The 56,238-nt window shown below is 73.8% G+C and carries 52 protein-coding genes (2 of these 52 only partly in view); 24 read left to right on the top strand and 28 right to left on the bottom strand.

Going from position 1 to position 56,238, the window contains the following annotated elements:
- From WMF31_RS31380 to WMF31_RS31365, 4 genes are all read left to right on the top strand, one after another.
- Positions 1-1,122: the 3' portion of a DUF4215 domain-containing protein gene (locus WMF31_RS31380; RefSeq protein WP_436605465.1), read on the top strand. The gene continues 981 nt to the left of window position 1, outside the view; the window shows 1,122 of its 2,103 coding nt (coding positions 982-2,103); the start codon falls outside the window, past its left edge; the stop codon is at positions 1,120-1,122.
- A 193-nt stretch (positions 1,123-1,315) separates the two neighbouring features.
- Positions 1,316-1,465: a hypothetical protein gene (locus tag WMF31_RS31375; RefSeq protein WP_436605464.1), complete on the top strand. Its 150-nt coding sequence runs from the start codon at positions 1,316-1,318 to the stop codon at positions 1,463-1,465.
- Between the two features lie 63 nt (positions 1,466-1,528).
- Entirely contained in the window at positions 1,529-3,172 is a 1,644-nt protein-coding gene (locus tag WMF31_RS31370) for a GAF domain-containing sensor histidine kinase (RefSeq protein WP_436605463.1), read from the top strand.
- Between the two features lie 134 nt (positions 3,173-3,306).
- On the top strand, positions 3,307-4,056 hold the full coding sequence (locus WMF31_RS31365) for a ribonuclease HI (RefSeq protein WP_436605462.1): 750 nt from the start codon (positions 3,307-3,309) through the stop codon (positions 4,054-4,056).
- 121 nt (positions 4,057-4,177) lie between these two features.
- Here the strand turns inward: WMF31_RS31365 and icd are convergent, their stop codons facing one another.
- Positions 4,178-5,572: an NADP-dependent isocitrate dehydrogenase gene (gene icd / locus WMF31_RS31360; protein ID WP_436605461.1), complete on the bottom strand. Its 1,395-nt coding sequence runs from the start codon at positions 5,570-5,572 to the stop codon at positions 4,178-4,180.
- Positions 5,573-5,741: 169 nt separating this feature from the next.
- Here icd and WMF31_RS31355 point away from each other — a divergent pair, with 169 nt between their 5' ends.
- Both WMF31_RS31355 and WMF31_RS31350 read left to right on the top strand, forming a co-directional pair.
- A complete protein-coding gene (locus tag WMF31_RS31355; RefSeq protein ID WP_436605460.1) occupies positions 5,742-6,758 on the top strand; it encodes a peptidylprolyl isomerase in 1,017 nt (338 codons plus the stop codon).
- 62 nt (positions 6,759-6,820) lie between these two features.
- Positions 6,821-7,186 carry a YkgJ family cysteine cluster protein gene (locus WMF31_RS31350; RefSeq protein ID WP_436605459.1) on the top strand — a complete coding sequence of 122 codons (366 nt, stop codon included), beginning with the start codon at positions 6,821-6,823 and terminating at the stop codon, positions 7,184-7,186.
- 395 nt (positions 7,187-7,581) lie between these two features.
- On the opposite strand, the gene WMF31_RS31345 is transcribed toward WMF31_RS31350, so the two are convergent.
- The 4 genes from WMF31_RS31345 to gpmI form a co-directional block, all read right to left on the bottom strand.
- Positions 7,582-7,995, bottom strand: a complete 414-nt coding sequence (locus WMF31_RS31345; RefSeq protein ID WP_436605458.1) for a type II toxin-antitoxin system VapC family toxin — start codon at positions 7,993-7,995, stop codon at positions 7,582-7,584.
- Position 7,996: 1 nt separating this feature from the next.
- Entirely contained in the window at positions 7,997-8,272 is a 276-nt protein-coding gene (locus tag WMF31_RS31340) for a hypothetical protein (RefSeq protein ID WP_436605457.1), read from the bottom strand.
- Between the two features lie 222 nt (positions 8,273-8,494).
- Positions 8,495-9,937, bottom strand: coding sequence for a serine/threonine-protein kinase (locus WMF31_RS31335; protein WP_436605456.1), 1,443 nt, complete (start codon positions 9,935-9,937; stop codon positions 8,495-8,497).
- A complete protein-coding gene (gene gpmI, locus WMF31_RS31330) occupies positions 9,937-11,568 on the bottom strand; it encodes a 2,3-bisphosphoglycerate-independent phosphoglycerate mutase (RefSeq protein ID WP_436605455.1) in 1,632 nt (543 codons plus the stop codon). Before gpmI ends, WMF31_RS31335 begins: the two co-directional genes overlap by 1 nt.
- Positions 11,569-11,677: 109 nt before the next feature.
- Here gpmI and WMF31_RS31325 point away from each other — a divergent pair, with 109 nt between their 5' ends.
- Both WMF31_RS31325 and WMF31_RS31320 read left to right on the top strand, forming a co-directional pair.
- On the top strand, positions 11,678-12,244 hold the full coding sequence (locus WMF31_RS31325; protein ID WP_436605454.1) for a Uma2 family endonuclease: 567 nt from the start codon (positions 11,678-11,680) through the stop codon (positions 12,242-12,244).
- A gap of 76 nt (positions 12,245-12,320) precedes the next feature.
- Complete coding sequence (locus WMF31_RS31320) at positions 12,321-13,259, top strand: serine/threonine-protein kinase (protein WP_436605453.1); 939 nt, start codon at positions 12,321-12,323, stop codon at positions 13,257-13,259.
- A 112-nt stretch (positions 13,260-13,371) separates the two neighbouring features.
- Here WMF31_RS31320 and WMF31_RS31315 read toward each other — a convergent pair whose 3' ends face one another.
- A complete protein-coding gene (locus WMF31_RS31315) occupies positions 13,372-14,355 on the bottom strand; it encodes an NAD-dependent epimerase/dehydratase family protein (RefSeq protein WP_436605452.1) in 984 nt (327 codons plus the stop codon).
- 160 nt (positions 14,356-14,515) lie between these two features.
- On the opposite strand from WMF31_RS31315, the gene WMF31_RS31310 reads away from it, so the two are divergent.
- Positions 14,516-15,001: an NUDIX domain-containing protein gene (locus WMF31_RS31310; protein WP_436605451.1), complete on the top strand. Its 486-nt coding sequence runs from the start codon at positions 14,516-14,518 to the stop codon at positions 14,999-15,001.
- Between the two features lie 99 nt (positions 15,002-15,100).
- Here the strand turns inward: WMF31_RS31310 and WMF31_RS31305 are convergent, their stop codons facing one another.
- Together WMF31_RS31305 and mdh are read right to left on the bottom strand one after the other, a co-directional pair.
- A complete protein-coding gene (locus WMF31_RS31305) occupies positions 15,101-15,574 on the bottom strand; it encodes an N-acetyltransferase family protein (protein ID WP_436605450.1) in 474 nt (157 codons plus the stop codon).
- A 154-nt stretch (positions 15,575-15,728) separates the two neighbouring features.
- A complete protein-coding gene (gene mdh, locus WMF31_RS31300; RefSeq protein WP_436605449.1) occupies positions 15,729-16,670 on the bottom strand; it encodes a malate dehydrogenase in 942 nt (313 codons plus the stop codon).
- 171 nt (positions 16,671-16,841) lie between these two features.
- On the opposite strand from mdh, the gene WMF31_RS31295 reads away from it, so the two are divergent.
- Both WMF31_RS31295 and purS read left to right on the top strand, forming a co-directional pair.
- On the top strand, positions 16,842-17,804 hold the full coding sequence (locus WMF31_RS31295; RefSeq protein WP_436605448.1) for a phosphoribosylaminoimidazolesuccinocarboxamide synthase: 963 nt from the start codon (positions 16,842-16,844) through the stop codon (positions 17,802-17,804).
- A gap of 56 nt (positions 17,805-17,860) precedes the next feature.
- The gene (purS, locus tag WMF31_RS31290; protein WP_129345815.1) at positions 17,861-18,109 is read left to right on the top strand and encodes a phosphoribosylformylglycinamidine synthase subunit PurS; all 249 of its coding nucleotides are present in this window, start codon (positions 17,861-17,863) and stop codon (positions 18,107-18,109) included.
- Positions 18,110-18,117: 8 nt separating this feature from the next.
- On the opposite strand, the gene WMF31_RS31285 is transcribed toward purS, so the two are convergent.
- Both WMF31_RS31285 and WMF31_RS31280 read right to left on the bottom strand, forming a co-directional pair.
- Positions 18,118-19,044: a hypothetical protein gene (locus tag WMF31_RS31285; protein WP_436605447.1), complete on the bottom strand. Its 927-nt coding sequence runs from the start codon at positions 19,042-19,044 to the stop codon at positions 18,118-18,120.
- Positions 19,045-19,172: 128 nt separating this feature from the next.
- Positions 19,173-20,087: a hypothetical protein gene (locus tag WMF31_RS31280; protein ID WP_436605446.1), complete on the bottom strand. Its 915-nt coding sequence runs from the start codon at positions 20,085-20,087 to the stop codon at positions 19,173-19,175.
- Positions 20,088-20,391: 304 nt separating this feature from the next.
- Here WMF31_RS31280 and WMF31_RS31275 point away from each other — a divergent pair, with 304 nt between their 5' ends.
- The 3 genes from WMF31_RS31275 (at position 20,392) to WMF31_RS31265 (ending at position 24,930) form a co-directional block, all read left to right on the top strand.
- On the top strand, positions 20,392-21,474 hold the full coding sequence (locus WMF31_RS31275; protein WP_436605445.1) for a hypothetical protein: 1,083 nt from the start codon (positions 20,392-20,394) through the stop codon (positions 21,472-21,474).
- 177 nt (positions 21,475-21,651) lie between these two features.
- The gene (locus tag WMF31_RS31270; protein WP_436605444.1) at positions 21,652-24,252 is read left to right on the top strand and encodes a HEAT repeat domain-containing protein; all 2,601 of its coding nucleotides are present in this window, start codon (positions 21,652-21,654) and stop codon (positions 24,250-24,252) included.
- A 108-nt stretch (positions 24,253-24,360) separates the two neighbouring features.
- Complete coding sequence (locus WMF31_RS31265; protein ID WP_436605443.1) at positions 24,361-24,930, top strand: Uma2 family endonuclease; 570 nt, start codon at positions 24,361-24,363, stop codon at positions 24,928-24,930.
- Positions 24,931-24,934: 4 nt separating this feature from the next.
- On the opposite strand, the gene WMF31_RS31260 is transcribed toward WMF31_RS31265, so the two are convergent.
- Together WMF31_RS31260 and WMF31_RS31255 are read right to left on the bottom strand one after the other, a co-directional pair.
- On the bottom strand, positions 24,935-25,567 hold the full coding sequence (locus WMF31_RS31260) for a hypothetical protein (RefSeq protein ID WP_436606625.1): 633 nt from the start codon (positions 25,565-25,567) through the stop codon (positions 24,935-24,937).
- Positions 25,567-26,643 (bottom strand): AAA family ATPase, encoded by a 1,077-nt coding sequence (locus tag WMF31_RS31255; RefSeq protein WP_436605442.1) that lies wholly within the window; start codon positions 26,641-26,643, stop codon positions 25,567-25,569. The genes WMF31_RS31260 and WMF31_RS31255 overlap by 1 nt, the downstream gene beginning before the upstream one ends.
- Positions 26,644-26,722: 79 nt before the next feature.
- Here WMF31_RS31255 and WMF31_RS31250 point away from each other — a divergent pair, with 79 nt between their 5' ends.
- A complete protein-coding gene (locus WMF31_RS31250; RefSeq protein WP_436605441.1) occupies positions 26,723-27,175 on the top strand; it encodes a hypothetical protein in 453 nt (150 codons plus the stop codon).
- A 73-nt stretch (positions 27,176-27,248) separates the two neighbouring features.
- Here the strand turns inward: WMF31_RS31250 and boxB are convergent, their stop codons facing one another.
- A complete protein-coding gene (boxB, locus tag WMF31_RS31245) occupies positions 27,249-28,688 on the bottom strand; it encodes a benzoyl-CoA 2,3-epoxidase subunit BoxB (protein ID WP_436605440.1) in 1,440 nt (479 codons plus the stop codon).
- The gene (gene boxC, locus WMF31_RS31240) at positions 28,685-30,421 is read right to left on the bottom strand and encodes a 2,3-epoxybenzoyl-CoA dihydrolase (protein WP_436605439.1); all 1,737 of its coding nucleotides are present in this window, start codon (positions 30,419-30,421) and stop codon (positions 28,685-28,687) included. The genes boxB and boxC overlap by 4 nt, the downstream gene beginning before the upstream one ends.
- 150 nt (positions 30,422-30,571) lie before the next feature.
- Here boxC and WMF31_RS31235 point away from each other — a divergent pair, with 150 nt between their 5' ends.
- Positions 30,572-31,462, top strand: a complete 891-nt coding sequence (locus tag WMF31_RS31235) for a shikimate kinase (protein ID WP_436605438.1) — start codon at positions 30,572-30,574, stop codon at positions 31,460-31,462.
- Positions 31,463-31,491: 29 nt separating this feature from the next.
- Complete coding sequence (locus WMF31_RS31230) at positions 31,492-33,171, top strand: glycogen synthase (protein ID WP_436606624.1); 1,680 nt, start codon at positions 31,492-31,494, stop codon at positions 33,169-33,171.
- A 186-nt stretch (positions 33,172-33,357) separates the two neighbouring features.
- Here WMF31_RS31230 and WMF31_RS31225 read toward each other — a convergent pair whose 3' ends face one another.
- Positions 33,358-34,506 (bottom strand): DUF3829 domain-containing protein, encoded by a 1,149-nt coding sequence (locus WMF31_RS31225; protein WP_436605437.1) that lies wholly within the window; start codon positions 34,504-34,506, stop codon positions 33,358-33,360.
- A 197-nt stretch (positions 34,507-34,703) separates the two neighbouring features.
- Between WMF31_RS31225 and WMF31_RS31220 the strand changes: the two genes are divergently transcribed.
- From WMF31_RS31220 to recN, 3 genes are all read left to right on the top strand, one after another.
- Entirely contained in the window at positions 34,704-35,510 is an 807-nt protein-coding gene (locus WMF31_RS31220) for a hypothetical protein (RefSeq protein ID WP_436605436.1), read from the top strand.
- A gap of 158 nt (positions 35,511-35,668) precedes the next feature.
- Entirely contained in the window at positions 35,669-38,314 is a 2,646-nt protein-coding gene (locus tag WMF31_RS31215) for a hypothetical protein (protein WP_436605435.1), read from the top strand.
- A 34-nt stretch (positions 38,315-38,348) separates the two neighbouring features.
- On the top strand, positions 38,349-40,046 hold the full coding sequence (recN, locus tag WMF31_RS31210) for a DNA repair protein RecN (protein ID WP_436605434.1): 1,698 nt from the start codon (positions 38,349-38,351) through the stop codon (positions 40,044-40,046).
- 116 nt (positions 40,047-40,162) lie between these two features.
- On the opposite strand, the gene WMF31_RS31205 is transcribed toward recN, so the two are convergent.
- The 3 genes from WMF31_RS31205 to WMF31_RS31195 all read right to left on the bottom strand — a co-directional run bounded on the left by WMF31_RS31205 (position 40,163) and on the right by WMF31_RS31195 (position 43,261).
- The gene (locus WMF31_RS31205; RefSeq protein WP_436605433.1) at positions 40,163-41,653 is read right to left on the bottom strand and encodes an FAD-dependent thymidylate synthase; all 1,491 of its coding nucleotides are present in this window, start codon (positions 41,651-41,653) and stop codon (positions 40,163-40,165) included.
- 199 nt (positions 41,654-41,852) lie between these two features.
- Entirely contained in the window at positions 41,853-42,671 is an 819-nt protein-coding gene (map, locus tag WMF31_RS31200) for a type I methionyl aminopeptidase (protein WP_436605432.1), read from the bottom strand.
- Positions 42,668-43,261: a cobalamin ABC transporter substrate-binding protein gene (locus WMF31_RS31195; RefSeq protein WP_436605431.1), complete on the bottom strand. Its 594-nt coding sequence runs from the start codon at positions 43,259-43,261 to the stop codon at positions 42,668-42,670. The genes map and WMF31_RS31195 overlap by 4 nt, the downstream gene beginning before the upstream one ends.
- Positions 43,262-43,521: 260 nt before the next feature.
- On the opposite strand from WMF31_RS31195, the gene WMF31_RS31190 reads away from it, so the two are divergent.
- On the top strand, positions 43,522-44,355 hold the full coding sequence (locus tag WMF31_RS31190; protein WP_436605430.1) for a hypothetical protein: 834 nt from the start codon (positions 43,522-43,524) through the stop codon (positions 44,353-44,355).
- Between the two features lie 142 nt (positions 44,356-44,497).
- On the opposite strand, the gene WMF31_RS31185 is transcribed toward WMF31_RS31190, so the two are convergent.
- The 10 genes from WMF31_RS31185 to WMF31_RS31140 all read right to left on the bottom strand — a co-directional run bounded on the left by WMF31_RS31185 (position 44,498) and on the right by WMF31_RS31140 (position 52,194).
- Complete coding sequence (locus WMF31_RS31185; protein WP_436605429.1) at positions 44,498-44,761, bottom strand: NifU family protein; 264 nt, start codon at positions 44,759-44,761, stop codon at positions 44,498-44,500.
- Between the two features lie 214 nt (positions 44,762-44,975).
- Entirely contained in the window at positions 44,976-45,857 is an 882-nt protein-coding gene (locus WMF31_RS31180; RefSeq protein ID WP_436605428.1) for a hypothetical protein, read from the bottom strand.
- Positions 45,858-45,910: 53 nt separating this feature from the next.
- Complete coding sequence (locus WMF31_RS31175) at positions 45,911-47,284, bottom strand: hypothetical protein (protein ID WP_436605427.1); 1,374 nt, start codon at positions 47,282-47,284, stop codon at positions 45,911-45,913.
- On the bottom strand, positions 47,281-48,210 hold the full coding sequence (locus WMF31_RS31170) for a hypothetical protein (protein ID WP_436605426.1): 930 nt from the start codon (positions 48,208-48,210) through the stop codon (positions 47,281-47,283). Before WMF31_RS31170 ends, WMF31_RS31175 begins: the two co-directional genes overlap by 4 nt.
- A gap of 197 nt (positions 48,211-48,407) precedes the next feature.
- Entirely contained in the window at positions 48,408-48,893 is a 486-nt protein-coding gene (locus tag WMF31_RS31165) for a serine/threonine protein kinase (RefSeq protein WP_436605425.1), read from the bottom strand.
- Positions 48,894-48,906: 13 nt separating this feature from the next.
- On the bottom strand, positions 48,907-49,620 hold the full coding sequence (locus WMF31_RS31160; protein ID WP_436605424.1) for a DUF4349 domain-containing protein: 714 nt from the start codon (positions 49,618-49,620) through the stop codon (positions 48,907-48,909).
- A 349-nt stretch (positions 49,621-49,969) separates the two neighbouring features.
- Positions 49,970-50,545, bottom strand: coding sequence for a CDP-alcohol phosphatidyltransferase family protein (locus WMF31_RS31155; RefSeq protein WP_436605423.1), 576 nt, complete (start codon positions 50,543-50,545; stop codon positions 49,970-49,972).
- A 134-nt stretch (positions 50,546-50,679) separates the two neighbouring features.
- Positions 50,680-51,114, bottom strand: coding sequence for a universal stress protein (locus WMF31_RS31150; RefSeq protein WP_436605422.1), 435 nt, complete (start codon positions 51,112-51,114; stop codon positions 50,680-50,682).
- Positions 51,115-51,392: 278 nt separating this feature from the next.
- The gene (locus WMF31_RS31145) at positions 51,393-51,830 is read right to left on the bottom strand and encodes a DUF4398 domain-containing protein (RefSeq protein ID WP_436605421.1); all 438 of its coding nucleotides are present in this window, start codon (positions 51,828-51,830) and stop codon (positions 51,393-51,395) included.
- 7 nt (positions 51,831-51,837) lie between these two features.
- On the bottom strand, positions 51,838-52,194 hold the full coding sequence (locus WMF31_RS31140) for a DUF4398 domain-containing protein (protein ID WP_436605420.1): 357 nt from the start codon (positions 52,192-52,194) through the stop codon (positions 51,838-51,840).
- 363 nt (positions 52,195-52,557) lie between these two features.
- Between WMF31_RS31140 and WMF31_RS31135 the strand changes: the two genes are divergently transcribed.
- The 3 genes from WMF31_RS31135 to WMF31_RS31125 form a co-directional block, all read left to right on the top strand.
- The gene (locus WMF31_RS31135) at positions 52,558-54,357 is read left to right on the top strand and encodes a serine/threonine-protein kinase (protein ID WP_436605419.1); all 1,800 of its coding nucleotides are present in this window, start codon (positions 52,558-52,560) and stop codon (positions 54,355-54,357) included.
- A gap of 197 nt (positions 54,358-54,554) precedes the next feature.
- Entirely contained in the window at positions 54,555-55,550 is a 996-nt protein-coding gene (locus WMF31_RS31130) for a DUF362 domain-containing protein (protein WP_436605418.1), read from the top strand.
- Positions 55,551-55,554: 4 nt separating this feature from the next.
- Positions 55,555-56,238, top strand: the 5' portion of a protein-coding gene (locus WMF31_RS31125) for a 4Fe-4S binding protein (RefSeq protein WP_436605417.1). Its footprint extends 1,164 nt past the window's final position; 684 of the gene's 1,848 nt are visible here — the first part of the coding sequence; the start codon lies at positions 55,555-55,557; its stop codon lies off the right edge, out of view.

The raw sequence follows: 56,238 nt of genomic DNA, 5'->3' as shown, positions 1-56,238 counted from the left end.
GGACGCGACTGCCTGAGCGGCGTGTGCAGCGCGGCGGGGATCTGCGCCGCGCCCACATGCGGCGACGGCGTCGTCAACGCCGCCGACGAGGGGTGCGACGACGGCAACACGAGCAACACCGACGCGTGCCTGACGACGTGCGCGGCGGCCACGTGCGGCGACGGGTTCGTGCACGCCGGCGTCGAGGCGTGCGACGACGGCGACGCGAGCGACACCGATGCGTGCCCGACGACGTGCGCGGCGGCCGCGTGCGGCGACGGGTTCGTGCGCGCCGGGGTCGAGGCGTGCGACGACGGCAACCGGATCGCCGGCGACGGGTGCGGCCCCGGGTGCCTCCTCGAGGGCTGCGGCGACGGCGTGGTCCGGGGCGGCGAGGGGTGCGACGACGGGAACACCGACAGCACCGACGCCTGTCCCATCACGTGCCGCGCCGCGAGGTGCGGTGACGGCTTCGTGCGCGCCGGGGTCGAGGCGTGCGACGACGCCAACACGTCGGGCGGCGACGGGTGCAGCGCGACCTGCGCCGTGGAGCCGGGCTACACCTGTCGGGGCACGCCGAGCGTGTGCTCCTATGCCACGGAGCGCAACTGCGGCGACGCCGACGACAACGATCTCGACGGCGACGTCGACTGTGATGATCCGGACTGCGCGCTCGGGTGCGACAGCGAGGTGGGCCCCTGCGCGCGCGGGCAGGTGCTGTGGGTGCAGTCGGCCACGGACGTGCCCAAGGCCGTCCGGGATCGCTCGTCCGTGACGAGCGCGCTCGCGATCGCCTCGGGCGGCGTGGTCCGGCGCGTGGCGCTCTCGCTCGACATCTCGCACTCCTTCGACGGGGATGTCGATATCTCGCTCACCTCGCCGGCGGGGGCGACGGTCGATGTCTCGAGCGACAACGGCGGCTCCGGTGACAACTACCGCGGGACCGTCTTCGCGATGGGCTGCAGGACCTCGATCATCTCGGGGACGGCGCCCTTCCGCGGGTGCTTCCGTCCGGAGGAGTCGTTCGCGCCCTTCTTGTCGGGGCGCGCGAACGGCACATGGACGCTCCGGGTCGGGGACGACGCCGGCTCCGACGCCGGCGTGCTGAACGCGTGGTCTCTCGCCCTCTGCATCGAGCCGTGATCGCGCGGCGCGGGCGCGGCCGCGCCCGCCTGGCCGGCCGCGTCCGCCTGGGCCGGCCTGCCGTGCGCGGGCCGGGCTCGTCGGGGACACTTCGGACCGGCAGCCCGGGCGACGCGGTACACGAGCGACAAACGGGCTGAAACGCAGAAAAAGAGCAAAATTTCGAGCGGCCAAGGCGCCGAGGACGCCAGGAATGGAATACCATCCTGGCGTCCTCGGCGCCTTGAAGGTCCATTTCTCGCTCGATCAACGTGATCGGTGGTCCATTGACCCCTGGAACACGGACCAGGGGCTCTGGGGACATTTCCAGGAGCCCGGGTCGCAGGGCCGGGAGCCTGGATGACGCGCACCGAGGCGAGCCCCATCGATCGCCCAAGCACGATTCGCCAGGAACGTGGAGGTCCCATTGCGGACAATCAAGCAGATCATCTCGGCCCACGAACCGGAGATCTTCGAGTCGTGGACCAACGAGGCGAACAGGGCGGCGGCGGCGCGGGGGCTCACGCGCCCCGAGCTGACCAACATGATGCTGGAGTACGTGCGGTCGCTTGGGCGCGGGTGGGACGGGGAGGAGGTGCGGCGCGAGCGGGCCGAGCTCATCGAGAGCCACCTGTCCTCGCGCTTGCGCGCCGGCTTCCGTCTCGACGAGACGATCGAAGAGTTCGCGATCCTCGGGCGCGCGATCCTGCGCGCCTGCTCCGTCTCGGCCGCCGAGGCGCGGTCGAGCCCCGAGGAGATCGATCGCCTCTTCGCCGAGATCCAGGACGCTTCGGTGCTCGTGACGCAAGCGTACCGGCAACACCTCCAGGAGGACGCGCAGACCGAGAAGCACTACCTGCGGCTGCTCCATGCTCCGTTCCTGGAGCCGCTCGGCAGCGAGGCGCCCCTGTCGTCGGAGCGCCTGAGGAAGGCCCTCGATGTCGTCATGGAGTCGGTGGGCGCTGACACGGCTGCGCTGCTGTTGCACGACGCCAGGACCGGGAATCTGGTGATGGTCGCCTCGGTGGGCCTGGCCGAGGAGCCGCTCGTCGAGTATGCGCGGACCGTGGACGCCTCGTCGTTCGCGGGCGCCGTCGCCTTGCGCGGTCGACCGATGTCGATCCGCGACGTGGAGACCACATCGCTCGACGTGCCGGACGGGCTCCGGGACAGCGGCATCCACTCGCTGCTCGGCGTCCGTCTCCCGGCGCATCGCGCGCTCCTCGGTATCGTCTATGTCGGCCTCTGCGAAAAACGGCCCTTCACCCCCCAGGAGATCCGGCGCATCCAGGCGATCGGCGAGCGGCTCGCGCTCCTCATCGACAACGCCAGGCTCTACGAGGACCTGCTTGGCCAGCTCGACGCCGTGCGCGCCGAGCGCGAGCTCCGGGAGCAGTTTGTCTCGGTGCTGGCGCACGATCTCCGCGGCCCGCTGTCGGCCGCCAGGATGGCCGCGACGCTGCTCGCCGCGCGGCCGGACGCGGACGGGACGCACGTCGCGAGGCGGGTCGAGGTCGTCGTCCGCAACCTGGATCGGGCGGATCGCATGGTGATCGATCTGCTCGACGTCGCTCGGATCCACGCCGGCAGGCGCCTGTCGCTCACGCTCGAGGAGTGCGACCTGGGCGAGATTGGCCGCGAGCTCGTCAACGAGCTCGCGGTCGAGCACCCGGGCCGCCTCGCGCTGCACGCGGACGAGGGCGCCCGTGGGATCTGGGGGGCCTCGGAGCTGCGGCGCGCGCTCTGGAACCTGGTGTCGAACGCGCTGAAGTACGGCGCGCAGGACGCGCCGATCACCGTCTCCATCCTGAAGCGGGGGGACGGCGTCGAGGCGAGGGTGCACAACGAGGGCGCGCCGATCTCGTCGGAGGCGCAGGAGACGATGTTCGAGCCGTTCACGCGCGCCGCGGGCGAGCGCGGCGCCCACGGGTGGGGCCTCGGCCTGATGCTGGTGCGCGCCTGCGCGGAAGCCCACGGCGGGAGCGTCCACGTGGACAGCGCTCCCGATCGCGGGACGACGTTCGCGCTGCGGCTGCCAGCGGACGCGCGGCCGGCCCAGAACGGCGCGTGAGGCGCTCCGCGCCGCTCCCCGTGCCGCCGCACGGACGTGGGGGGGCGTCGCCTGGTCCGGCGAGGCCGGCCGGTCGCGGGCGCCTGTCGCGGTCCGCCGTACCGCCGGCCCGAGATCCGTGCCAGGGTGCGCGCGTGCCCTGGGTTCGCGCATTGCTTCGAGGTCAGACGGTCTACGCCCGCGTCGACGCCGCCGGCTCCCTGGCCGTGGAGGAAGGCGGGGTGGAGATCCGCTACAAGCCCCACGACGGCCGCAGGTACAAGGCGCGCCCGGACAACCTGACCATCGCCGACCCGAAGGTGCTGCCCGACGACACGTGCGGCCCCGCGGAGCCGGTCGTGAAGGCGCGCGCCGGCGAGGCCGAGGGGGCAGGGGGCGCGGGCGCTCCGCGCAAGGGGGCGGCGCGGGGGACCGCGGCCGCGGCGCCCGTGCCGGAGGGCGCCGTCATCGTCTACGCCGACGGCGCCTGCTCGGGGAATCCCGGGCCCGCGGGGCTCGGGGTGGTGGTCATCGACGGCGGCCAGCGGATCGAGCGCAGCGAGTACCTCGGCACGGGGACCAACAACATCGCGGAGCTGACGGCCATCCTCCGCGCCCTCGAGGAGGTCCCCGAGCCGGAGCGGCCCATCGTCATCCACACGGACAGCCAGTACTCGATCGGCGTGCTCCAGAAGGGGTGGAAGGCGAAGGCGAACGCCGAGCTCGTCGCCTCGCTGCGCGGCGCCCTCGCGTCGCGGCCGCGCGCGCGCCTCGTCTACGTGCCGGGGCACGCGGGCGTGCTGCTCAACGAGCGCGCCGACGCGCTCGCGCGCGAGGCCGTCCGCGAGCGCGCCACGCGCCGGACGGTGTACCCGGGCTCGTCCGTGGATCCGCGGAGCGCGTAGGCGGGCGGCGCGGACCGCTGCCCGAGCGTGGACTGCCGCTGTCGCGCGTGAATGTGGGTCGGAGGTGGATCCGGGGAGAGGGGTGGGCGCGGGGCCCCCCCACGCCCCCTGGATCAGCAGATCACCCCATCTTCGCGATGATGGCGTCGCCGAACTCGGAGCACTTCACCTCGGTCGCCCCCTCCATGAGCCGGGCGAAGTCGTACGTCACCGTCTTCGCGCCGATGGCGCCGTCCATGCCCTTGTTGATGAGGTCCGCCGCCTCGACCCAGCCCATGTGCCGCAGCATCATCTCGCCCGACAGGATCACCGAGCCCGGGTTCACCTTGTCGAGGTTCGCGTACTTCGGCGCCGTGCCGTGCGTCGCCTCGAAGATGGCGTGCCCGGTCGCATAGTTGATGTTCCCGCCCGGCGCGATGCCGATGCCGCCGATCTGCGCCGCGAGCGCGTCGGAGAGGTAATCGCCGTTCAGGTTCAAGGTGGCGATCACGTCGAACTCCTTCGGGCGCGTGAGCACCTGCTGCAGCGTGATGTCCGCGATGGAGTCCCTGATCTTCAGCATCTTCTTCCACTTGCCGGCGCCGTGGGTGTCCCAGAGCTCGAGCGCGGCCTCCACCTCGGCCCGGAACTCGGCCTGCATCTCCGGCGGCGCCATGTCGTAGCCGGGCTCGATCTCGCGCGCGTTCCGCTCGACCGTGATGTCGGGGTTCTTCTCCTTGTTGCCGAGGATCCAGCTCTCGCGCTCGGTCACGACCTTGTCGCGGAACTCCCGGGTCGCCAGCGAATATCCCCAGTTCTTGAAGGCGCCCTCGGTGAACTTCATGATGTTGCCCTTGTGGACGAGGGTCACGCTCTTCCGGTTGAAGCGGAGGGCGTACTCGATGGCGGCGCGCACGAGCCGCTCCGTCCCCTCGCGGCTCACCGGCTTGATGCCGATACCGCTCGTCCCGGGGAAGCGGATCTTCTTCACCTTCATCTCGCCCTGGAGGAACGAGATCACCTTCTTCACCTCCGGGCTCTCCGCCTCCCACTCGATGCCGGCGTAGATGTCCTCCGTGTTCTCCCGGAAGATGACCATGTCCACCGCGCTCGGATCCCGCACCGGCGAGGGCACGCCGCGGTACCAGCGGACCGGGCGCAGGCAGACGTAGAGATCCAGGAGCTGCCGGAGCGCGACGTTCAGCGACCGGATGCCCTTGCCGATCGGCGTCGTGAGCGGCCCCTTGATGCCCACTAGGTACTTCCGATACGCCTCCACGGTCCCGTCCGGGAGCCACGTGCCGAACTTGTTGAACGCCTTCTCGCCCGCGTACACCTCGTACCAGGCGATCTTGCGCTTGCCGCCGTACGCCTTCGCGACCGCGGCGTCGAAGACGCGCTGGCTCGCGCGCCAGATGTCAGGCCCCGTCCCGTCGCCCTCGATGAAGGGCACGATGGGGTTTTCCGGCACGACCAGCGCGCCGGCCGGCGACATGGAGATCGGTTGTCCTTGCGTGGGCTCGGGGAAGGTTGTCATGGTAGCCGCTTACCGCGCCGGGATTGCTGAGGCAACAGGCTGGACAGACCACCACGCTGGCTCACGCGGCCTCTCCTGGAGGGGGCGCGATAGGCGCGCTGCGTCATGGCGCGCCGGGCTTGCCAGGAAACGCGTGGAACCGGCTGGTGGCGCGTGGTAGAGGCGCGTCATGCGCGCTCCGCTTCGCCTCGCCCTCGCCGGGCTCATCACCGCCGCCTCCCTGGCGACCCCGCTCGCTCATGCGGTCGTGAGCGAGCGCATCGTCGCGGTCGTCGGCGATCACGCGATCCTGCTCTCGGACCTGCGGCAGCGGGCGCGCCCGTTCCTCCTGCAGATCCAGGCCAAGGTCCCGCCGGGCGCGCAGCAGGCGGCGGCCGAGTCGCAGCTCTTCCGCGAGCTCATCCAGAAGATGGTGGACGAGGAGCTCGAGAGCCAGGCCGCCGAGAGGGCCAATGTCCGCGTGACCTCCGAGGAGATCCAGAACGCGTTCCGGAACATCGCGGCCGCGGAGCAGACGACGGTCGAGGAGCTGTTCCGGCTGGCGCGGACGACCTCCGGGCTCACCGAGCAGGAGTATCGTGACGAGATCCGCCGGCAGATCCTCGAGGGGAAGATGCTGCAGCTCCGCGTGCGGGGCCGAGTGCGCATCACGGAGCAGGACGTGCAGACGGCGTTCGACCGGCTCGTGCGCGAGGAGCGCCGGCGGCGCGACTACCACCCGGCGTGGATCGTGCTCCGGATCCTTCCCGGCGCGAGCGCCGAGGCGATCGAGGAGCGCCGGGCGCTCGCCGCGGCGCTCGCGGAGCGCGCGAAGCAGGGCGAGGACTTCGCGGAGCTCGCCCGGCAGTTCTCGGACGACACCGCGACCCGCGACGCCGGTGGCGATCTCGGGATCCGCGCGCCCCAGGGGTCGCAGGCCGCGCTGACCGGCCAGCGCGAGGTGATGGCGCCGGAGCTCGAGGCCGCGCTCCTGGCGATCGAGCCGGGCGGCGTGACCGGGCCGACGCGCGTGGGCGACGCGTTCGTCGTGATGAAGCTCCTGAGCCGCCAGCCCTCCCGCTTCACGACGCTCGAGGCCGCCCGCCCGGAGATCCTCCAGCGGCTCCAGGCGGAGATCCTGCAGAAGGCCAAGGTGAAGTGGCTGAACGACCTGAAGCGCGGGACGCACGTGGAGATCCGGCTCTGACGCGCGGGCGCCAGGGCGGCGCGGGCGCAAGCGGCGGCGCGGGCGCGGGCGCAAGCGGCGGCGTGGCCGTCCCGGAGTGCACGGCGTGCGGGACGTGCTGCTTCTCGCTCCTGCCGGAGTACGTCCGCGTCTTCGGGTGCGACCACGATCGCATGGACGACCGCGCGCGGGCGCTCACGCACTTCATCGGCAACCGCTGCTACATGCGGATCGAGGACGGCCGCTGCGCCGCGCTCACGATCGACGCGAGCGCCGGCCGGTTTTTGTGCTCGATCTACGAGGTGCGGCCCGACTGCTGCCGGGCGCTCGAGCGCGGCAGCGGCGCGTGCCTCGGCGAGCTCCACGAGAAGCGGGAGCGGCCGCTGCTCGCGCTCGACGCGCTCCGCCGCCGCGCTGGAGGCGAGGGCGGGCAGGGGCGTGGCCCATGAGGGGCCTCTGACACGCCGAGCGCGCAGTCCGGAGCGCACCGCTCGCATATCCGCCGCTATATCGAGACGTCCGGCGTACTCGTCGAACGTTTCCCCTACGCGGTCTTCTACCGGATTCTGCCCGAGGCCATCGTGGTCGCTGGAGCGATTCACGGCCGCCGACATCCTCCCTCGTGGAGGCGCCGAGCGTGAGCGAATTCCGGAATGGCAGCCACGTGCCCGGCAAGGCATTGCCCCCGGCTGTGCTGCCGTCCAGCGATGCGGCAGTGTCGACCTGGGCGAGGCGAGCCGAGAACGCGGTCCAGGCGGCGCCGAACCACCCGGAAGCCGGGCCCGTTTCATCCCCGGAGCTACGCGACCCAGACGGCGCTTGAAGCGGCCCGGTCGATGCGCCGTCAGAGCACGTGCAGCGGGACCTTGATCTCTGCCGCGAGGAGCTCGAAATCCGCCCGGTTCGCGGTGATCACCGTCGCTCCCTGACGCCGGGCCGTGAGCGCGATGAGCGCATCATTCTGGAAGTCCCGGCGCTTGCTCGCCTCCCAGCCCTGGGCGTCGCCGATCTTCCGGATCAGGCGCCCCGCCTCCCACCAGTCAGCGTCGGACGGCCCCCACTGGACGCTCGGCAGCCGGCGGAGCGAGTCTACAAGGCGCTGAGCGGCCCGCGTTCGCGCGCCCCGGCGCAGCTCCGAGAGGACCACCGAGCAATGTCGGACGATGTAACTACGCCGGATCGTCTCGAGCTCGGCCTGATAGAGCCCGCGCTCCCAGTGGCCGATATACACGTTCGTGTCGAGGATGGCCCAGCGCACGTCACGGGCTCTCCATGCTTCCGGGCGGAAGGCTGCGCCGGGTCTTGTTCATGAATTGCCAGAACTCCTCCATCTCCACCACCCGCTCGACAGACAGCCGGACGACTTCCGCCTCCGAATCCACGCCGAGGAGCCGCTTGGCGCGGCGCAAGGTCTGCTCGTCCACGAAAAAGGACTTCCGCTTCATGCCGGTGCTGCTGCCCCCGCTCGCCATGGACACCTCCGCGTCGCTGTTCGACAGGCATACATCCTGCTCGTTGACGGCATACACTGTCAAGGCGCCCTCAAAACGGCGGCCGCCATGCGCCTCCGTCGCGATGAGTTCCCGCTCCAGTTGCGCAAGATCCTCGTTGATCTCCCTGATGGATGAATCGGGACCGTGGATCCCTTGGACAGGCGTAGGCCCCCGGCCCCGCGCCGCCCCACGAGCCCCCTCGTCGGGGGCCGGGCGACCCGGCGAGACCTCCGCGCTCGCTGTCCGCCCGTGCCCGCCCGCGCGTCAGGGCGAGGCGTCCCGGTCCTCCACCGGCGGCGCGCCCGCGTCGGGCTCGCTGCGGTCGATCCGCAGGGTCACGTCGAGCGTCACCGTCTGCCCGGCCGAGACGGTGATCGTGCGCTTCTCCTCGGGCGCGTTCGGGTGCCGGAACGTCACGTAATGCCGCCCGGCCTGGAGCGGGATCGGCCGCGCCATCGGCGTCACGTCGACGAGCTCCCCGTCGACGACGACCTCCGCCCACGGCCTCGCGAGCACCCTGAGGTACCCGCGCTCCTCCGCGCCCTCGCCGGCCCGCTCGCTCGCGGCGCCGGGCGGCCCGGCCACGTCGTGATCGCGGAGGCCGACCTCGATGAGCACGGCGCCCGCCACGATGAGCGCGAAGACGCCGAAGAGCCGCCGCGCGTCGGGCCCGAGCGGCGGCGCGCGCCGCGCCTCGACCGCGGGGCGGACGGCCGGCACCTCCGCGGGCGGGAGCTCCTCCCCGCCGAGCTTCGCCGCCGCGAGCGCCCGCGCGATGTGCGCCCGCGCCTGCGGCTGGCCGCGCTCGGCGAGCTCCTCGGCCAGCGCGTCCGCGACCGCGCGGCCGCTCTCGTAGCGCTGCTCCGGCTCCTTCTCCAGGCAGCGGAGCACGATCCGCTCCAGGCCGCGCGACACGTCGGGCACGAGCGCGCGCAGCGGCTGCGGCGGCGCGCTGCGGACGCGGTGCGCCACGGCCCTGCCCTCGGCCCACCGGTCGTCGTCGCGCTCGCGCTCGCGCGGCGCGCGGGACGCCCGCGGCGCGTCCGCGCGCTCCGCCCTCGGCTCGTCGAACGGGCGCGCCCCGGTGAGCATCTCGAACAGCACGACGCCGAGCGCGAACACGTCCGCCTGCGGGCCGACCTCCGCCCCGAGGATCTGCTCCGGCGCCATGTAGTCCGGCCGCGCGAACGTGTCGCTGCCCTCGAACGGCTCGGGCAACGAGGGCAGCCGGCCGTCGGACGCCGCCGCGAACTCCAGGATCTTCACGCCGCCCGACGGCGTGATGAGCACGCGGTCCGGGCGCAGCTCGCGGTGCACCACGCCCCGCTCGTGCGCGTGGCCGAGGCCGCGCGCGATCTCCAGCGCGATGCCCGCGGCGGCGACCTCATCGAGGCGGCCCGCGCGCGCGCACAGCGCCGCGAGCGTCGGCCCCGAGAGCGGCTCCAGCACGAGCCAGATCCGGTCGCCGTCGCGCTGGAAATCGTGGATGTCGATGATGTTCGGGTGCCGGATCCGGGCGAGGATCTTCGCCTCGCGCTCGAGGCCGGCCGCGAACGCGCTCGCGGCCGACACCGTGGGCTTCAGCGTCTTGATCAGCGCCGCCCGGCCGAGCCCTTCGTGCTCGGCCCGGTACGTCACCGTGAGCGCCCGCGCCGAGACGGCCTCGCGCAGGACGTACGGGCCGAGCTGCCTCTCGTCGGCGACCACTACCGCTGTCGGACGCGGAGCGAGCGCCCCGTCATCGCCGCGGGCTGCGGGAGGCCGAGGATCTCGAGCATCGTGGGCGCCACGTCGCAGATGCGGCCGCCCGACCGGAGCTCGATCCCCGGGTCGTTCTGGTTCAGGTAATAGAGCGGCACCGGGTTCAGCGTGTGCGCCGTGTGCGGGTTGCCGTGCTCGTCCTTCATCTGCTCGCAGTTGCCGTGGTCCGCGGTGATGAGCATCGCCCCGCCGGCCTCGCGCACGGCGTCCGCGATGGCCCCGACGCCCGTGTCCACCGCCTCGACGGCGTGGATGGCGGCCTCGAGGATGCCCGTGTGCCCGACCATGTCCGGGTTCGCGAAGTTCACCAGGATGAAGTCGTACTTGCCGCTCTTGACCGCGGCGGTGACCTCGCCCGCCACGCCCGCGGCGCTCATCTCGGGCTTCTGGTCGTACGTGGCGACGTCGCGCGGCGACGGCACGAGCTTCCTGTCCTCGCCCGGGAACGCCTCCTCGCGCCCGCCGTTGAAGAAGTACGTGACGTGCGCGTACTTCTCGGTCTCCGCGCACCGGAGCTGCTTGAGCCCGGCGCGGGCGATCACCTCGGGGAACGAGTCGGTCACCTCGTCCTTGGGGAACGCGACCGGCAGCTTCAGCGCCGCGTCGTACTCGGTCATGCCGCTGTAGCAGTGCTCCTGGAAGGCGTAGACCGGCTTGCCGCGGTCGGTGAGCATCTCCTCGACCTCGGGCGGCAGGTTCCTCCGCGTGAGCATCGCCGAGATCTCGCGCATCCGGTCGGGCCTGAAGTTGACGGCGAGGCCGACCTCCTCGCCCTGCCACTCCCAGCGCGGGTCCTTCGCGGCGAAGTCGGCCACGAAGTCGCCCTGGATGCCCTGGTAGTCGCCGATGCGGACGGGCTCGACGAACTCGTCGGTCTTCCCGGCCGCGTACGACGCCTCGAGCGCCTCGTACGCCGTGTCGGCCCGCGGCGCGTCGCCGCGCACGATCGCGGTGTAGGCCTTCATGACGCGGTCCCAGCGCTTGTCGCGGTCCATGGCGTAGTACCGGCCCGAGAGGGTGCCGATGACGCCGACGCCCTCGAGCTCCGCGAGGGTCCGCTCGATGTAGCCCCACGCGCTCTTCGGCGGCGTGTCGCGCCCGTCGAGGAAGGCGTGCAGGACGACGGGCACCTCGTGGAACCTCGCGAGCTTGAACAGCGCGAAGAAGTGATCGAGCGACGAGTGCACGCCGCCGTCGGAGAGGAGCCCGAACAGGTGCAGGCGGCACTTGCGGTCCTGGGCGATGCGGAAGGTCCTCGCGATGATCTCGTTCGAGCCGAGCTTGTTCTCGGCGATCGCGACGTCGATGCGCGAGATGTCCATCAGCGCGATCCTGCCGGCGCCGAAGTTCAGGTGGCCGACCTCGCTGTTGCCCATCTGACCCACCGGCAGGCCGACGTCGGGGCCGCTCGTCCCGATCAGCGTCTTCCGGGCGCTCTTCTGGATCGCTTGGAGATTCGGCGCCTTCGCGAGGGCGATCGCGTTGTCGTCCTTCTCTGCGCGCTCGCCGAATCCATCGAGGATGCAGAGGACGAGCGGGCGGGGGCGTGTGCTGGGGGTGGGGGCGGCTTCGCTCATGGCGGCGGAATCTACAACGAAGGCGCGGCGATCGGGGGGGCGCTCCGGGATTTTCGACCCGCCTCGGGGCGGTAGCCGCCGGGCGCGGCCTGCGTGCTACCCTCCGCGCATGTCCGACAGCGCACGTCGCGCCACCTACCAGGATGTCCTTGACACGCCCCCGAACCAGGTGGCCGAAGTCCTGAACGGCGTGCTGCACGCGACGCCGCGGCCGTCGCTGTCCTGTCGCAACGTGACGTCGGTGCTCGCCGGCGAGCTCTACCTGCCCTTTCGCCGCGGCATCAAGGGGCCCGGGCGGTGGGCGCTGCTCGTCGAGCCCGAGCTGCACCTCGGCCCGGATCCGGACATCGTGATCCCCGACATCGCCGCGTGGCGCCGCGACCGGATGCCGCAGATCCCGATGCGGAACGCCGCCATCTTCCTCGCGCCCGACTGGGTGTGCGAGGTGATCTCGCCGTCGACGGAGGCGCTCGATCGCCGCGACAAGATGGTCATCTATGCGCGCGAGCTCGTGACGCACTACTGGCTCATCGATCCGCAGCGCCGGTCGCTGGAGGTCTACCGCATCGAGGGGGGGCGGTTCGCGCGCATGGGCACGTGGGAGGGCGACGCCCCGGTGCGCGCGGCGCCGTTCGACGCGGTGGAGATCGAGCTCGGCGTGCTCTGGCAGGAGTAGCGCCGCGCCCTCCGCTGGAATGTTTCAGCTCGCTCCCCGGCGGATCCAGCGGGTGGCCGGTGATATCATCGCCCCGATGGCGACCGAAGAGGAGCTGGCCGAGCAGCGCGTCGGCACGTGGATCGGCCCGTGGCTCGTGGAGCGTGTCCTCGGGGTCGGCGGCATGGCGAGCGTCTTCTCTTGCCGCCGCGCCGACGGGTGCGCGGCGGCGGTCAAGGTGCTGCACGCCGAGCTCGCCAGCATCGACGAGGTGCGGAAGCGGTTCTTGCGCGAGGGGCCGATAGGGAGCGCGCTGGCCGCCGTGGCGCCGCTCTGCGAGGGGCTGCCGCGGGTGCTGGAGGCGGCGGCGGCGGACGACGGCACGGTGTACATGGCCATGGAGGTGCTCGAGGGCGAGACCGTCTTCGACCGCATGGCCCGGCACGGGACGCTCCCCGTCGGCCAGGTGATCGCGCTCGCCGAGCGGGTCCTCGACGTGCTGATCGTGGCGCACGCCCACGGCATCATCCACCGCGACCTCAAGCCCGAGAACCTGCACATCGGCAACGACGGGCGCGTGCGGGTGCTCGATTTCGGCCTCGCGCGCGTCCTCGATCCGCTGCTCGAGGATGTCGCGGCCGTGCCGGAGATGACGGCGACCAGCACGGGCGTGTCGATCGGCACCGACGACTACATGGCGCCCGAGCAGGCGCTGGGGCTCATCCGCGAGATCGACGGCCGGACGGACCTCTTCGGCCTCGGGGCGACGATGTTCCGCCTGCTCGCGGGCCGCACGATCCACGGCAACCTGGAGGACGCGCGCCTGCTCATCGCCGCGGCCACGGAGCAGGCGCCGCCCCTCGCGCAGCACGCCCCGACGGCGCCGCCCGGGCTGTGCGCCGTCGTGGACCGCGCGCTCGCGTTCCACAAGCAGGAGCGTTATCCCGACGCGAGGACGATGCGCGTCGACCTCGCCGCCGTGCGCGCGGGGCGCGAGCCGCCGTATGCGACGGCCGCGGCGATGAGGCGCGCCTAGCTCGCCTATCTTCGGTCGATCGCGGTACGAGGCGCGTCGATGTCCGCATCGACGGAGGCCCTGACCCTGCGGCGCGACGCCCGCGCAGCCGCCGCGAGGAGGCGGCGACCGGTCACGCCACGGGGTAGGGGCCCTCGTCGAATGTGCAGGCATGGTATCCCTTGGCGCCGACGGCGCGCGCCAGCGGGCTGCGCGGATCCTCTCCCGCGCTCAGGCGGCCCAGCACGACCCTGAAGTCGTACCGGGGTCGCCATCCCAGGTCCCTGCGCGCTCGTTCATTGACATACACCCTCTCGATACCGGGAAACATCTTCCACCCGCGACGCGCATATTCCGCCTCGTACTCGGGCACGCGTCGCTTCACGACGAGCGGGGCATTGGTGCGCAGCTCGAGCAGGTCTTCGGGCAAGAAGGGCGTGGTCGCGCTGATGATGTACTTGCCGAAGCCGAGCGATGGAGCCTTCTCCATGGCGAGGAGATGCGCGCTCACGACGTCCTCGAGATCCACGCGCCGGTAGAGGAGCTCGTTCGCCTTGGCGTTGCCGTCCTCGTAGGCCAGCCGTGTTTCCTTGCTGTCGTCCTCTTCCGGGAAGAAGCGCGAGGTCCGGAGGACGAGGCACGCGAGCCCGTGAATCCGGTGGAACAGCGCGCAGAGGTCCTCTGCGGCGGTCTTGGTCACGCCGTAGATGTTCCTGGGAACGGGCGTGACGTCCTCGGTCACCCACGCCGCGGGGGCCGAGGCCGGGGGCGTGAGCGCCGCGCCGAAGGCGCTGGTCGTGCTCGTGAAGACGAAGGCGGTGACGCGGGCTGACGCCGCCTCCTCCAGGAGGTTGAGCGTGCCCGTGATGTTGGTGTCGACGAACTCCTGCCGGGTGTGCGTGGCGACATGAGGCTTGTGGAGCGTCGCCGTGTGGAGCACCGCGTCGACGCCCTCCATGCATTGCTTCACCACGGAACGATCGGTGATCGACCCGACCCGGCTCGTGAAGGGGGAGTCCAGGACGTCGAGGCCGATGACCTCATGATTCGTGTTCTGCAGCGTGCGGACCAGCGCCTCGCCGAGGTGACCCGCGCTTCCCGTGACCAGGATTCTCATGCTCGCCCGATCCTCTCCTCGGGGCCGTGATGGTTGTCAAGCGACGCACGGCGTCTCGGTGGCCGCGGGGCCTGGCCCGGCCCGTCTGCCGCGGCGCTCCTGGTCTCAAGACGGTTGCCGTCGCAAACGGCCTTTCGGGTAAGCTTCCGTCCGGCTCCTCATGTCCCGCGCCCCCATCCCGACCTGGTGTTTTGCCGTGGTGCTGGTGAAGCTCGGGCGCCGCTTTCTGCTGGTGCACGAGCGTCATCATGGCCAGCGCTGGTACCTGCCGGCGGGCCGCGTCGAGCTCGGCGAGACGTTCGCGGAGGCGGCGCGGCGCGAGGCGCTGGAGGAGACGGGGGTGCCGGTGGAGCTGGAGGGCATCCTGCGCATCGAGCACAGCCCGACCCCGCTCCAGTCGCGCTTGCGGGTGGTCTTCGTTGCGCGCGCGGCCGACGACACGCGGCCCAAGAGCGCGCCCGACGAGCACTCGCTCGAGGCGCGCTGGGTGACCGTGGAGGAGCTCGCGGTATTGCCGCTGCGCGCCCCCGACGTGGAGCCGCTCTGCCGCGACGTGCTGGCCGGCGCGCCCGTGTTCCCGCTGTCGCTGCTCGGGTGGGAGGGGGAGCCGTGCCGCGTGTGCGGGGGCGCGCCGGGCGGCGGCTGAGGCCGCGTCGCTCAGGATGCGGTAGGCCCCACGAACACCCTCTCCTGGGGCCGGGCAGCCCGCCGAGACCCCCCGCGCCCCAGACCCGAGCGAGCCGCGCTACAGCTTCAGCTTCATCCCCTGATGGCTCGCCACGAACCCGAGCCGCTCGTAGAAGCGGTGCGCGCGCTGCCGCGCCTTGTTCGACGTGAGCTGCACACGAAAGCACCCTCGCCGCCGCGCCTCGTCGATGGCCCAGCGCATCATCGCCTCGCCGATCCCGCGGCCCCGCAGGCTCGGCTCCACGATCACGTTCTCGATCTGCGCCACCTTCCCGCCGCGGTTCGCCACGTACTGGATGATGGTCAGGTGGAATGCGCCAGCCACCCGCCCCTCGACCTCGGCCACGAGCAGCGCGTTGTTCGGATCGTCCGCGATGGCCGCGAGCGCCTCTCGGTACCGCGGATCGAGCGGCGGCCCGGGGTGATCCTGCTTGACGATCCCCGCGTCCTGGATCGAGAACAGGCGGACGACCGCGGGCAGGTCTGCCTCGACGGCGCGGCGGATGACGGGCACGAGCTCCGGCTGGGTCATGTCCGTAGTTTGCCTCGGTCGATCTCGATGTCGGGGCGGACGACGTGCGATGTCCGCAAGGGGTCGAGCGGCGAGCGATCGGCCGGGAAAGGCGACGGGTACGCGTGGCTGACGAGGAACGACAGCCGGGGGCGGCCCGGCCGGAGGCGCGCCGCTATTTCGCGGCCTTCACCACGTCGGTGATCCCCTGGACGCTCTTCGCGCTCTTCGCGAGCGCCTCCTTTTCCTCGGGGGTCAGCGGCAGCTCCACGATCTTCTCGACGCCCTTGCCGCCGAGGATCACCGGCACGCCCATGTAGATGTCCTTGTAGCCGTACTCGCCGTCGAGGTAGACCGCGGCGGGCAGCAGCCGCTTCTGGTCGAGCAGGTAGCTCTCGGCCATCACGACGGCGCTCGAGGCGGGCGCGTAGTAGGCGCTCGTGCCCATGAGCGCCACGATCTCGCCGCCGCCCTTGCGGGTCCTCGCGATGATCGCGTCGAGCTTGTCCTTGCTGATGAGCTCCGTCGCGCGCACGCCGTTGATCGTGCACGCCGACGGGATGGGGACCATGTCGTCGCCGTGGCCGCCGAGGACCATCGCGCGCACGTCCTTCACCGAGACGTTCGCCTCGCGCGCCAGGAAGAGCTGGAAGCGCGCGCTGTCGAGCACGCCGGCCATGCCGATCACGCGCTCGCGCGGGAAGCCGGTCCGGCGCTTGAACTCGTACACCATCGCGTCGATCGGGTTCGAGATCACGATCACCAGCGCGTTCGGGCAATGCTCCTTCGCGCCGTCCGCCACGCTGCGGATGATCGGCAGGTTCGTCGCCACCAGATCGTCGCGGCTCTGGCCCGGCTTGCGCGGGATGCCGGCCGTGATGATGAGGACGTCGGCCCCGGCGCAGTCGGCCCAGCTCGAGGTCCCCTTGATCGAGGCGTCATAGCCGAGCACGGCGCCGTTCTGCTCGAGATCGAGCGCCTTGCCCTTGGCGAAGTCGGTCTTCTGAGGGATGTCGAAGAGCACGACGTCCCCGAGCTCCTTGCGCGCGATGAGGGCCGCGAGCTCCCCGCCGATGTTTCCGGCGCCGATGAGGGCGATCTTCTTTCGGTTTGCCATGGGCCGCCCTTTACCACCCCCCCGACCGGAGACCAACGGGGCTCCACCCCCGGACGCGACCACCACCCGGGCCCGCGCGCTCCGTGGTCCAGCCCGCGCGCGAGGGGGCGAGCTCGGCCCGCCTTCGGAAACCTGTCGACTCGGCCCGCGAGCCCGGGTAAGCCGCGCCCCATGGTCACCGAGGACGATCTGCGCACCGCGCTCGGGAGGGTGCTCGAACGCACCTCGCTCGCGGGGCCCTTCACCCGCTACGAGGGCAAGGTGCGCGACTGCTACACGACGCAGGACGGCCGGCGCCTGCTCATCGTCACCGACCGCATCAGCGCCTTCGATCGCGTGCTCGGCACGCTGCCGCTGAAGGGGCAGGTCCTGAACCGGCTCTCCTCCTACTGGTTCGATCGCACCCGGGACGTCGCGCCGAACCACAAGATCTCGCAGCCCGACCCCAACGTGCTCGAGGCGCGCGAGTGCACGCCGCTGCCCGTCGAGATGGTGGTGCGCGCCTACGTGACGGGCGTGACCTCGACCAGCATCTGGACGCACTACGCGCGCGGCGAGCGCGTCTTCTGCGGCCACCGCCTCCCCGACGGCCTCCGCAAGAACGAGCGCCTGCCGGCGCCCATCCTGACCCCGAGCACCAAGGCGCCGAAGGGCGGGCACGACCTCTCCGCCGCCCGCGAGGAGATCCTCGCCCTCGGGACGATCTCGCCGCGCGACTTCGACGCCGCCGCCGAGATGGCGCTCGCGCTCTTCGACCACGGCGCCCGCGCCTGCGCGGCGCAGGGGCTCATCCTGGTCGACACCAAGTACGAGTTCGGCAAGGACCGGGACGGCAACCTCGTCGTGATCGACGAGATCCACACCCCCGACTCGTCCCGCTTCTGGTTCGCCGCCTCGTACGCCGAGCGCTTCGCGGCCGGCGAGGACCCGGAGTCGTTCGACAAGGAGTACGTGCGCCGCTGGCTCGCCGCGCGGGGCTTCCAGGGCGACGGGCCGATCCCGCCGATCCCCGACGAGGTCCGGATCGAGGCGTCCCGCCGTTACATCGAGGCGTTCGAGCGGATCACCGGCACGACGTTCGTCCCCAACCTCGAAGACCCAGCGGTGCGCATCCCGCGCAACCTGGGACTGTAGGCGGGCGCGGTCGCGCCCGTGCTAGCGTCGCGGAAAGAGCCCTTGGAGCAAAGCCAGTGAAAGCCGTCGTCACCGTTCGATTGAAGAAAGAGGTCCTGGATCCGCAGGGCGACGCCGTGAAGCGCGCCCTCACCTCGCTCGGGTTCCCCGGGGTCAAGGGCGTGCGCGTGGGCAAGATCATCGAGATCGAGCTCGATCCGTCGCTCGGCAGCGCGCCCGATCTCGAGGAGCGGCTGAAGAAGATGGCGGACGAGATGCTGGCCAACACCGTCATCGAGGACTACGAGGTCACGCTCGCGCCGTAGCGCGGCGCTCAGGCCGCGGGGGCGACGAGCTTCTTCGCCCAGAGGATGGCGTCCTTGCGGGAGCGGCCGACGACGAGGTGGCGCGCCAGCACCGCGGAGCGGCGGAAGCCGTTCGCGAGGAGCGCGGCGCACAGCTCGTGATCGTCGGCCGGCGCGAAGGTGAACGTGCTCACGGCCTTCTCCTCGACGAGCCGGTCGCACAGCGCGCCGATGGCCGCGGTCGTGGCGAGCCGCTCGGACTCGTCGCGCGGCGAGGTGAGGATCTCCAGGAACGAGTTGCCGAAGCACGACTGCATCTCCCACGCCGCGTGCAGGCAGAAGCCGCCCCGGGCCGAGAGCGCGTAACCCGTCCGCACGGCGTCGCGCCCGAACGGCTCGAAGCCGGTGAGCGCCCGCCCCGCGCGCTGCGCCGCCACGACGGCCCGCCGCAGCTCGGCGCCGCTCGCGGGCGCGGTCTTGATCGCGGGCAGCGGCCGCCCCTCGCTCTCCCGGAGCAGCCGCCGCGCGCGGGCGATCGTGCGCTCGGCGAGCAGGACCGAAGGGGAGCTCGCCCGGTCCTCGCCGCCCTCGTCGTCGTCCTCGCCGTGGCCCGCGTCGCGCAGGTGCGCCGACATCTGCGACACGACCGCGCCGAGGATCCACGCGTCGCTGCGCTTGTAGAAGCCCGGGATCGACCCCTCCCGCGTGAACCCGAGGCGGGTCCACGTCGACACCTCGTCGCGCTCGACCAGCGTGAAGATCTTCTCGACCCCCTCGCGCTTGGCGGTCGCGAGGACGAAGTCGCGCTTCGACGGCGTCGGGCCAGCCCGGAAGTCGATGATGCGGAGCGTCCGGTGCCGTCGGTTGACCAGGAGACAGAGCGATACGGTGTCGTTCCGGAACAGGAGCTCATCGACACCGCTGCTCGACGTCGGAGACCAGGTTGTCGCTGCCATACCCCTCGTGCTCGGCGCAGCCGTGCTGCCGTAGGTCAAGCCTTCCTTGCAGAAATGAAAATTGCAGATCTGCAATGCCCCCCTAGCAGCCGAGGCGCACAGCGTCAACGACGTCGGTGGGGGTGCGCTCAGGGGGGAGAGGCGAACCGGCCCGCGTCGGCCGGCTTGACGCCGAGCGCGACGAGGGCGTCCTTGAGCCTCGTGCGCTGGAGCGAGATGCGGGTGGGCATTCCCCCCGAGATCTTGAACGCCTCGAGGAAGTTCACGCCGCTGTCGAAGCGGGCGGCGAAGGTGACGCTGTCGCCGTCGATGACCACGGAGATCGGGGCGCGCTCCTGGCCGATGAGGAGGAGCAGGGTCTTGTCGTAGGAGCCCCCTCGCTGGGTGGCGTCCACGAGGACGAGCCCCGGCTCGACGCGCTCGTAGCGGAGCGCGATCCGCCGGGTCTCGGCCTCCAGGGCGGCGAGCTCGGCGCCGGCCTGGTCGATGGGGCCCCAGAGCGACGGGTCGGCGAGGCCGGATGCGAGGTGCCGGACGATGAGGCCGAAGAGGGCCTGGTCGCGCGGGCGGGCGCGGAGGGCGCGGTCCATGCGGGTGGCGACCGGGCCCGGGACGCCGATGCGGGTGTCGATGGCGCGCGCGTCCTCGTCGCAGCCGGGGTAGGGCTCCACGCCGCCGCGCATCCACTTGGCGCCGCTCGCGAGGCCGTCGAAGTCGACGTGGCAGACCAGGGTGTCCACGCGCCCGGCGCGCGCGACGAGCTCCGGGGTGATCATCTCGGGGCAGGCGCCGTGCTCGGCCTTGGTCGACAGGACGAAGCGGGGGTCGCCCGCGAAGCGCGCGTGGTGGGCGCTGTCGTGGTGATCGACCCAGGCGGCGAGCCGCGGCCCGAGGTCCCGGATGAGGGGGAGGGTGACCGTCTCGAAGCTCTTGCCCCCCGCCTCCGAGGCGAAGGCAATGTCGAGCACGGCCACGTTGCCGCGCAGGTCGCGGGCGCGCGGGAGCTTGCGGGGGGAGGCGAAGGCGATGTCGAATCCGTGCATGGCGTGGCTTCCCCGCGGAGGCCGGCGCACCATTCGCCGGGCCGCCCGAGGTGCGCCGCGTCGGGCGCCCTGCCTCAATACACCCGAAACGCCCGCTGCGCTCCGGGTGTGGGACCTTTCTCGGGCGGACCCTGAATCATCGGCTAGGATGATACGACCAACGGCACGGACGGCCCGGCGCGCGCCGGGCGGTTCTGCGGCAGGCCGCCGCGTGGGGGGGGCCGGCGGCTCCGGACAGACTCGACAGGGAGGACCGCGGGCGCGATCGCTGCGCGCGGGACGACCGGCCTACGTCGGAGGAGTGATGAGAAGCGACGTTCTGGGACTTGGTCTTCTGGCTCTTGGGGCGGTGCTCTGCGGCGCGGGGCTCCCCGGGGCGCCCGCCGTCGCCGAGGCGAAGGCAGAGTCCGCGCAGGCGGCGGCGCCGCCAGCGGCGCCAGCGGCGCCTGTTGCGGCGGCGGTGACGGGACCGAGCTGCAAGCTGAAGGGGACCGCGCCGCTGATGAAGGGCGCGCAGCTCCACGACGCGCCGGCCGGCGGCCGCGTCCTCGCGACGTTCACGGGCGCGCTCGTCCCGATGACCATGACCGCGATCCCGGCGGACCCGGCGTCGGGCCGGGCCCGGCTGAGCACCACGGACGGCGCGCCCGCGCTGCGCGTCGACGGCTACGTCGCGCCCGCGGACGTCAAGGTGTACACGACGCGCGACATCCCGGTCATCGCGGGGCACGTCTGGATCTCGAGCGCGCAGCCGGTGAAGCTCGTCGCGGCGACGGGCGACTCGCTCCGCGCGGAGCTCTCGATCTCCGGGAGCGAGGGGCAGACGGCGAGGGCCTCGGCCCCGTGCGACGCCTTCACGCTGCAGCGCGGCGTCCCCACGAAGATGGAGGTGCCCGGCAGCGCCCGCGGCTACCTGATGAAGACGTCGACGATCGAGCTCTACGATCGTCCGAAGGGCGATGTGATCTTCCTGCTGAAGATGCTGGAGGGCACGGCGCAGCTCTTCTGGAGCACCGAGGCCAGGTCCGGCTTCGTCCACCTGATGTCGCGCGGCGATCTCACGATCGACGCCTGGGCGCGCCTCAAGGACCTGGAGCCGCTGAAGAAGGGCGAGATGATGGACCAGTACATCCCGCCGACGACGGCGGTGGCCGGCGCGCAGCTCGCGCTCGACAAGCCGCCGCCGATCGTCAAGGCGACGCGGTCGATCCCGATCCGCGCGCGGCGCGACGAGAAGGAGAAGCCGGTCGGCGAGATCGAGGCGGGCGCGGAGGTCTACATCCTCGAGACGGTGGCGGGCTGGACGAACGTGCTCCCGAAGGCGCTCGGCATGACGCCGCCGGACGAGGGCGGCTTCTGGATCCCCGCGTCCGAGACGCCGAAGTAGCGCGCCTCACGCCGGCGGGGGAGCTGTGCTCCGGGGGGCTCACCGGAGGGGCTGAAGTGCAGGCGAGCCACCCAAGGGGCTCGCCGGAGCGCAAGCCCTGGAGGTGAGCCCCCCCGGAGCGTGGCTCCCCCCGCCGGCGCGTTGCTTCGCGGGCCGCGGCGGACGACGATACCGCCCATGACGACTGGCTCAGGGCTACCTCCCGCGGCGCGCTACGCTGGCCGCGCCGCGCTCCTCCTCGGGGCGCTCACCTCGACCGCCGCGACCGCCTCCGCCGCGCCGGGGGGCGCGTCGCTCTCGCTCCCCGCGGCGAAGGGCCAGCAGGCGCTCGCGGTCCAGATCGACGCCCGCGGGATCGTCGCCCGCGCCTGCGCAGGCGCGCCCTGCGCCGCGGACGGCGGCGAGGCGCTCCCGGTCCCCGCCGACGTCGCGCCGCTGCTCGGCGGCGCGCGCGCGGCGGCCGTCACGCTGGCCGGCGGCAGGCAGCTCGCGAAGATCGAGGCGCCGGCCTCGGGGGCGCCCGCGGCCGGGAGCTGGGTGATGCTGCTCGCGGCGCCGCTCGCGGGGAAGGGGACGGCGCCGGTCGTGCTCTGGAGCGGCTGGACGGGCGTCTCGACCGGCGAGCACGGCGAGGGGCGGAGCGACGCCGTGGTCGTCGAGCCGCTCGGCAACGAGAGCCGCGTGCTCGTCGGGCAGCGGCGCGAGGACGTGACGATCTGCGGGCGGCAGGCGCTGGTCGGGGCGCGCGAGGTCGACCCCAGGACGATGACGCTCGTCAAGGGCGCGAGCGTCCAGAACCTCCCGGCCAGGGAGCGGGGCGCGGCGCGCAAGGTGGCCGCGGAGCGCCGGGAGGCCGAGGCCGCGGCGCCCGGGTTCCGGCTCCTGCGCCCGACCGCCGCGTCGAGCGCGATCGGCAGGCGCTTCGCCGAGATCGCCGACGGCGACCCGACGACCGCGTGGTCCGAGGGCAAGGCAGGCGCGGGCCGGGGCGAGTTCGTGTCGTTCTCGTCGGCGGACGAGGTCGGGATCACGGGCCTCGGGCTGCGCATCAAGCCGCCCGACGGCGTGCAGGGCGGCGCCGCGCCGCGCACGCTCTTCGTGGCGACGCCCGACCGGCTCTTCGAGGTGAGCCTGCCCGAGGACGCGTGGGTCAAGGAGTCCGCCGGGTACGAGGTGAAGCTGCCCGAGGAGATCCGGACCTCGTGCCTCGCGATCGTCCTCGACGAGGCGTACGCGCCGCGCGGCGCGTCGGCCGGGGGAGGAGACGGGCGCTCGCCTGCCGCGCCGGACGTGCGCGTGACCATCGCCGAGGTCACCGCGCGCACCGCGTTCGACGGGCAGGCCCCGGCGGCGCTCGTCGCCGCGCTCGCGGGCGGAGGCGAGCGGGCCAGGGCCGCCGCGGCGCTGCTCGCGCGGGGCGGGCCGGAGGCCGTCGCGGCGGCGATCGCCGGCTACGACGAGCTCGACGCGGCGGGCAGGCAGCTCGCGGTGGGCGTCATCGACGCGGCGCCGTGCGCGACGCAGATCCCCTTCTTCACCGCGCAGCTCGCGTCCGCCTCGGCGGCGGCCGCGCCGCGCCGCGGCGGCCGTGCCGCGCGGTCCGAGGCCGATCCCGAGCTCCGCCACGCGCGCGATCGCATCCGCCGCTGCGGGCGCGCGGCCGCGCCGGCGCTCGCGGAGGTCGTGAAGGGGGGCGTGGCCGCGGCGAAGGTCGCGGCGGCCCGGGAGCTCGCGCTCGTGGCGCCGGCCGAGGCGATCCCGGCGCTGCTCGACGCCCTCGCCGGGGCGCGCGGCGAGGTGCGCCGCGAGCTCCGGGCCGCGCTCGCGGCGGCGGCGCGGAGCGAGCGGGCCCTCGCCGCGGTCGAGGAGGAGGTGCGGATCGACCGCCTGCGCGCGCGGCCCGAGGACGCGCAGCTCGACCTGCTGCGCGCGCTCGGGCCGGCGCTCGGCCGGGTGAAGGGCGGCGGCGCGGCGTTCCAGGCGCTCGCCTCCGCGCAGGGCGCCCCGTTCCCGCGGCGTTACCTGCTCCAGGCGCCGGCCGCGGCGCTCGCCCGCGCGGGCGAGGCGCGGGCCGAGGCGTACCTGCGCGCGTCGCTCCGCAAGGACGCCGACGCGCACGTGCGCCTCCGCGCCGCCGAGGTCGCGGCGGACGTGCCGGCCCTCGCGAACGACCTGCTCGCGGCGGTCTCGGACCCGGCGGTGCGCGTGCGCGAGGCCGCGATCGTGGCGCTCTCGCGCGCGGCCTCCGCCGGGACGAGGCTGCCGGCGGGCGCGGCCGAGGCGCTCGCGGCGCGGCTCGGCGCCGATCCGTGGACGTTCATCCGCGGCGGCGCCGCGCGCGCGCTCGGCGCGATACCGGCCACGCCCGCGGGCGACCGAGCGCTCGTCGGGGCGCTCGCCGACAGGTCGCCCGAGGTGCGCCGGCACGCGCTCGACGGCCTCGGCGCGCACCGGGCGACGGCGCACATCGAGGCGGTGCGCGACCGGGCGGAGGACAAGGAAGAGGACGTCGAGGTGCGCGCGCGGGCGATCCTGGCGCTCGGCGCGATGTGCGACACGAGCTCGGTCGACCTGTGGACGCGGCTCGCGCTGCGCGCCAAGGCGCCGGTCGGCGAGCGCGATCACCGCCTCGGCTCGGCGGCGCTCGCGGCGCTCGGGGCGGTGCGCCCGGCCGACCTGAAGGCGCGCCTCGGGCCCCTGCTCGCCAGGGACACGCCGCACGGGCTGCGGGAGATGGCGAGGGCCGCGCTCTCCGCGGCGCCGCAGTGCCGCAGGTGAGGTAGGCCCGCCGCGGCGCGCGGGCCCCTCGCGGGGGAGCGGGCCGGTCGAGCTCGCGTCGCGCCCTGCCGCCCTCTACCCCGCTGTCTCCCGCGCTAGAGTACCCCCATGAGCGCAACCGCTGGCCGCACCTCGACGACGAGGTCCATGACGTTCGACGACGCAGCCCGCCTCGATCCGGACGCGCAGCCGGGAGAGCTCGTCGATGGAAAGTGGGTGCCCATGACGAGGAACACCTGGCGGCACGGGGAGATCGTCGTGAACGTCAGCGTCCTCCTCAAGCTCTATGCCCGCGCCCACCCCGGCTGGAGCGTGGCCGGCGGCGATCCCGGCACCAAGCTCGCGCGCAACCCGGACCGCCTGCGCGGGCCTGACGTCGCCATCGCGCGGGCCGAGCGCCTCCCGCGAGGGAAAGGCGCCGAAGGTTGGCTCGACGGCGCTCCGGAGCTCGCCGTCGAGATCCTGGGCGACGACCAGTCCGCGTCGGACGTCCTCAAGAAGGCGCTCGAGTACCTGGCCGCCGGGGCGGCGATGGTCTGGGTGATCGACGCGGACCCGGAGCGGGTGATGGTGCTCACGCCGCCCGACCGCGTGCGCATCCTCGGGCGCGAGGACACGCTCGACGGCGGCGCTGCGCTGCCGGGCTTCGCCTGCAAGGTCGCCGAGCTCTTCGGCTGATCGGCTACCTCGCGCTACGGCCGGCCCGCCGTGGCAGCACGGCCCGCGCGCGCGCGAGCCACTCGGTGAGCGAGGTGGCGTCCGGGGGGACCGCGTCGAGATCCGCGTCCGCGGCGACGCGCACCATCGCGGCGCCGTCGTCCGGCATCATACCCTTGGCGGCCAGCATCGCCTGCGCCCTGAGCGGCGAGAGCTCCTCCGTCGCCCGCTCGCCGAGGAGCGCGAGGATCCAGCCCGCCAGCGCCGGCACGGCCACGCCGCCGATCACCTCGGGCGGCGCGGACAGGATCGAGGAGACGCGCCGGATGCCCTCCTCGACGGCCTCGCGGCGCGCAGGGTCACGATCGAGGTCGCGGGAGAACACGAGGACGTCGCACCCCGCCTCCTGCGCGTCGAGCGCCGCGCCGAGCACGTTGCGCGTGTCCTCGTGGAGCACGCCCCGCGCCTGGACCTTGCGGATGCTCCTCCACGCGCGGGCGCCGCCGATGACCCACCCCGACGGCTGCACGCGGGAGAGCAGCGTGGAGAGCACGCCGGGGCGCCTGTCGGACTGCTGCGCCGGCGCGCCGGCGCGGCTGCCGAGCTCGCCCTCGCCTTCGCCGACGAGGAAGACCCTCGTCCTCTCGGGCCGCCACATCACGGCCGCGGGCCTCCGGCGAGGAGCGGCGCCTCGTCCACGCCGTTCGCGTAGCTCAGCCAGAGCTCCCCGAGCGCGTACACCCGCGCGCGATCCTCGAAGCCCGGCGTGTCCACGATGCGCGTCGCCCGCGTCCCCTGCTCGCCGGCGCGGGTGACGACCGTCACCTCCTCGGGCTGGAGCTCGTTCACGACGAGCGGGCTGTGCGTCACGAGGAGGACCTGGGTCCGCTCGGAGGCGATGCGGAGGGCGCGGATCACCTCGGCGATGCGCGCGGGGTGGAGCCCGCGCTCGGGATCCTCGACGAGGAGCAGGGGCGCGGGATCGAGGTGCGGCAGCACGGCGAACGCGAGGTAGTAGAGCAGGCCCTCGCTCATCTGGGCCGCCGGGACGACGGCGCCGCCCTCGAGCTTCACGCCGATCGCCTTGGTGGCGGGGCTCGGGTTGACGAGGTGGACGCCCTTCACGCCGGGAAAGAGCCGGGTGAGCTCCTCGTTGAGCGCGATGTAGGCCGACAGATCGCGGCTGATGACGGCGTCGTAGACGGCCGGCAGGCCGGTGCCGCGCTCGTCGGCGAAGCGGAGCGGGTGCCCGTCGGGGATGAGCGGGTGCGGGGCCCGGAGCGCGTCGGGATCGAGGCGGAGCGCCTGGGCGCCGCGCAGGGCCTGGACGATCTCCGGCGCGGGGCGCCCGGGGCCTGGCCCGCGCTGCGCGGCGTCGTCCTCGTCCGCGTCGTCGAGCAGGGAGGGGGGCTCGAGCTCCCCGGGGAACGACATGGCGCGGTACCGCCCCGCGGCGTCGAGCTCCACGCGCCAGGTCGTGCCCGCCGCCGACACCTCGAACAGCGAGCCGCCCGGGGCCGTGCTCGCCGGCGCGTCGCGCCCGGGCGCGTCCAGGACCTCCGCCCCGAGCGCCCGGTCGAGGACGGACGAGAGCGTCCGCAGCGCGCGCAGCACCGTGCTCTTGCCGCTGTCGTTCGGCCCGATGAACGCGTGCAGCGGGGTGAGCGCCAGGGTCGCGTCGTGGACGCAGCCGTAGCCCTGAATACGGAGCCGCTCGACATAGGGTCGGTCCATCGGCGTCCACGCCAGCATACCCGCCCGATCGGGGGCAGGGAACTTGGCCCGTCCTCGCCGGCCGCTCTAAGCCGCGGTCATGCGCCGCCTCCCGCCGATCGCGCTCCTCGTCCTCGCGCTGGCCGTCCCCGTGGGGATCGGCCTCGGCGGAGGCGAGGCCAGCGCCGGCGTCGCCTATGCGTCGCCTTACACCTTCGAGCAGACCTTCGGCACGGCGCTGCGCCTCGTGCGCGTCGATCTCGGCTTCGAGATCGTCGAGAAGGACCCCGCGGCCGGCTACCTGCTCTTCGAGTACCGGAGCCCGGAGAGCGGCGGCAAGGCGACGCAGGGGGCGATCGAGATCGTGGACGGCCGCGCCGGCGTGCACGTCGCCGTGCAGCTCCCCGCGATGCCGCAGTACCACGAGCAGGTGCTGCTGGACGGGCTGGTGAAGAAGCTCGTCGCCGAGCACGGCGAGCCGCCGAAGAAGGCGCCCCCGCCGCCCGCCGACGCGGGCGCGCCGCCCGCGGACGCCGGGGCGCCGCACGGGTGACCGCGTCTTCCGGGGGGGGCGCGCCCCGGTGAGCGCGGGCGCCGGCGGGCGGCGCGCTCCGCCGGCGCGCGCTCTATCCGCCGCGCCGCACGTACTCGAAGTCGACCGGCTTGCCCTTGATCCCCCTCGCCGGGGCCGCGATCCAGTTCGCCATCTGCTTCGGATCGAACACCGGCTCCTCCATCAGGCTCCTCACGTACGCCTCGTCGCTCGCGGTCGGGAGCCACTCGTCGCGGCGGCGCTCCCACGCCTCCCGCGAGAGCGGGTTGCCGTCGACGTCGAAGAAGAGCCCCGCGTGGATGCCCGCGTGCCGGTGGAAGCGCCGGCTCGGCAGCCTCAGCCGGAACGGGACGCCCGCCTCCTCGATCATCCTGTTCATCTTGTCGACGCCGCGCTGCGAGTCGCTCACGTACTCGTCGCGCAGCACCTCGTTCATCGCGTTCCGGAGCGGCACCTCCTCGCGCCGCCACCCGGAGACCGCGCCGCCTCCGGCCGCGAGCGGCACGTCCATGGGGTAGACGCCCTCGATGGCCCTGTGATCGTCGTACGACGCCTCCTTCGCGCGGCCCTTCACGCTCGAGGCGAAGAACGACGCCGCGTTCGAGGAGATCTCCCCGCCGAAGAGGTCGAGCGACAGCGAGTACCAGAGGTTCAGGTACCTCTGCACGGTCGGCAGATCGATGCCCCCCTCGGCGCGCGCGTCCTCGTTCCTGTTGCGCTTCATCAGCTCGCACGTCCGCTGGACGACGCGGAGCAGGCCCGTCTCCCCGACGAACATGTGGTGCGCCTCCTCGGTCAGCATGAACCGCGTCGTGCGCGACAGCGGATCGAAGCCGCTCTCCGAGAGCGCGAGCAGCTGGTACTTGCCGTCGCGATCCGTGAAGTACGTGAACATGAAGAACGAGAGCCAGTTCGTGCACGGCGCGTTGAAGGCGCCCAGGATCCGCGGCCTGTCCGGGTCGCCGCTCCGCCGCTCCAGCAGCGCCTCCGCCTCCTCGCGGCCGTCGCGGCCGAAGTGGCTGTGCAGGAGGTAGACCATCGCCCAGAGGTGCCGCCCCTCCTCGACGTTCACCTGGAACAGGTTGCGGAGATCGTAGAGGCTCGGGCAGCTCTGCCCGAGCAGCCGCTGCTGCTCGACGCTCGCCGGCTCCGTGTCCCCCTGCGTCACGATCAGCCGGCGCAGCATGGTCCGGAGCTCCCCCGGCACCTCCTGCCACGCCGGCTCGCCCAGGTGATCGCCGAAGCCGATCGTCCGGCCCGGCACCGGATCGGCGAGGAAGATGCCCCAGCGGTAGTCGGGCATCTTCACGTAGTCGAAGTGCGCCCACCCCTCGTGATCGACGCTGATCGCCGTGCGCAGGTACACGTCGTCCGCCTGGAAGCCCTCGGGCCCGGTCTCCCGCCACCAGTCGAGGAACCTCGGCTGCCACGCCTCCAGGGCGCGCTGGAGCTTCCTGTCGGACGCGAGGCCGACGTTGTTGGGGATCCTCTCGGAATTGACGACCGCGCTCACGTCCGCCTCCAGTCGAGCTCGGGCCGCTCCGGTCGCCCGTACACGGTCAGCGCGCCCCGCGGCCCGACCGCGTTGGGGCGCTGGAAGATCCAGTTCTGCCAGGCCGACAGCCGGCCGAAGATCTTCGTCTCCATCGTCTCCGGCCCGCAGAAGCGCAGGCTCGCCTCCATGCCGGTGAGCGCGTCCGGCGACAGGCTCACGCGCTCCTCGACGGCGAGTCGCACCTCGTCGTCCCAGTCCATCGCGTCCGGCGTGAAGGTGACCAGGCCCTCCTCGAGCGCCTCCTCGGCGGACAGGAGGCCCGCCCTCTCCCGGAGCGCGGTGACGCGCTCCGGCGCGCCCAGGAAGCGCGACGCGAGCCGCGTGAGGCCGTTCGACATCACGAGCGGGCCGAAGCTCAGGGAGCTCAGCCCCACGAGCGCCGCGGCCTCGCCGTCCCCCCCGCCGTCCAGCATGTAGGACCGGTCCGCCGCGAGGGCGAGCTCGAACAGGCTCCCCGCGAAGCACGAGCCCGGCTCGATCAGCGCGAACACGCTGCGCGCCGTGAGGTCGAGCCGCTTGAGCACGCGGCGCATGTGGAGCAGCACCTCCCGCGCGAACCAGTCGTCGCGGCTCGCCCACAGCGCCTCGTCCGCGGCGCGCACCGCGTCCGGCGAGCCCTGCGTCCGGAGCAGGACGAGGCCTACCGCCTCGTGGTTGAAGCGCAGGTCGAGCAGCGCGTCGTCGAGCTCGCGGAACGCGCGCAGCGCCCACAGGTCCGCGCCCGCCCCGCGCAGCCCGGCGGCGTCCGTCGGCCCGCCGCCGTCCGGCCCGCGCACGCAGAGCTCCGCCGTCCGCGCCGCGCGGTCCACCCGCAGCGCCACGTGGCGGTACTCGCTCACGACGACGCCGCCCTCCTCGGCGCGCCGCGGATCGAGCGGCGTGAGCGTCACGCCCGGCCCGGCCCTGTCCGGCGTCGCCGCCGCGAGCTCGGCGGCGCGCTGGGCCACCGCCTGCTCGAAGCGGCTCTTCGGGATCGCCCGATCGACGAGGCCCCACTGCTCCGCGCGCTTGCCGCGCACCCCCTCGGCCAGCGTCGAGAAGACGTCGGCCAGGTCGCGCCGCACCTTGCGCTTGTCCACGAGCCGCGTGAGCCCCCCCGTGCCCGGGAGCACGGCGAGCAGCGGCGTCTCCGGGAACGACACCGCGCTGCTCCCGTCGTCGGCGAGGAAGATCTCCTCGCACGCGAGGGCGAGCTCGTACCCGCCGCCCGACGCGACCCCGTTCAGCGCCGCGAGGTAGTGCTGCCCGCTCTCCGCGCACGCCTCCTCGAGCGCGAGCCGCGTCTCGTTCGTGAACTTGCAGAAGTTGACCTTGAAGGCGTGCGTCGACGACCCGAGCATGTAGATGTTCGCGCCCGCGCAGAAGATCCGCGGCTGCGCGCTGGTCACGATCACCGCCCTCACCTCGGGGTGCTCGAAGCGCAGCCGCTGCACGATGTCGGCGAGCTCGATGTCGACCCCGAGGTCGTAGCTGTTCAGCTTCAGCGGGTAGCCGGGCCGCATCGGCGCGTCCTCGACGACGTCCATCGAAACGCGCGCGATCGCCCCGTCGAACGAGAGCTTCCAGTGCCTGTAGCGGCCCGGCCCCGTCTCGAAGCGGACGGGCGGCGTCGCCTCGCCGGACGAGCTCTCTTCCCGGGCCCTGGTCTGCGGCGCGGCCGCCGCGGGAGGAGCAGAGGAGGTCGCTTCCATACCGTCAGCCCACCACCCTGCGACCTTGCGGTCAAGCAGTATAGTGCTTGTCGGATCGGACCTCATGAAATATAGTGCATCAACGAGATGCCGCCCCGCGCCCGCGAGACGCCGCGCCAGGAGCGCGCGCAACCGTACGTGGGACAGCACGTGGACCAGCACGCGGGACAGCGCGCGGAGCAGCGACCCGGACGAAGCCCGGGCGCCGGACCGGACGGCGTCGGGGGCGGCGCGACGCCCATCCTCGCGCACCTGGGCGGGCGGCTCCGGCAGCGGCGGACGGAGCTCGCGCTCACCCTGCGCGAGCTCGCGCAGCTCGCCGGCGTGAGCGAGCGCTTCCTGGTGCAGCTCGAGGGCGGCCGGGCGAACGTGTCCGTGGCGCGGCTCGAGGACATCGGCCGCGCGCTGGGCACCTCGGCCGCCGCGCTGCTCTCGACGGGCGAGCTCGCGGCCGAGGCCGCGCCGGGCCGCTCTTCCGGCGAGGCGGAGGCGGGCGCGGGCGCTCCGCTCCTCGCGCTGCTCGGGCTGCGCGGGGCGGGCAAGACCACGATCGGCGCCCGCGCCGCGGCGCGGCTCGGGGTGCCGTTCCTCGAGCTCGACGGGCTCGTCTCGGCGCGCGCCGGGATGAGCCTCGCGGCGCTCTTCGAGATCCACGGCAACGCGTATTACAGGCGGCTGGAGCGCGAGGAGCTCGCGCGGCTCGAGGGCGCGCGCGCCCGCGGCGTCGTCGCCACGGGCGGCGGCCTGGTGACCGATCCGGCGACGTTCGAGCAGCTCCGGCGCGCCGCCGTGACCGTCTGGCTGCGCGCCACGCCGGAGGATCACTGGCGCCGCGTCGTCGAGCAGGGCGACGCGCGCCCCATGGCCAACCGGACCGACGCCATGAAGGAGCTCCGGGCCCTGTTCCAGGCGCGGCGCGCGCTCTACGAGCAGGCCGACTTCGTGGTCGACACATCGGCGCTCGGACTCGCGCGCTCTGTCGATCGCGTGGTCAAGATCGCCCGTGAAGCTGGTAGAAGGAACGCGACGCGCTCGCCCTGATCTTGTGGCGCGCTCCCCCTCCCATGTCCATGCCGCGCCTGAAAATTCTCTTCGTGGTATCCGAATGCGTCCCCTTCGCCAAGACGGGCGGCCTCGCCGATGTCGCCGGCGCGCTGCCGATGGCGCTCGCCGCGGCCGGTCATGACGTGCGCGTCGTGCTGCCGGCGTACCGCGTCTGCAAGCGTTACCTCGCGCACCAGGCGGCGCTCGCCGAGCTGCCGCCCGAGGGCACGCGGCCCCTCGCCGCGCCCGCCGTCGCCGCGCAGGCCGCGGCCGCGGCCGCGACGTCCGCCGCCGCGCTGGCCGACGCCGCGCCGTCCCCGGCCGCGCCGGCGCGCGTCGCGGCGGCGGCGGAGCAGGGCGGGGGCGCGGCGCCGCCGCCGGAGCGGTTCGCGCCGCGCCGGCTCCCGGCGCCGCTCGGCGTGCCGCTCGGCGGGGGCGAGGCGTGGGCCGCGGTCTGGGAGACGCGCCTCGATCCCGGCGCCCCGGGCGCGCCCGCGCCGCGCGTGTACCTGCTCGAGCACGACGTGCTCTTCGATCGCGACGGCATCTACGGCGACGCGCACGGCGAGTTCGGCGACAACCTCGCGCGCTACGCGCTCCTCTCGCGCGGCGCGCTGCAGCTCTGCCACGCGCTCGGCTTCTGGCCCGACATCGTGCATGTCCACGACTGGCAGGCGGCCCTCGTCCCGCTCTACCTGAACGTCCTCGAGCACCGCTCGCCGCTCGGGCGCGCCGCGTCCGTGCTGACGATCCACAACCTCGGCTACCAGGGCTGGTTCGACAAGATGCAGCTCCCCACGACCGGGCTCGGGTGGGATCAGTTCCACAGGTTCTGCCTGGAGGCGTACGACAGCCTGAACCTGCTCAAGGCCGGCATCTACAACGCCACGCTGGTCTCGACGGTCTCGCCCCGGTACGCGCAGGAGATCCAGACGCCGGAGGGGGGAGAGGGGCTCGACGGCGTGCTCCGCGATCGCGGCACGGACGTCATCGGCATCCTCAACGGCATCGACGACGCGGTCTGGAACCCCGCGACCGATCCGCACATCGCGGCGAACTACTCCGCCGAGGATCTGAGCGGCAAGCGCCTCTGCAAGGCGGCGCTCCAGCGCGAGATGGGCCTCGACGAGCGCCCCGAGGTCCCGCTCCTCGGGCTCATCAGCCGCCTGGCGACCCAGAAGGGGATCGACATCCTCGCGGGCGCGCTCGACCACATCCTCTCGCTCGACGTGCAGCTCGTCGTGCTCGGGTCGGGCGAGCGCTGGGCCGAGGATCTCTTCTCGCGGCTCTCCGGCTCGAGCGATCGCGTCCGCGTCTACGTCGGCATGAACGAGGGGCTCGCCCACCGCATCGAGGCGGGCGCCGACCTCTTCCTCATGCCGTCGCGCTACGAGCCGTGCGGCCTGAACCAGCTCTACAGCCAGCGCTACGGGACCTTGCCGATCGTGCGCGCGGTCGGCGGGCTCGACGACACGGTCGAGAACAACATCACGGGCTTCAAGTTCGAGGAGATGTCGTCCATGGCGCTCGGGAACACCGTCGCCTGGGCGGTGCACGTCTACCGCGCCGATCCGGCGTTCTTCCGGACGATGCAGCTCCGCGCGATGAAGAAGAACTTCGGCTGGGCGCACGCGGCGCGGCAGTACGAGGCCCTGTACCGCCTCGCCATCTCCCGCCGGACCGGCCGGCCCGTCGGCTCTCTCTAGATCGCCCGCGCGCCCCGTGGGTGGGGCTGCCCCCCTGGGGGCTCACCTCCGGGGCCTGCGTTCCGGCGAGCCCCTTTCGTGGCTCGCCTGCACTCCGGCCCCTCCGGGGAGCCCCCAGGGGGCGGCCCCACCCACGGGGCGCGCTACCGCCATGAGGGCGCGTTTCTGCGGCGCCGCGCGGGCGCGTTACTCCTTCTGCGGCGCCGGGGCGGCCGGGGCGGCGGGCTTCGCGGTCGAGGCGCCGGCCTGCCGCATCTGGCTCCTGAGGGAGCGGGAGTGCGCCCGGTGCTTGCCCTCGATGAGCGACACGAAGCGCGTGATGACCGGCAGGAACAGGCTGGGGGAGGAGATCCCCTTGTCCGTCAGCTTGGGCTCCGCCGCCTTCACGTCGTTGATGAACGCCTCGAACGTGGGCGCCATGATCTTGGACCACGGGTCGGTCTGGTTGCTCGTGCCGTGGGCCTTGAGCGCCGCCGCGGACGCCTCCAGCTTCTGGACCGCGGCCTTCACCGCCGCGGTGTCGACGCTCTTGCCGGTGAGGATCAGCATGAGCGCGCGCGCGTCCTCGAGGGCCGTGATCGCCGCCTTCCTCCCCTCGTCCGCCGTCGAGAGATCGGGCGGGTGCGACGCGTGCCACGCGGACACCACGGCGCCGAGCTTCTCGGACTGCGCATCGAGCTTCTCGAACCCCTCGAGGAGCTTCTTGTGGAGCTCCTTGCCCTTCTCGAACTTGTCCTTCTTGTACTCCTCGCGCTGGTAGTAGTTGGCCGCGGCCGCGATGCTCTTCGCGAGATCGGTCGCGAACGGCGCGTACTCGGCGAGCACGGGGTCGACCTCCGGCATGGGCGGGTCCTTGAGGCTGACGGCGACGGTGCAGGCGCGCGCGTTGCGCTCGTGCGGCGCGCGCGCGCTGAAGTTGAACGGCCGGCGGCGCGCGTCGACCCGGGACGGCCCGGCCTTGGCCCCGGGCGCGGCCGGCTTCGCGGGCGGCGCGGCCTTGGCGGCGTCGCCCGGCTTGGTCTGATCCTCGATGCCGAAGCTCGGGATCTTCTTCTCGCTGGGCTCGTCCTTGCCGAGGCTCGCGAGGTACGCGTCGCGGGCCTGCTTCAGCGAGAGCGTCCCGAAGTAGCAGACGTCGACGCGGTACTCCTTCATCGACTGCGGATCGACCCGCGCGATCGACGACACAGGCGTCCGCAGCTTCGCCTTGCCCTTGTTCGCCGCCGCGGAGCTGGCCGGCTCCGGCTGGGGAGGCGGCGGGTCTTCCTTGCAGCCGGCGGCACCGCTGGCGACGAGCACGAGCGCGATGGAACAGAGAGACCTGACGGAAATCATTCGGTGTGCCTCCTCGGCTGGTGCAAGAACGGCCGCATCATGCCCAAGCCGGCGGCGCTTGCAACACCGGCCAGGGGGCGGGAACTTGCCGAAGGTGTCGGGCGAAACCCGGCTCCAGCCCCAAACCCGCACGCTGACCGGGTTCTTCCGGGCGTCCGCTGTGGCTGCTGGAACGATCAGGGTCTAAGGTCCGCCGCGTGAAGCTGCGAAGCCTGACGCTGGATGAGCTGACCATCGATGACGAGCGCTCGTTCCGACACGTCGCGCTCTACGGCGATCTCAAGCAGGCGCTCCTGCGCGACGGGTACCGCTTTCGCGTGCCCGAGGCCGACGCGAGCTGGGATCGGGTCGTCTTCCTGAACCTGACGTTCTGGAGCGCGAGCGAGCAGGGCGACCTGATCCCGGGCGATCACCTCGCCGCGGACGTCGTCGCGCACGTGGCGTGGCACCACCTCGCCCATCGCGCCCTCTCGGGCGCCGGCGCGCCGCCCAGCGCGGAGGCGCTCCTGCTCGCCGAGGCGATCGCGAGCGCGTTCGATCTGTACCTCGTGGGTCGCCTCCTCGGGCACGCCCCGGACGCCGAGTTCCTGGCCACGCAGGTGCCGGCGATGGCCGAGGCGGCCGAGGCCGCCGGGCTCTCCGACGCGGGCTTCGAGGCGCTCCTCGCGAGCGTGTCCGCGGATCCGGAGCGCGCCTTCGAGGACCTCCGCGCCCTGCTCTTCGACGTGACGACGGCGCTCCGGCCCTGCGACAGCCTGAGCCGCGCCGCCGAGATCCTCGCCGGCTTCGACGCGCACCGCTTCGCGCCGCTCCTGCACCACTACGAGCTGTCGAACTGGATCCTGTCGACGCGCCCGCTCCCGTCGTCGCCCGATCCCGGCGCGCGCGCCGTCGACGCGGCCCTGCGGAGCGCGCCGGTCGCGCTGGCGTGGCTGGAACAGCGCTGGGTACGCCCGCCCGCTCCCGTGCCGCCCACGAGCCGCGACGGCGCGCCCTCCACGTAGGGCGGAACAGGGCCGGCGCGCCCGTGCCCGTGGACGGCCGCCCTGGTCGCCGGTGAAGAACATTTGCCTGGGATGACGAGCTGGGCGATCCTCGGATCAAGGTGCAACTCGCCTGCTCTCACTGCAGGACCTACGTGGAGATCGGGGTGGGACGTGAGATGCGTCCGTCCCTGCCATTTATTTGCAAGTCTTGCCGTACGAAGAGCAAGCCGTCGGTGGTGGACCGGGGAGGGGGCGCCGGAAGAGAGAGCGCTGACGAGCCGCGCTCCTCGTCGTTGCTCGCGTCGGGCCTCGCCAGCGAGCGCGCGGGGCGGGCGCCGTCGAGCGATCCCGGGCGCGCGAGGCCGCCCTCGGGGCGCACCTCGGCCCGGGATCCCGGGGCGTCGAGCGGGCCCGAGGAGGCCGGGCGCTCGCCTTCCGGCGCGCCGGGCCCGCGCGGGTCGGACCCCGCGGGGGAGCCGGAGCGGCGCGCGGCGTCGGCTCCGGCCAGGCGGCGGCCCGCGCTCACGCTCGCGGAGCGGATCGCGCTGCAGGAGCTCGAGGAGCTCCGCGCCTCGCAGGAGCCGGAGCGGCAGGCGCATCCGCTGGATTCGCTCGACGCCGCGGCCGAGGCGTCGCTCGAGCATGCGGTGGTGACGCCGGACGGCGGGCTGGGCTCGCGCGAGGGCCACGGGCGGTCCAGCACGTTCGCGGGCGCGCCCCGGGAGGGCGCGCGCCGCGCCTCCACCATGTCGTTGCCGGCGGTCGGGCGGAGCCCGTCCGCGCTCCCTCCCGCCGACTCCGATCCCGTCTCGATCCAGGATCTCGCGCAGATGCTCTCCCCCGGGGTCGAGCCGCCCTCGTTCTCGCGGAGGGCGGACGCCGCCGGCGACGAGCGCGCGAGCCATCCCGCGCCGGTCCCCGAGGCCGTCGCCGCGCCCCGCGCCGGCGCGCAGGCGAAGGTCCCCGTCCGGCCGCCGGCGCGGCGCGATCACCGCACCGCCACGGCGGCGGCGCGGCAGCGGCCGGTCCAGCGCGCGAGCGGGATCCCCCGGCCAGCGGCGGCGCCGCCCGAGATGCCGCCTTCGCCGCTGTCCGAGATGCCGCCTTCGCCGCTGTCCGAGATGCCGCCGGCGCCGCTCTCGAGCGACGAGAGCCGGCCGTCGTCGCCGCGATCCGCGCCCGAGCTCCGCCTCCAGGACGTGCAGGCGATGGCGGCGCTCGCGCCGATCCCGCAGCCCGCGCCCTCCGAGCGGCGCACCCGGGCGGGGCTGGGCGCCCTGCAGCCCGAGGGCGCCTCTCCGGCGGATCTCGCCCTGCTGGAGTCGCTCGTCCCGCCGTCGACCCCGGTTCCGCCGCCGCACCCGGGCCCGCCGCCGCTCCCGTCCTCGCCGCGCGCCGCGGAGGAGCCGCGGCGAGAGCGCGCGAGGCCGCCGGCGGCCGAGGCGCAGCCGGCCGCCGGCGAGCGGTGGGAGCAGGGGAGCGGCGATCGCCGCTCGCGCGAGCCGGCGGAGCGCACGAGCGGCGTGGTCAGGACGGCCCGCGCCGCGGGCGACCGCGCCAGCCAGACCGATCTCCAAGCGCGCGCCGGTCGCAAGGAGGACTCGGGCCTGATCGACCTGCGCAGCATGTCGCAGCCGCCCGGCGCGGAGGATGGCGAGCGCCGCGGCGGCGGTGTCCGCGCCGACCGCGTCGATGAGGAGATCCTGAGCATCAGCGGCGGGCTGTTCGAGGGCGCTGCCCCGCGGAGCTCGTCCCCCCTGCTCGCCATGCCGTCCGGCGATCCTGACCACCTGGCGCCGGAGGGGCATTCCTCTCCCGGGGACGAGGCGCCGGTGGAGACGCCGTCGCGCACCTCGATGACGGCCGGCTCCCTGGTGTCCGATGGGTTGCGCGCCCTCTCGGCCCAGGCGTGGCGCCAGCACGCGGCGGTCGTCGGCTGGGTGCTCGCGGTCTTCGTCGTGTTCGGCGCGGCGCTGTACTTCACGATGTCCCGCGGCAGGTCGCAGGGCGCCGGGACGGCCCAGGTCGATTCCGTGACCGGCGGCGCGCTCGCCGCGGTCCCGCCGGAGCCGGACGAGGCGCCGTCGCCCGCGGCCGGTGCGGCGCCGGCCGAGGATGGCGCCGACAGGGAGCCATCGCTCGACGACGAGCCGATCGCGGACCCGCCGGCCACGGATCCCGACGGGGCCGAGCAGGGGCCGGCCGCCTCCGCCGCCGACCTGCCGAGCAAGCAGGCCGCAGCGCCGACTCCTGACCCGGCGCAGGGGGGAGCGGCGCCTGCGCCGAGCGCCGCGCCGGCCGCGCCGAGCGCCGCGCCGGCCGCGCCTGCGCCGAGCGCCGCGCCGGCGGCGCCTGCGCCGAGCGCCGCGCCGGCGGCGCCTGCGCCGAGCGCCGCGCCGGTGGCGAGCGCGAGCCCGGACGCGGGCGAGAAGAAGCCCGAGGCGCCCGCAAAGCCCGCCGACACCAGCGCGCAGCGCGCCCCCGACCGCCCGAAGACGGCGGCCAAGGCCCCGCCGCCGCCGCCCGCGCCGCTGCTTCCGGTGCGGGATGAGCCCGCGCGCTTCGACACGAGCGCGGCGAGCAGCGCCCTCGCGTCGGCGGCCGCCGTGGCGGCCGGGTGCCCCGGCAACGGGCTCACCGGTACGGCCCGCGTGGCCGTCACCTTCTCGCCCTCGGGGAAGGCGATGGCGGCGCGCGTGGAAGGGGGCGACCTCGTCGGGACGCCCGTCGCCGGGTGCATCGCCGGCGCGTTCCGCAACCTCACGGTGCCCCCCTTCGAGGGAATTCCGGTCACCGTGATGAAGCAGGTGAAGATCCGCTGACGGCGGGCAGAAAGCTTCCTATCCTCCCGCCGCTGTGCTGGTCGCGCTTCGGGTCAAGAACTTCATCCTGATGGACGCCCTCGAGCTCCGCCTCGAGCCCGGGTTCAACGTGCTCACCGGCGAGACGGGCGCGGGCAAGTCGATCGTCGTGGGCGCGCTCTCGCTGGTCCTCGGCGGCCGCGCGAGCGCCGAGCAGGTCCGCCCCGGCGCGGACGAGGCCGAGATCGAGGCGCTGTTCGACGTGCGGAGCTCCGATCGCGTGATGGCGATGCTCGACGCCGCCGGCATCGCGGGCGACGGCGAGCTCGTGATCCGCCGCGTGGTCCAGGGAACCGGCCGCTCGCGCGCCTACCTGAACGGCCGCCTCTGCACCGCGGGCGAGCTCCAGGCGCTCGCCCCGGAGCTCGCCGACGTCGCCTCGCAGCACGAGAGCGTCGCGCTCACCGATCCGGCGACGCACCTCGGCTACCTCGATCGCTTCGGCCGGCTCGTGGCCGCGCGCAGCGAGCTCGCGGCGGACGTCAGCGAGCTCGAGGCGCTCTCGGCCGAGCTCAGGGCCGCGCGCGAGCTGGAGCGCGGCCGCGGCGAGCGCGAGGCGTTCCTCTCCTTCCAGCTCCAGGCCATCGACGCGCTGTCGCCGCGCCCCGGCGAGCTCGCCGATCTCGCGGCCGAGCGCAACCGGCTCCGCCACGCCGGCCGCCTGCACGACATCACCCTGCGCGCGGCCTCGCGCCTCGATCAGGGCGAGGACGCCCTGTGCGACGAGCTCGCGCGCCTCGCCTCGGAGCTCCGCGCCGCCGCGGAGATCGATCCCGCCCTCGACGCCGTCGCCCGCGCGGTCGACGGCTGCTGGACGGAGCTCAGCGAGGCGGCCCGGGAGATCACCCGGTACGCCGAGCGCGCGGAGGCCGATCCCGATCGCCTCGCCGAGATCGAGGATCGCATGTATCGCCTCGAGGGCCTGCTCCGGCAGCACGGCCCCACGATCGACGACGTGCTCGCGGCGCGGGAGCGCCTCGCGGCGGAGCTCGAGCAGCTCGCGGGGGTCGAGAGCCACGTCGCGGAGCTCGAGCGTCGGCGCGACGCCCTGCTCGCGGTCGCCGCCGAGCGGGCCCGCAAGCTGTCGGCGAAGCGCCGCAAGGCCGGCGAGAAGCTCGGCGCCGCGATCTCCGCGGAGCTCGCCGAGCTCGGCATGGGCGGCGCGCGCGTCGTCGTGGACGTCGCGCCGCACGGCGGCGATCGCGCCGAGCTCGTCGTCGACGGCGCCCGCCTCGGCCAGGACGGGATCGACCGCGTCGAGTTCCTCATCTCGCCGAACAAGGGGATCGAGCCGCGCCCCTTGCGCCGCATCGCCTCGGGCGGCGAGCTGTCGCGCGCGCTCCTCGCGCTGAAGCGCGTGCTCGCGGAGTGCGGCCCGGCCGGGCTCTACGTCTTCGACGAGGTGGACAGCGGCGTCGGCGGCGCGGTCGCCGACAAGATCGGGCGCGCGATCGGCGACGTCGCGCGCCACCACCAGGTGCTCTGCATCACCCACCTGGCGCCCATCGCTGCGTTCGCGAGCGCGCACTTCGTCGTCGCGAAGGAGAACGCGGGCGGGATCGCGAAGAGCTACGTCACGCGCGTGGACAAGAAGGATCGGGTCGCCGAGGTGGCGCGGATGCTGTCGGGCGCGAAGGTGACCGGCGCGTCGCTGAAGGCGGCGACGGAGCTCATCGAGGCGGCGCGGCTCTGAGGGGCGCGGCCGGGCGCCCCGCGGCGGCGCGGCGCTGACGCCGCGCTGCCGGGGGCGCCGCGCTGCCAGGTGCGCCGCGCTGCCGCGTGCGCCGCGCTGCCGCGCGCCTCCCCGCCTCAGCTCCGCGCGAGCGCGTAGTCGTTCAGGTCGACGCGGATCAGGTCCTTGAGCCAGGGGTGCACGGTGATCGCCGTGCGGTACAGCCCCTGGGCGATGCGCCGGTAGCTCGTGTGCCCCTGCTTCGCCGAGCGGAGCTCGATGACGTGGAAGAGCTCGCGCAGGTTCAGCGTCCAGAGCGTCCTCACGCGGAAGCCGAGCGGCACGGCGTACTGCGCCTCCAGCGGGTAGCGCCCCTCGATCGCGTGCCACGCGTCGCGCGCGGCGAGCATCGCGTCCTGGTAGGCCTCGGCGTGGCCGAGCTCGGACAGGGCCTGCGGCGTCTCGAAGCCGAGCCGGCAGGTGAGCCGCTGCGTCGCGGGCGTCAGCATCCGGTGGCGCTGCAGGTCGCGGTACGCGCCGTAGTCGAGCATGAGCTCGAAGGTCATGGTGGACGCCTCGAAGGCGCGCGGCGGCGCGTCGTGCGGGCCGCGCTTCTCGCACGCCGCCCGCGCGATGGCGATGAGCTCCGGCAGCGTCGCGCGGCGGAGCGCGTCGCCCAGGTTGTAGGCGTGCACGCCCGGATCGCTGCCGTCGTACGCGAGCGCCAGCGCGATGCGCTCCAGCGCGTCCTTGTCGTGGCGCACCAGCCGGACGGGCTGGCTTATCACCATCGTCGCGCTCACGCCCTCCTCCGGCGGCGTGTAGATCCGCTGCATGGCCGCGGCGACCGTCGCCGAGAGCTCCCTCCGGAGCTCGTTCGGCGCGGCGTACTTGACCAGCGTCGGCGTCACGAAGCGCGCCGCCGCGTGCATCTCGCGGGCGACCCTGCGCACCTCTTCCAGAGGGTGCGACAGCATCTTCGTGAGCAGGACCTCCATCGCCCGCGCGTTCGCGGTCAGGCCGATGTTCGTCCGCGCCCCCGCCGGCAGGAGGCCGCGCAGCAGATCGCACGCCTGCGCGCGCAGCGCCGCCTTGTAGGCGCCGTCCGACATCGTCTCGGGCTTCGGCGCGCGCTCCCTCAGCCGCTCGGTGACCTTCGGGACCAGGTCGAGGTAGGCCGCGAAGAGCCGCTCGCAGGCGGCCCGGTACCGGGCGCCGTGCTCGGCGTCGAGCTCCGGCAGGTCGACGAACGCGTGCTGATCGAAGACGACGTAGCGCGTGCTCTTCTCGGTGAACGAGCCGAGCCGCAGGTCCTCGATCACCTTGGAGGCGACGATGCTGACGTTCTCGATCGCGAGGTGCACCACGGCGTGCTCCGCGACCGAGGCGTGGCCGTAGCCGACGACCCATTTCTCATGGAAGCTCCGCGCCTTCTCCGACGCGAACGCGAGCCCGCGCCGCGGCGCGTCGCCCCCCTCGGGCGCCACGTCGATCTCCGCGTCGCCGAGCAGGCGGGCGAGGTTGGTCCGCAGATCGTCGCGGCTGCGCGAGTAGTACGCGAACAGGACCGCGATGACCTCCTCGGGCAGACCCGACAGCGAAAAGACGTCGGCCGTCAGGCTCGACACATACGGCGCGATTCTGGCACGAGACGCTTCGTCCAAGGCCATGCCCCTGCTTCTACCCTTATTCTCCCGTCGATCGGGCGACAAAACTCGGTTTCCCATCGCCGCTTCGCGCGGTGCCTCGGCCCCCCCTGGCCGGGGCAGCCGGCGCGCGGAGCGCGGCGCTGTGCGATGTGGCGGAGAGGGCCGCGGGGCCGCATCGTCAGAGCGCCCGCGCGGCGGAGACGACGAACGGATCGGGGAAGATCTCGCTGTTCGCGAGCGGCCGGTTGCGGCGGGTCAGGATCTCGCAGCCGCTCTTGGTGACGACGATGGTGTGCTCGAACTGCGCCGACAGCGATCGATCGGCCGTCAGCGCGGTCCACTTGTCCTCCATCACCTCGACCTCGTAGGTGCCGAGGTTGATCATCGGCTCGATCGTGAAGCACATCCCGGCGCGGAGCCGGAGGCCGCTGCCATACTTGCCGACGTGCGAGACCTGCGGCGCCTCGTGGAAGCGCCGCCCGATGCCGTGGCCCACGAACGCCCGCACCACGGAGCAGCCCTCGCCCTCCGCGAACTCCTGGATGGCCGCCCCGATGTCGCCGAGGCGCGCCCCGTCCCGGACCTGGGCGATGCCGAGCGCGAGGCAGCGCCGCGACACCTCGGTCACGTGCTTCGCCTCAGGCGACGGCTTGCCGATGTAGAACGTCGCGGAGGTGTCGCCGTAGAAGCCGTTGTAGATCGTGGTGACGTCCACGTTGATGATGTCGCCCGGCTCGAGCGCGCGATCGCACGGGATCCCGTGGCAGACCACCTCGTTGATCGAGGTGCAGACGCTCTTCGGGAACCCGTGATAGTTGAGCGGCGCGGGGTAGCCGCCGCGGCGGAGCGTGTCCTCGTGGACGAAGGTGTTGATGTCCTCGGTGGTGATGCCGGCGCGGATCATGTCGCCGACCCCGAGGAGCGTCTCCGCCGCCATCTGGGAGGCCACGCGGAGGGCGTCGACCTCCTTGACTGTCTTGATGCTCACATTGCTCACGGCGCGGACAGCTCCCCGAGGGCGACGGCTTCGTGGACGGCCGCCGCGACCTCGGCTGTATCGGGTGAAAGGTGCCAGTGGATCTCCGGCTCGCCGGCCTCGCCGGCGAAGCGTCGGATGAAGGCGATGAAGGTGAACCCGCGGAGCCGAGCGTCGACCGCCTTGGCGACGCCGTACGCGCGGCTCGATGGACGGATGTGGAGCTCGAACGCCCGATCCGGCACCCGGGGTGTGGCCAGGGGAGGGTAGCCGACCTGGATCCCGAGGTGATAGGTGCTCTGCTCGCCGATCGACTCGACCGTCACCGTGTTGACGCGGACCCGCGCGACCACGTCCGCGGTCTGTGCCCGCTCCCGGAGGAACCGGTCGGAGCGGGGGGAGGGGCCGTCCAGGGAGAAGCCCACGGCGGCGGGATCGATGTTGTCGTCGAAGACGTCGCGGTCGTGCCCCTCCCAGGGGAGGAGGCCGGCCAGCGGATCGGCGTGCGTCGCGGACCGATCCTGCGCCGCGGCGCAGCCGGCGGCCGGGCCGACGGCGGCCAGCAGGGCGAGCGCGAGGCGCGGGAAAACAGCACCGGCACGGGGGATCATCCTTGGGGCCGGTGCTCGTAGCACGTCGGCCCGTCCTTGTCAGGACGGCCGGACCCCGGATGGACGCGGAGGGATCCATCGCTCCATCGATCCGGCCGGGCGATCGTCCAACGGCCGCGGGCCACCGGGTCGGCCCTGGGACCTATTCTCCCGTCGTTACGCCGGTGCTAGCGTTCCCAGGCTTACCGGGCGGGGCATCCTGACTTTTTGCATCGCATGCAGCGCAGGGCATGGGGCCTGCGCCGGCCGGAGGAAGAACGATGAAAGCGAAGAGGCTCCTGGGAGCAGCGTTGGCCGTGGGCCTGGGCCTTGCGGCGATCACGAGCACGACCGGGGCGGCGGCCCAGCCGAAGGGGAAGAGCGCCGCTACGGCCCGGCCAGCCGAGTCGCCGGCGACGAAGAAGACCATCGCGCTGAGCCCGAAGGGAATCGCGTGGGGGATGAGCACCAAGCAGGTCGCGGCCGTCATCGACAAGATGCTCGATGCGGCCTACGTGCCGCGTTACAAGGCGACGTCGCCCGGCGTGAGGATGAGGGCGCTCGACGCCGAGCTCGCCGAGGAGAAGAGCGCGTTCCGCCGCAGCCGCATCGATTTCGGCAAGCTGCCGACCGGCGTCGACGCGACGCCGCTCAAGGGGGAGTACACGTACCTCAACAAGGAATCGATGATGACGCTGAGCCGCGCGGGCATGAAGCGGCACTTCTTCTTCATCCAGGACAGGCTCTGGAAGATCATCGACGAGCACACGCTTGGGGAGGGCAGTCCCCGCGGGAAGGATTACCAGTCCGCCGTGGTCCAGCTCGCGAAGATCTTCGGGGTCCCCGGCCGCGTGATCCCGCCCGATCCGGACAAGGGCCGCTACGTCACCGAGGTCGACTGGAAGGACGCGGCCACGCATTTTCGCGCGATCGAGCGGGGCGAGACCGCCATCGCGTTCGCCTACGAGGACCTGGTGACGCTGAGCAGCCTCGACTCGCTCCGTCCCAACAAGCCGGTCGACGCCAACGCGATCGACCCGGTCGTCGCCTCCGCCGTCCGCAAGGACGAGCCGCCCGCGCCCCCTCCCTCCGAGAAGCCCGCCAAGAAGAAGTAATCCGCGGCGCCCCCGCCGGAGGGTGGAGGGGCCCGTGGGGGCTCCCCGGAGGGGCTGGAGTGGAGGCGAGCCACGACAGGGGCTCGCCGGAACGCAGGCCCCGGAGGGGAGCCCCCACGGGCCCCTCCACCCCCCGAGCCACTCAGATCGGGGAGGCGCCGTCGGGGACGCGCATGCCGTTCGTCACCACCACCCGGGCCGACGGGGCGACCGCGAGCACGGCCGGCTCGATCACGGCGCGCGCGGTGAGCATGGCTCCCGGGCAGCCCGAGCAGGAGCCGGCGAGGTGGAGCGTCAGGTGATCGGGCTCGACGGCCACGATGTAGAGCTCACCGCCGTCGGCGCGGATGAGCGGCGCGATGACCTCGCGGCAGACCTTGAGAAGCTGATCGATGGAAGCCGGCATGGGGGGAGCTCGGCAGCGCGAGAGCGCGAGCCAGTCGCGACAGACTAGCACGGTCGCGCTCGATGGGGACATTGCCCTGCCCCCGCGGCGGCCCGGAATCGAGCCTGTGCGGCCGCCGGGGCGTGCGGCCCGTGGTCGGGAGGATCGAGCCTGTGTGGCGCCGGGGCGTGCGGCCCGTGGTCGGGAGGAGCGTGGGGCCGGGCGCGGCCGGCGGTCAGAGCGTGGACACGAGCGCGGCGACGCCCGCGTCGGGCGCGAGCTCCGGCGTGCGCTGCGCCGCGGCGCCGAAGGTGCGGCCCGTGATCTCCACCGTGCCGCTCCAGGGACCCGAGGCGGTCTTCGCCGAGAGGTCCAGCTTCTCGAGGGCCTCGGTGTTGACGTCGGGCGTCACCGGTCCGCCGTACGCCTTCGCGCCCTTCCAGGCGAAGACGTAGAGCAAGGGGATCGACTTCAGCCCGTCCCGCTTCGCGAGCTCGGCGATCTCGTGCTTGGCCGCCTCCTGCAGGCGGTAGGCATAGGCGCGGAACGACCAGCCCGTGACGAAGAGACCCTTGAGCTCGCTCCCGCTCCCCTGGACCGGGTGCACGGCGACCCACTGGAGATCCGGCCCGTTCCTGACGCCGCGCATCTCCTGCATCTCGCCGAAGGCCTCGACGACCCCGCTGCCCGGCGCCAGCACCTTCCGGAGCTCCGGGAACGCGGCCAGGACCGACCGGTTGGCGAGCATGTCCGGATCGGCCTCGCTGCGGAGCACGGTGCCGCTCGGATCGGCGAACGAGAAGAAGGTGCCCTTCGCGACCTGGAGATCCTTCACCGACGCGCGCGCGCCGGCGATCGCCCTCTGGAGGGCGAGCAGGTTCGCCCCGGGATCGACGTCCGTGAGCTCCGCGAGCTTTTGCGAGCCCGCAGGGAGGCCGGTCCGCACCTGACGGACGTCCTCCGCGACGACGGGGGCGAGCTTGGCGCAGAGCTCCGCGGCGTGCTTCTGCGAGGTCTTGCCGTCGTCCTGACACCCGGTCACGAGGGCCGCGGCCAGGGCCCAGCCGAGCACGAGGGGCCTGCTGGCCCGTTCAGCGGACGTGGAGGAGCGCATCATCGAGAACGACTCTCCAGGAGGAGCGGAGTTCCATCGAGCAGTACCATGGCTCCTCAAAGGGTTTCCGGTGTGACGAACACGACTTCCACCCGGGCGTTGCGGGCGCGCTCGCCGCCGGTGGGGTCGACGACCGGGGCGGCGGCCCCCGCGAGGAACGGCGCGATGGGCGGGCCCTGGGGAGCGGCGCCCGCGGTCGCGCCCTGCGCCGGCCTGAGGGCACGGACGACGGCGTCGGCGCGCGCCGCCCACGCGGGCGCTTCTCGCTCGCCGAGCTCCCGGTCCGAGTGCACGACGACGGCGACGGGGAAGGCGGGGTGCGCCGCCGAGACCCGCGCGAGATCGCGGAGGCGGGCCTCGCCGGCCCGGGTGAGCGTGCCCCCGGCGAACAGCCCGCGCAGGGTGACCACGATGCCGCGGTCGTCGCGGACGGGCGACCAGGTGCCCGCGGCCGAGAGGTCCGCGAGGAGCGCGTCGCCCACGCCGGGCGCGCGGCTCACCGGCGTGGCCGCGCGGCGCGCGGCGGTCAGCACGGCGAGGCAGCCTGCCCGTGCGCGGGAGGCCTGGTCGATGGGGGTCGGCGCCGCGCGGGCGGGGCCGCCCGCCTCCGCGAGGCTCGCGTCGAGCTTCTTGATCGCGGCGGTCGCCTCCTCGAGCTGCGTCACGAGCGCGGCGTCCCGCGGCGCTGTGTCCGGCTGCGCCTGGGCGGCGGCGGTGCCGGGCTGGGCCACGGCGGCGGCGGTGCCGGGCTGGGCGGCGGCGGTGCCGGATTGCGCCTGGACGGCGGCGGCGGCGGACTCGGCAGGGGCGGTGGTGTCGGGCTGCTCCGGCGCGATCAGGAGGCGGGCTGCGCCGCACAGGAGGCGGGCCTGGAGCGCGAGCGAGCGCGCTGCGGCGAGGCGCGCCCGCTCGCGCGCCGGGTCGGCCTTGCCGGAGGGGACCACGGGCTGCGCATCGCGTGCGACCTTGGTCCGCATGTCGAGCGCCTCGATCTCGGCCGCGACGCGCGTCTGCTCGGCCTCGAGGGCCGAGAGCGACGCCTCTCTGTCCGCGCCCTGCGCCTTCGCCTCGGCCTCGGCGGCCTCGGCCCGGGCCACCCGCGAGAGCGCGTGGGCGTGCGCGTGCGCGGCGATGGCGTGCTCGCCGAGGATCTGCGCCCCGGCGCCATCGCCTTGGTCGAACGCGGCGAGCGCCTCGCGGCGCAGCTTCTCTGCCCGGGCAAACGCGCCGGGCGCATGGCGCCTTGACTCGGCTGCCGCTGCTCCGGCGCGGACGTGGTCGAGCTCGTCGAGCACGGCGGGCCGCGGGATCGGCGCGCACGCGCCGAGGAGCGCGCCCACGGCGGCGAGCCCTCCGAGCCGACGCGCGCCCCCGGCGAGCCCTCCGAGCCGACGCGCGCCCCCGATCCCTCCGAGCCTGCGCGCGCTCACGGCGTGCCCCCCTTGCTCGCGGGAGCCGCCGGTCCGGCGGCCTGCCCGCTCCCCTTTTGTCCTTCGCCCTGCGCGGCGCGGGGCGCGCGTTGCGCCCCCGGCGCCGCACGCTTCGCGCCGCCCACGGCCGGCCTCTTGCCCGCCTCGATCCGCTGCGCTTCCGCGTCGGCCGCGGCCTGGGCCGCCGCGCGCGCCTCGGCCTCGACCCGCTCGAGCTCCGCCGCGGCGCGGCCCCGCCGCACCTGCGTCTCCGCCAGCAGCGCGCGCGCCCGATCCATCTTCGTCTCGATCTTGTACGCCCGCTCCGCCGCGTCGACCGCTGCGGCCTCCGCCTCGGCGGCGCGCAACAGGGTCCGGGCCGTCTCCGCCCACTCGAGGGCCAGGGCGTCGAGCCTCCGCGCGTTCGCCGCGTCGCCCGCGACGCGCGCGCCGTGCGCGCGCTGGAGCGCTCGCTTCGCCTGCGCCACGGGCTCGGCCACGACCTTCGCCGCGTTGCTCGCGGGCGCCTTCGCCGCGGCCGCCGTCGTTGCGGACGCCTTCGCCGCGGTGGACTCCGCAGCGGCCGCCGTCGTTGCAGTCGTCGTCGCTGCGGGCGTCTTCGCCGCAGGAGTCTCCTTTGCGACCGCCCTGGAGGAGGGCGTCTCTGCTGCGGTCGTCGTCGTTCCGGCCGGCTCGGCGCGCGGCGCCTCGCCTCCGGGTTGCTGGCCGGCGCCGGGCGGCGGCGCGACGCGCGCTTCCACCTCGCGGAGGATCTGCGCCGCCTTCGCGCCGTCGCCGGCGGGGGGGGTCGGCACCGTGGCGAGCGGCCTCTCGCCGCCGCCGTGCGCCAGGGCACCGCCGCTGCCGAGCGAGGCGGCCACGGTGAGGAGCAGAGCTCGGATCGACCGGCGCCACCGCGCGTCGCAGAGCATGAGGCGGGTTCGCACGTCCGCCAGGTAGCAAACAGGGCTTCCGTGAGCAAGCGCGGCGGCCGAGAGGCGACGCGGCGGCGGCCGACGGCAACGCGGTGGCGACCGACGGCAACGCGGCGGCGGCCGACGGCAACGCGGCGGCGGCCGACGGCAACGCGGCGGCCGCCGATGGCGATGCTGCCGCGCCTCGAGGGCGCGCGCCGGTGCGCGCGTCAGTCCGGCAGGAAATTGCGGATAGACCAGTCGATCTGCTGCTGGTGACGCTCGACCAGGTCCTTCTTGCCGCCGGCCTCGTGGAGGAAGACGTGATCGTCGTCGACGAAGACGGTCAGGTAATAGAGGTGGGCTTCCTTCCCCTCGTCGTGCCCGAAGCGCAGTTGGACGCCCGGCAGCCCGTTCCGGCTCTTCACGTCGCTCTTGCCGAGCAGCGCGTAGCCGCCGCCCTCCCGCAGCCGCTTCTCGACCACGCGCGACCAGAAGGCGAGATCGCCCTCCGGATCGTTCTCGAAGGCGCGGATCGCGAGCACCAGCCCCTCGGCGGTGGTCGCGCGGTACTCGTTCTCGCCGTAGCGGTCGCCGAGGTCGACGAAGCCCGGCGGCGTCGCGGGCGTGAAGGGCCGGCCGCAGCCGAGCAGCGCCGCTGCGCCGGTGAGCGAGGCGAGGAGGACGAAGGCGGCGTGGCGAAGGGAGTGGATCATCGGTGCGCCCAGATCACAGGGTGAGGAGCCGGGAGAGGCCGAGCCGATCGAGCCAGTCGATCGGCAGCCGCGGGCCCGACGGGGTGATGGCCTCCGTGGAGCGCGGCTGGAAGGAGACGGTGAGGGTCGAGAACGCGATCCGGTCGCGCAGGTACTTGAGGCGCCCCTCGAGCCGCTCGAGCTCGCCCGCGACGCGCCCGAGCTCGCGCTCCAGGGCGATCGACTCCTCGATCTTCGTGGCCTTCTCGAGGAGCTTTTCCATGCGATCGCGCACGGCCCTCGCGTTCCGGATGCGGACCTCGAGGTCGAGGAACTCCTCGGTGACGTCCTCCGCGACCACGTTGCGCTGGAGGACGTCGCCGAGCCCCTCGAGGCGCTTCAGCGCCTCGTCGAACCGGGCGGCGGGGACGCGGATGGTGATCGTCCGGTCGTCGCGGCGGGCGAGGAAGCCGCGGAGCTCCCGGGCGAGCGCCTCGACCTTGCCGAGCGACGCGCCCACCTCGAACACGGCCATCGCGATCTGCGCCGTGTAGACGAGGAGGGGCGCGGGGGCCTCGGTCCCCGCGGCGGCGGCCTCCGGCGAGGGCTGCGGGCCCGCGCCGGCCGGCGGCGTGGCGGGCTTCATGGCGGTGGCGGCCGGCGGCGGCGCCGGCGGCGCGGCCTTGGCGAGATCCATCGCGCCGGAGCCCGTGGCGAGATCCTGCGCCTCGCTGGAGGAGATGCGCACGATCCTGGGGCTCCTCTCGGGCGCCGCCGGGGCCATCGTCGGCGCCGCGGCCTGCATCGTGGCCGTGCCCGCGGCGTCGGCGCGCGCCAAGGCGGGGTAGCTGGCGCCCGGCGATCCGGCGCAGGCGGCGTGGGCTGCGAGCAAGGCAAGGAGAGCCCAGGAGGGCGGCGTTCGTCGCATGATGTCCTCGGAGCGTGGGCGCCGATCGGCATGCCCAGAACGCGCCCGGCTCGGGCAACCTTACAGCTTGCGCGACATGCCGCGTTGCCCAGGCGCGGGGGGCGCCGTCGGGGTCAGCGCCGGTACACGCTCGCCGCCGGGCGGGGCCTCGCCGCAAGCCGGCAGCGGCCTAGGCCCCCGCCTCCGGCGGGCTCGCGGCCCCCGCGGGAGCGCGCCGGAGCTGGCGCCCCCAGTACGAAACGCCCGCGGCCGCGCCCGCGAGCGCGGCCGCGGCGAGCATCGCGGGCAGCGCCGCGGGGAGCGCGATCGCCGTCAGGACCGCCGCGAACTGCACCGTCGTGGCGAGCTTGCCCGGGATGTTCGCGCTCGCCGCCGACAGGCGCCTGCCGCGGAAGCGGCGGCTGAGCGCGATCCAGAGCGCGAGCGGCAGCTCGAGGATCTCGCGGGCGAGCAGCGCCGGGATGCCCCAGAGCGGGAGCCTGCCGCTCTGGAGCAGCGTGGCGACCACCGTGAGCGCGAAGACCTTGTCCGCGATCGGATCCACGATCGCGCCGGTGCGGGTCACCTGACCGGAGCGGCGCGCCAGCCAGCCGTCCAGCACGTCGGTGAGGCCGGCGCAGCAGAGGACCGCGAGCGCGAGCGCCGGCCGCGTGGCGACGAACGGGAACAGCGCCGCGAGCGGGAGCCGCGCCAGGCTCATCAGGTTCGGCGGGAGCGCGAGATCGCGCGCAGACAGGGTCGGCATGCGAGGGGATCCTGTGCGCCGCAGCGGCCGGTTGTCCTTGCCCACATCGGGGCCCACATCGGGGGCGGTCGAGCCCGCCCGCGCCCCGGCCGGCCAGCGCGCCGGCCCGCCCCACGAGGGGCGATCGATCCGGATCAGCGCGCCGCGCGCACGGTGAGCACCGGGACGTCGCTCTTCCGGATCACCTGCTCGGCGACGCTCCCGAGGAAGAGGTGCGAGAGACCCCGGCGGCCGTGCGTGCCCATCACGATCATGGCCGCCTTCTCCTCGTCGGCGGCGGCCAGGATCTCGGTCGGCGGATCGCCGTCGCGCAGCAGCGCCCGGAGCCCTCCGGTCTGCGCCGAGAGCTGCTGGACCGCGCGCGACGCGGCGGCGCTCACCTCGGCATGGAACCCGGGCATCAGCGCCGGCTCGAGCCCGGGGTACGTGTAGACCGGGAGCTGGTAGATGTGCAGCAGCACGACCTCGTGCCCCAGCCTCGCGCCGAGGTCCTTCGCGAGCTCGATGGCCTTCAGCGAGGCCTCCTCGAAGTCGACCGGGACCAGAATCACCTTCGCGCGTTCCTTCATGGCCTCTCCTCGATGCGCGGGACCGAGATCCCTTCGATCGTCCGCTGCCCCTGCGGGAGCGCTCGCCTCCCGCGGAGCGTGCCGCGCGCATCTTGGATCCGAACAAGGGGCATTCCCAGGGGAAACTGCTCCGTCGAGCCTGCGCCGACGCCCCGGGCGTTCCACCGCGAACGGCCGCTGCTCGGCGCCTCGTGCCGACCCAGCGATGAGGACGGGCGTCGAGCAGGGGACGGCGCGCGGGCGCGACGCAGGGGCGCGGGCGCGGCGAAGGGGCGCGATCACCTGGCGGTCGGGTCGGCGGGCGCGCGCTCGAGGTCCTCGTCGCCTGGAGGGGCGGGCTCCGCGGCCCCCTGCGCGCTGCCCGCGGCGCGCGCACGGAGCTGCTCCACCGCCTGCCTCCCGCGCGCGAGCGCTCCCAGGTTCATGCGCACGAGCGACGAGAGCAGCGAGCACTGCGCCCTGCGCCGCGCGACGTAGGCGGCGTCGCGCGCCGACCGCGACCGAGGGCGCTCGCGCGCCTCGCGCTCGGCGACCGCGAGCGCCTGCTCGGCCCGCCTCAGCTCGGCGACCGCGAGCGGCGAGAGAGGGCTCTCCTGCGCCTGCACGACCGCGGCGCGCGCCGCGAGGAGCTCGGGCGTCGGGCCGGATCGGGCCGACGCGCACCCCGCGAGCGCCGCGAGCGAGAGGGCCACCACGGACGGGATCCCTGCGCGCACGGCCGCCCTACTCCCGCTGCCCCGCGAGCGCGCTCGCCTGATCCAGCGTGCGGCGCGCGGCGTCGCGCAGCCCCGCCTCCCTCACGATGAGCGTCGAGAGCTCCGCGTCGACCTCCGCCCGGCGCAGGAGCCAGCGCGCTCCTTCCCGATCGCCCAGCGCCAGCCGCCGCCTCGCCTGGGCGAGCTCGCTCCGCGCCAGCGCGAGGTGCATGGCCGCGCGCCGGTCCGCGCCCGCGCCCTCCCGCTCGGCCCCGCGGATCGCCGCCTGCGCGCGGGGGAGCTCGGGCGGCGGCGGCGGCCGGCGGATCGCGGCACACCCGGCGAGCCCCAGCGAGACGATCACGAGCGCGACTCTGGCCAACATTGCGTGGATTCCCGGTCTCGCGGCGCGTCGGTGGAACCGTTGCTCCCGGCGGCGCGCCTGGGATCGCGCCGTGCATCGGGCAGGCCAGCGTGACCGGGCGCGATCGCGCGCCCGAGCCTGCTCGGCGCGAGGGAATGCGGCCGCCCCACGATCCCCATCGCCCGGGGCCGGGCGGCTCGGCGAGGCGCCCCCTGCAGACCCCCTGCGACCACGGCCGTCCCTGTGCGAGGGGTGCCCCTGTGCGACAGGCGACCCGGCAATTCCACCCCCTGCCGCGACCGCCACCCGCCGCGAATAAACCTCCGGCGCCCGTCGTCTTCGAACCGCCGGCTTCTTTCTCCGCGCTCGACGCTTCCGCTACCCTTGGCAATCGCCGTGCCGCTCGTCGACCCGAACCTCCGCACCACCATCGTCCACGCCTTCGCCGTCACGGTGATGGACGAGTCGGGCCGGGTGCGGGATTCGGCGCGCAGCACGGACGATCCGGCGAGCACCAGCAACCGCGGCCCCTCCATCCTGCCCGAGCCCGGCCACATCGTCGGCGGCCTCTACCGCCTGGGACGGCTCCTCGGCCAGGGCATGTTCGGCAAGGTCTACGTCGCCCAGCGCATCGACGTCCCCGAGCACCAGGTCGCGCTCAAGCTGATGCCCCGCTCGCTGTACGCGACGCGCAACGTCGAGCGCGAGCTGGTCATGCTCGCCACCGTCGGCCACCCGCACGTCGTCCAGCTCAAGGACCACGGCATGACCGCCGACTACGTGTGGCTCACCATGCCCGTCTACGAGGGCGAGACCCTCGCCCAGCGCATCGCGCGCAGCCCCCTCGGCATGCGGGAGGCGTACGACATCTTCCTCCCCGTCGCGCGCGGCCTCGAGGCGCTCCACGCCGCCGGGCTCCGGCACCAGGATGTCAAGCCCGACAACATCTTCCTCGCCAGGTTCGCCGGGCGCGTCCACCCCATCCTGCTCGACCTCGGCGTGGCCGCGGAGCGCGAGGCCAGCTTCTGCGCGGGCACGGCGCTCTACGCCTCGCCCGAGCAGCTCCGGGCGCTCAACGGCTTCCCCGGCGCCGTGCCGCTCTCCGAGAAGATGGACACGTACGGGCTCGCCGCGACGCTCCTCTACGCGCTCGTGAACCCGAGGGACTTCCCGGGCGAGGCCGCGCAGACCCGCACCGAGCTCGCCGAGGCGCACGAGATCCGCGCCGACAGGCCGCTCGCCGACAACGCGCTGCCCGCCCTCACGGGGCGGCCGCGCGAGATGTTCCAGGAGGCGCTCCGGCGGTGGCTCGCGCTCGACGCGGTCGATCGCCCCTCCATGACCCGGCTCGCCGAGGAGCTCGACGTGCTGCTCGAGCCGGAGCGCGAGGCCGAGCGCGAGGCCGAGCGGCTGCGGATCAAGCAGAAGACCTCGTACCTGCGCGTGCGCATCGCGGCCGGCGCGATGACGCTCGTCGCCTGCGCGGTCGTGCTGCTCGGCTTCTCGAAGCGCGAGACCCTGCGGCTCGCCAGCGAGCTCGAGCTCGCGCGCCAGAAGGGGGCGGAGTCGTTCGACAAGCTCGACACCTGCGTCGCGTCCCACCAGATCGCCCAGTCCGAGGCGAGCGCGTGCCGCCGCGGGCGCGAGCAGGACCGCGCGGACTTCAACGAGACGCTCGCCGTCCTCCAGAAGAACGGCTCGAGGACCGAGGCGGAGCACGCGCGCCAGATCCAGTCGCTGCACGCGACCCACGCGGCGCGGCTCAGGACGTGCGAGGAGAGCGCCGCGGCCGCGGAGAAGGCGGCCATGGCCGACCGCGAGCGGCTCGCCCAGGTCGAGAAGGCGCGGGCCGCGCTCGTCGTCGAGCGCGACGAGGCGAGGGCGCTCGCCGAGCAGCGCGCCGCCGAGCTCGCCGTGGCCGCGGAGCTGCGCGCCGCCTGCGACGCGGAGCGCGCGAGCTGCGTCGCGGAGCGCGACCGCCTGAGGACCTCCCCGGCAGAGCCCGCCGCCGACCCGGCCTTGCCGGCCTCCCCGGCAGAGCCCGCCGCGAGCGGCGCGCTGCCCGAGCTGCCGCCGCCCGCGGGGAGCGCGCCCGCCGCGCCCGACCAGGGGGGGCCCGCGGCCCCGGCGGCCAGCGCGACGCCCGCGGCCAGCGCGACGCCCGCGGCCAGCGCGTCCCCGTAGCGCCCGCGGCCGCCGCCGGCCGCGGCCGTGGCGCACACCGGCCCCACACCGCCGGCCGCGGCCATGGCGCCCACGGCCGCCGCCGCGCCCACGGCGACCGCGGCGCTCACCGGGCCGGTGAGCGCCGCCGCCCGGGCTGCCTCTGCTTGTGGCGATCGCCCGGGGAGGCTATCCGTAGGCGAGGGAAGGCGAGGGCCATGGGTGATATCTCTCGACGTGAAGTGCTGCGTCGGCTCGGCGCGGCAGGCCTCGTCCTCGGGGGCGCGGCCGGGGTCGCGGCGGCCCGGTGGGATCGCGGGGGCACCGCCAGCGTCGGCGCCGAGCGCCCGCAGACGCGCGATTACCGGATCCGCGAGGCGCCGCCCGAGCTGCCCCAGCTCGTCGTCGCCCGCGCCGCCGGGGCCGGCGCGCTGGTCGAGGGCGCCGCGGACCCCGCCGCCCTGGTCCGCAAGGCGGTGGAGGCGCTCGGCGGGATGCGCCGCTTCATCTCGCGCGGCGACGTCGTGGTCGTGAAGCCGAACATCGGCTGGGATCGCACGCCCATCCACGCCGCCAACACCAACCCCAAGGTCGTCGCCGAGGTGGTGCGCCTCGCCTACGACGCCGGCGCCAAGACCGTCGTCGTGACCGACGCCTCGTGCAACGAGCCGAACCGCTGCTTCCAGCGCTCCGGCATCTGGAAGGCCGCGTACGACGTCGGCGCCGAGGTCGTCCTCCCCGCGGAGCACCGCTTCCGCGGCATGCGCCTGAAGGGCGAGGTGCTCGACGACTGGCCCGTCTACACGCCGCTCGTCAACGCGGACAAGGTCATCAACGTGCCCATCGCGAAGCACCACAACCTGTCCAAGTACACCGCGGCCATGAAGAACTGGTACGGGGCGCTGGGCGGGCGCCGCAACCGGCTCCACCAGAACATCGACGTCTCGATCGCCGATCTCGCGACGTTCATCCAGCCCACGCTCACGATCGTCGACGCCATCCGCGTGCTCATGCGCAACGGGCCGCAGGGCGGGAACGTCGCGGACGCGAAGGACATGCACACGGTGATCGCGACGACCGATCAGGTCGCCGCCGACGCGTACGGCTGCCAGCTCCTCGGCCGCAAGCCCGAGGAGATCCCGTACCTCAAGATGGGCGACGAGCGCGGCCTGGGCACGATGCGCTGGCAGGACCTGCGGCTGGCCGAGGTGTAGCGGTATGGCTCCTCCCGATCCGACGCCGGCCGCGCCGGCGCACCGCCCCGCGGCCGCGGGGTCTCCGGGGGCCGCGCGGGGGTCGCGCGCCGCCGCGCTGCTCCGCCGGGCCTTCGCGATCGTCCGGCCCGCGCCGAAGCGGCGGCCCGGCTCCGGGCTGCCGGCGCGCAGGGCGATCCGGGTGCTCGTGTGGGCGCGCCGCTTCGCGCAGGCCGGCTTCCTGGGGCTGTTCCTCTACTTCCTGTTCCAGACCGGCTTCCGCGGCTCGTTCACCTCGGCCGAGGAGCGCGTCCGCCTCCCGCTCCCCGTCGAGGCCTTCCTCCTCGCCGATCCGTTCGTCGGGGCGATGACCCTGCTCTCGACGCACACCGTCTACCGCGGCCTGCTCTGGTCGCTCGGGATCCTCGCGCTCACGCTCGTCTTCGGGCGCGTGTTCTGCGGCTGGATCTGCCCCTTCGGCACCCTCCACCACTTCTTCGGGTGGATCTTCCCCTCGCGCTACGGCAAGGGCGGCAAGCGCGTCGAGGCGAACAGGACGTACGCGCGGCAGCGGGTGAAGTACTACCTGATGTACGCCTTCCTCGCGGCGAGCGTGGCCGGCAGCGTGATCGGCGGGCTGTTCGACCCGATCTGCGTGGCGGTCCGGGCGATCGGCCTCGCCGTCATCCCGGCCGCGCAGTACGTCGCC

Origin of the sequence: Sorangium sp. So ce1036 (assembly GCF_051369805.1) — a bacterium.
GTDB lineage: Bacteria > Myxococcota_A > Polyangia > Polyangiales > Polyangiaceae > Sorangium > Sorangium cellulosum_F.
Note: the sequence above shows the minus strand (reverse complement) of the source record. Positions and strands in the feature narration are given on the sequence as shown.

Excerpts from the sequence above, each read along its gene's own strand:
- WMF31_RS31375 (WP_436605464.1), top strand. The coding sequence starts at position 1,316 with ATGGAATACCATCCTGGCGTCCTCGGCGCCTTGAAGGTCCATTTCTCG.
- icd (WP_436605461.1), bottom strand. The coding sequence starts at position 5,572 with ATGACAACCTTCCCCGAGCCCACGCAAGGACAACCGATCTCCATGTCG.
- WMF31_RS31355 (WP_436605460.1), top strand. The coding sequence starts at position 5,742 with ATGCGCGCTCCGCTTCGCCTCGCCCTCGCCGGGCTCATCACCGCCGCC.
- gpmI (WP_436605455.1), bottom strand. The coding sequence starts at position 11,568 with ATGAGCGAAGCCGCCCCCACCCCCAGCACACGCCCCCGCCCGCTCGTC.
- WMF31_RS31325 (WP_436605454.1), top strand. The coding sequence starts at position 11,678 with ATGTCCGACAGCGCACGTCGCGCCACCTACCAGGATGTCCTTGACACG.
- WMF31_RS31320 (WP_436605453.1), top strand. The coding sequence starts at position 12,321 with ATGGCGACCGAAGAGGAGCTGGCCGAGCAGCGCGTCGGCACGTGGATC.
- WMF31_RS31315 (WP_436605452.1), bottom strand. The coding sequence starts at position 14,355 with ATGAGAATCCTGGTCACGGGAAGCGCGGGTCACCTCGGCGAGGCGCTG.
- WMF31_RS31310 (WP_436605451.1), top strand. The coding sequence starts at position 14,516 with ATGTCCCGCGCCCCCATCCCGACCTGGTGTTTTGCCGTGGTGCTGGTG.
- WMF31_RS31305 (WP_436605450.1), bottom strand. The coding sequence starts at position 15,574 with ATGACCCAGCCGGAGCTCGTGCCCGTCATCCGCCGCGCCGTCGAGGCA.
- mdh (WP_436605449.1), bottom strand. The coding sequence starts at position 16,670 with ATGGCAAACCGAAAGAAGATCGCCCTCATCGGCGCCGGAAACATCGGC.
- WMF31_RS31295 (WP_436605448.1), top strand. The coding sequence starts at position 16,842 with ATGGTCACCGAGGACGATCTGCGCACCGCGCTCGGGAGGGTGCTCGAA.
- WMF31_RS31285 (WP_436605447.1), bottom strand. The coding sequence starts at position 19,044 with ATGGCAGCGACAACCTGGTCTCCGACGTCGAGCAGCGGTGTCGATGAG.
- WMF31_RS31280 (WP_436605446.1), bottom strand. The coding sequence starts at position 20,087 with ATGCACGGATTCGACATCGCCTTCGCCTCCCCCCGCAAGCTCCCGCGC.
- WMF31_RS31275 (WP_436605445.1), top strand. The coding sequence starts at position 20,392 with ATGAGAAGCGACGTTCTGGGACTTGGTCTTCTGGCTCTTGGGGCGGTG.
- WMF31_RS31270 (WP_436605444.1), top strand. The coding sequence starts at position 21,652 with ATGACGACTGGCTCAGGGCTACCTCCCGCGGCGCGCTACGCTGGCCGC.
- WMF31_RS31265 (WP_436605443.1), top strand. The coding sequence starts at position 24,361 with ATGAGCGCAACCGCTGGCCGCACCTCGACGACGAGGTCCATGACGTTC.
- WMF31_RS31260 (WP_436606625.1), bottom strand. The coding sequence starts at position 25,567 with ATGTGGCGGCCCGAGAGGACGAGGGTCTTCCTCGTCGGCGAAGGCGAG.
- WMF31_RS31255 (WP_436605442.1), bottom strand. The coding sequence starts at position 26,643 with ATGGACCGACCCTATGTCGAGCGGCTCCGTATTCAGGGCTACGGCTGC.
- WMF31_RS31250 (WP_436605441.1), top strand. The coding sequence starts at position 26,723 with ATGCGCCGCCTCCCGCCGATCGCGCTCCTCGTCCTCGCGCTGGCCGTC.
- boxC (WP_436605439.1), bottom strand. The coding sequence starts at position 30,421 with ATGGAAGCGACCTCCTCTGCTCCTCCCGCGGCGGCCGCGCCGCAGACC.
- WMF31_RS31230 (WP_436606624.1), top strand. The coding sequence starts at position 31,492 with ATGCCGCGCCTGAAAATTCTCTTCGTGGTATCCGAATGCGTCCCCTTC.
- WMF31_RS31225 (WP_436605437.1), bottom strand. The coding sequence starts at position 34,506 with ATGATTTCCGTCAGGTCTCTCTGTTCCATCGCGCTCGTGCTCGTCGCC.
- WMF31_RS31215 (WP_436605435.1), top strand. The coding sequence starts at position 35,669 with ATGCGTCCGTCCCTGCCATTTATTTGCAAGTCTTGCCGTACGAAGAGC.
- WMF31_RS31195 (WP_436605431.1), bottom strand. The coding sequence starts at position 43,261 with ATGATCCCCCGTGCCGGTGCTGTTTTCCCGCGCCTCGCGCTCGCCCTG.
- WMF31_RS31190 (WP_436605430.1), top strand. The coding sequence starts at position 43,522 with ATGAAAGCGAAGAGGCTCCTGGGAGCAGCGTTGGCCGTGGGCCTGGGC.
- WMF31_RS31185 (WP_436605429.1), bottom strand. The coding sequence starts at position 44,761 with ATGCCGGCTTCCATCGATCAGCTTCTCAAGGTCTGCCGCGAGGTCATC.
- WMF31_RS31180 (WP_436605428.1), bottom strand. The coding sequence starts at position 45,857 with ATGATGCGCTCCTCCACGTCCGCTGAACGGGCCAGCAGGCCCCTCGTG.
- WMF31_RS31165 (WP_436605425.1), bottom strand. The coding sequence starts at position 48,893 with ATGATCCACTCCCTTCGCCACGCCGCCTTCGTCCTCCTCGCCTCGCTC.
- WMF31_RS31155 (WP_436605423.1), bottom strand. The coding sequence starts at position 50,545 with ATGCCGACCCTGTCTGCGCGCGATCTCGCGCTCCCGCCGAACCTGATG.
- WMF31_RS31150 (WP_436605422.1), bottom strand. The coding sequence starts at position 51,114 with ATGAAGGAACGCGCGAAGGTGATTCTGGTCCCGGTCGACTTCGAGGAG.
- WMF31_RS31140 (WP_436605420.1), bottom strand. The coding sequence starts at position 52,194 with ATGTTGGCCAGAGTCGCGCTCGTGATCGTCTCGCTGGGGCTCGCCGGG.
- WMF31_RS31130 (WP_436605418.1), top strand. The coding sequence starts at position 54,555 with ATGGGTGATATCTCTCGACGTGAAGTGCTGCGTCGGCTCGGCGCGGCA.